Source organism: Thalassobacillus devorans MSP14, assembly GCF_000496835.1.
GTDB classification, from domain to species: domain Bacteria; phylum Bacillota; class Bacilli; order Bacillales; family Halobacillaceae; genus Thalassobacillus; species Thalassobacillus devorans_B.
In genome coordinates this window covers 826,901-883,680 of the sequence record NZ_KI543236.1, presented here as the reverse complement: position 1 = coordinate 883,680, position 56,780 = coordinate 826,901, and the positions used below count along the sequence as shown (strand labels likewise).

63 protein-coding genes and 2 pseudogenes (1 of these 65 cut by a window edge) are annotated in these 56,780 nt (G+C 44.8%); 30 read left to right on the top strand and 35 right to left on the bottom strand.

The features are described from left to right. Positions 1–512, bottom strand: partial view of a 2,4-dienoyl-CoA reductase gene (fadH, locus tag P855_RS0105380; protein ID WP_028782597.1) — the 5' portion only. Its footprint begins 256 nt before the window's first position; the window shows 512 of its 768 coding nt (coding positions 1–512); the start codon lies at positions 510–512; its stop codon lies beyond the left edge, outside the window. Between the two features lie 195 nt (positions 513–707). Between fadH and P855_RS0105375 the strand changes: the two genes are divergently transcribed. The 15 genes from P855_RS0105375 (at position 708) to P855_RS0105305 (ending at position 15,574) form a co-directional block, all read left to right on the top strand. Beyond that, positions 708–1,565: a metallophosphoesterase gene (locus tag P855_RS0105375; RefSeq protein WP_028782596.1), complete on the top strand. Its 858-nt coding sequence runs from the start codon at positions 708–710 to the stop codon at positions 1,563–1,565. 126 nt (positions 1,566–1,691) lie between these two features. Further along, on the top strand, positions 1,692–2,270 hold the full coding sequence (locus P855_RS0105370) for an SCO family protein (RefSeq protein ID WP_028782595.1): 579 nt from the start codon (positions 1,692–1,694) through the stop codon (positions 2,268–2,270). Positions 2,271–2,342: 72 nt separating this feature from the next. After that, positions 2,343–2,825 carry a YkyB family protein gene (locus P855_RS0105365; protein WP_028782594.1) on the top strand — a complete coding sequence of 161 codons (483 nt, stop codon included), beginning with the start codon at positions 2,343–2,345 and terminating at the stop codon, positions 2,823–2,825. A 483-nt stretch (positions 2,826–3,308) separates the two neighbouring features. Then, a complete protein-coding gene (gene ilvE, locus P855_RS0105360; RefSeq protein WP_028782593.1) occupies positions 3,309–4,214 on the top strand; it encodes a branched-chain-amino-acid transaminase in 906 nt (301 codons plus the stop codon). A 401-nt stretch (positions 4,215–4,615) separates the two neighbouring features. Then, positions 4,616–6,337, top strand: coding sequence for an acetolactate synthase large subunit (ilvB, locus tag P855_RS0105355; protein ID WP_028782592.1), 1,722 nt, complete (start codon positions 4,616–4,618; stop codon positions 6,335–6,337). Next, entirely contained in the window at positions 6,334–6,855 is a 522-nt protein-coding gene (gene ilvN, locus P855_RS0105350; RefSeq protein WP_028782591.1) for an acetolactate synthase small subunit, read from the top strand. The genes ilvB and ilvN overlap by 4 nt, the downstream gene beginning before the upstream one ends. Positions 6,856–7,342: 487 nt before the next feature. Next, a complete protein-coding gene (gene ilvC / locus P855_RS0105345; RefSeq protein ID WP_028782590.1) occupies positions 7,343–8,356 on the top strand; it encodes a ketol-acid reductoisomerase in 1,014 nt (337 codons plus the stop codon). A gap of 4 nt (positions 8,357–8,360) precedes the next feature. Beyond that, the gene (locus tag P855_RS0105340) at positions 8,361–9,905 is read left to right on the top strand and encodes a 2-isopropylmalate synthase (RefSeq protein ID WP_028782589.1); all 1,545 of its coding nucleotides are present in this window, start codon (positions 8,361–8,363) and stop codon (positions 9,903–9,905) included. 38 nt (positions 9,906–9,943) lie between these two features. After that, a complete protein-coding gene (leuB, locus tag P855_RS0105335; RefSeq protein ID WP_028782588.1) occupies positions 9,944–11,050 on the top strand; it encodes a 3-isopropylmalate dehydrogenase in 1,107 nt (368 codons plus the stop codon). Between the two features lie 27 nt (positions 11,051–11,077). Further along, complete coding sequence (gene leuC / locus P855_RS0105330) at positions 11,078–12,499, top strand: 3-isopropylmalate dehydratase large subunit (protein WP_028782587.1); 1,422 nt, start codon at positions 11,078–11,080, stop codon at positions 12,497–12,499. A gap of 12 nt (positions 12,500–12,511) precedes the next feature. Beyond that, positions 12,512–13,105, top strand: coding sequence for a 3-isopropylmalate dehydratase small subunit (leuD, locus tag P855_RS0105325; protein WP_028782586.1), 594 nt, complete (start codon positions 12,512–12,514; stop codon positions 13,103–13,105). A 96-nt stretch (positions 13,106–13,201) separates the two neighbouring features. Continuing rightward, positions 13,202–14,152 carry a threonine ammonia-lyase gene (gene ilvA / locus P855_RS20560; protein WP_037985657.1) on the top strand — a complete coding sequence of 317 codons (951 nt, stop codon included), beginning with the start codon at positions 13,202–13,204 and terminating at the stop codon, positions 14,150–14,152. 120 nt (positions 14,153–14,272) lie between these two features. Continuing rightward, on the top strand, positions 14,273–14,437 hold the full coding sequence (locus P855_RS21730) for a YqaE/Pmp3 family membrane protein (protein WP_084315627.1): 165 nt from the start codon (positions 14,273–14,275) through the stop codon (positions 14,435–14,437). A 116-nt stretch (positions 14,438–14,553) separates the two neighbouring features. Next, a complete protein-coding gene (locus tag P855_RS0105310; RefSeq protein ID WP_028782585.1) occupies positions 14,554–15,288 on the top strand; it encodes a Bax inhibitor-1/YccA family membrane protein in 735 nt (244 codons plus the stop codon). Between the two features lie 85 nt (positions 15,289–15,373). Beyond that, positions 15,374–15,574: a hypothetical protein gene (locus tag P855_RS0105305; RefSeq protein WP_235062614.1), complete on the top strand. Its 201-nt coding sequence runs from the start codon at positions 15,374–15,376 to the stop codon at positions 15,572–15,574. 218 nt (positions 15,575–15,792) lie between these two features. Here P855_RS0105305 and P855_RS0105300 read toward each other — a convergent pair whose 3' ends face one another. The 7 genes from P855_RS0105300 to P855_RS0105265 all read right to left on the bottom strand — a co-directional run bounded on the left by P855_RS0105300 (position 15,793) and on the right by P855_RS0105265 (position 21,316). Further along, positions 15,793–15,999, bottom strand: a complete 207-nt coding sequence (locus tag P855_RS0105300; protein ID WP_028782583.1) for a PLDc N-terminal domain-containing protein — start codon at positions 15,997–15,999, stop codon at positions 15,793–15,795. A 639-nt stretch (positions 16,000–16,638) separates the two neighbouring features. Further along, on the bottom strand, positions 16,639–16,959 hold the full coding sequence (locus tag P855_RS0105290) for a hypothetical protein (protein WP_028782581.1): 321 nt from the start codon (positions 16,957–16,959) through the stop codon (positions 16,639–16,641). A gap of 133 nt (positions 16,960–17,092) precedes the next feature. Then, positions 17,093–17,377: a ferredoxin family protein gene (locus P855_RS0105285; protein ID WP_028782580.1), complete on the bottom strand. Its 285-nt coding sequence runs from the start codon at positions 17,375–17,377 to the stop codon at positions 17,093–17,095. Continuing rightward, complete coding sequence (locus P855_RS0105280; protein WP_028782579.1) at positions 17,377–18,672, bottom strand: FAD-dependent oxidoreductase; 1,296 nt, start codon at positions 18,670–18,672, stop codon at positions 17,377–17,379. Before P855_RS0105280 ends, P855_RS0105285 begins: the two co-directional genes overlap by 1 nt. Then, positions 18,665–19,690 carry an electron transfer flavoprotein subunit alpha/FixB family protein gene (locus P855_RS0105275; protein WP_028782578.1) on the bottom strand — a complete coding sequence of 342 codons (1,026 nt, stop codon included), beginning with the start codon at positions 19,688–19,690 and terminating at the stop codon, positions 18,665–18,667. The genes P855_RS0105280 and P855_RS0105275 overlap by 8 nt, the downstream gene beginning before the upstream one ends. A 100-nt stretch (positions 19,691–19,790) precedes the next feature. Further along, the gene (locus P855_RS0105270) at positions 19,791–20,606 is read right to left on the bottom strand and encodes an electron transfer flavoprotein subunit beta/FixA family protein (RefSeq protein WP_028782577.1); all 816 of its coding nucleotides are present in this window, start codon (positions 20,604–20,606) and stop codon (positions 19,791–19,793) included. Between the two features lie 305 nt (positions 20,607–20,911). Beyond that, a complete protein-coding gene (locus P855_RS0105265) occupies positions 20,912–21,316 on the bottom strand; it encodes a hypothetical protein (protein WP_028782576.1) in 405 nt (134 codons plus the stop codon). 135 nt (positions 21,317–21,451) lie between these two features. On the opposite strand from P855_RS0105265, the gene P855_RS0105260 reads away from it, so the two are divergent. Continuing rightward, the gene (locus tag P855_RS0105260) at positions 21,452–22,348 is read left to right on the top strand and encodes a DMT family transporter (protein WP_028782575.1); all 897 of its coding nucleotides are present in this window, start codon (positions 21,452–21,454) and stop codon (positions 22,346–22,348) included. A gap of 67 nt (positions 22,349–22,415) precedes the next feature. Continuing rightward, positions 22,416–23,108 carry an iron-sulfur cluster repair di-iron protein gene (gene ric / locus P855_RS0105255; protein ID WP_028782574.1) on the top strand — a complete coding sequence of 231 codons (693 nt, stop codon included), beginning with the start codon at positions 22,416–22,418 and terminating at the stop codon, positions 23,106–23,108. 43 nt (positions 23,109–23,151) lie between these two features. Here ric and P855_RS0105250 read toward each other — a convergent pair whose 3' ends face one another. Both P855_RS0105250 and P855_RS21725 read right to left on the bottom strand, forming a co-directional pair. Further along, positions 23,152–24,003 (bottom strand): patatin-like phospholipase family protein, encoded by an 852-nt coding sequence (locus P855_RS0105250; RefSeq protein WP_028782573.1) that lies wholly within the window; start codon positions 24,001–24,003, stop codon positions 23,152–23,154. Positions 24,004–24,130: 127 nt separating this feature from the next. After that, positions 24,131–24,271 (bottom strand): FbpB family small basic protein, encoded by a 141-nt coding sequence (locus P855_RS21725; protein ID WP_152526185.1) that lies wholly within the window; start codon positions 24,269–24,271, stop codon positions 24,131–24,133. A gap of 121 nt (positions 24,272–24,392) precedes the next feature. Here P855_RS21725 and P855_RS0105240 point away from each other — a divergent pair, with 121 nt between their 5' ends. Continuing rightward, entirely contained in the window at positions 24,393–25,544 is a 1,152-nt protein-coding gene (locus P855_RS0105240) for an aminotransferase A (protein WP_028782572.1), read from the top strand. Positions 25,545–25,579: 35 nt separating this feature from the next. Next, positions 25,580–25,729, top strand: coding sequence for a hypothetical protein (locus P855_RS22240; protein ID WP_161628811.1), 150 nt, complete (start codon positions 25,580–25,582; stop codon positions 25,727–25,729). Between the two features lie 46 nt (positions 25,730–25,775). Here P855_RS22240 and P855_RS0105230 read toward each other — a convergent pair whose 3' ends face one another. From P855_RS0105230 to P855_RS0105220, 3 genes are all read right to left on the bottom strand, one after another. Further along, the gene (locus tag P855_RS0105230) at positions 25,776–26,633 is read right to left on the bottom strand and encodes an NAD(P)-dependent oxidoreductase (protein WP_235062613.1); all 858 of its coding nucleotides are present in this window, start codon (positions 26,631–26,633) and stop codon (positions 25,776–25,778) included. 155 nt (positions 26,634–26,788) lie between these two features. Further along, complete coding sequence (locus P855_RS0105225) at positions 26,789–26,968, bottom strand: aspartyl-phosphate phosphatase Spo0E family protein (RefSeq protein WP_037985655.1); 180 nt, start codon at positions 26,966–26,968, stop codon at positions 26,789–26,791. A gap of 81 nt (positions 26,969–27,049) precedes the next feature. Next, positions 27,050–27,232, bottom strand: a complete 183-nt coding sequence (locus tag P855_RS0105220; protein ID WP_028782569.1) for an aspartyl-phosphate phosphatase Spo0E family protein — start codon at positions 27,230–27,232, stop codon at positions 27,050–27,052. Positions 27,233–27,583: 351 nt separating this feature from the next. Between P855_RS0105220 and lepB the strand changes: the two genes are divergently transcribed. After that, complete coding sequence (gene lepB / locus P855_RS0105215) at positions 27,584–28,105, top strand: signal peptidase I (protein ID WP_028782568.1); 522 nt, start codon at positions 27,584–27,586, stop codon at positions 28,103–28,105. Positions 28,106–28,163: 58 nt separating this feature from the next. Here lepB and P855_RS21720 read toward each other — a convergent pair whose 3' ends face one another. From P855_RS21720 to P855_RS0105200, 3 genes are all read right to left on the bottom strand, one after another. Then, positions 28,164–28,301: a YvrJ family protein gene (locus tag P855_RS21720; RefSeq protein ID WP_084315625.1), complete on the bottom strand. Its 138-nt coding sequence runs from the start codon at positions 28,299–28,301 to the stop codon at positions 28,164–28,166. Between the two features lie 62 nt (positions 28,302–28,363). Continuing rightward, complete coding sequence (locus P855_RS0105205; RefSeq protein WP_028782567.1) at positions 28,364–28,576, bottom strand: DUF2922 domain-containing protein; 213 nt, start codon at positions 28,574–28,576, stop codon at positions 28,364–28,366. 34 nt (positions 28,577–28,610) lie between these two features. Continuing rightward, entirely contained in the window at positions 28,611–28,835 is a 225-nt protein-coding gene (locus P855_RS0105200; RefSeq protein WP_028782566.1) for a DUF1659 domain-containing protein, read from the bottom strand. A gap of 1,396 nt (positions 28,836–30,231) precedes the next feature. Between P855_RS0105200 and P855_RS0105195 the strand changes: the two genes are divergently transcribed. Beyond that, a complete protein-coding gene (locus P855_RS0105195) occupies positions 30,232–30,738 on the top strand; it encodes a DoxX family protein (protein ID WP_028782565.1) in 507 nt (168 codons plus the stop codon). An 89-nt stretch (positions 30,739–30,827) separates the two neighbouring features. On the opposite strand, the gene P855_RS0105190 is transcribed toward P855_RS0105195, so the two are convergent. From P855_RS0105190 to P855_RS20555, 3 genes and pseudogenes are all read right to left on the bottom strand, one after another. Continuing rightward, on the bottom strand, positions 30,828–31,349 hold the full coding sequence (locus P855_RS0105190) for a hypothetical protein (RefSeq protein WP_028782564.1): 522 nt from the start codon (positions 31,347–31,349) through the stop codon (positions 30,828–30,830). A 170-nt stretch (positions 31,350–31,519) separates the two neighbouring features. Next, positions 31,520–33,817, bottom strand: coding sequence for a thiamine pyrophosphate-dependent enzyme (locus P855_RS0105185; protein WP_037985652.1), 2,298 nt, complete (start codon positions 33,815–33,817; stop codon positions 31,520–31,522). After that, a pseudogene (locus tag P855_RS20555) lies at positions 33,814–34,828 on the bottom strand (2-oxoacid:acceptor oxidoreductase family protein). Before P855_RS20555 ends, P855_RS0105185 begins: the two are co-directional and overlap by 4 nt. A gap of 301 nt (positions 34,829–35,129) precedes the next feature. Between P855_RS20555 and P855_RS0105175 the strand changes: the two are divergent. Then, entirely contained in the window at positions 35,130–35,468 is a 339-nt protein-coding gene (locus P855_RS0105175) for a DUF3905 domain-containing protein (RefSeq protein ID WP_037985650.1), read from the top strand. 94 nt (positions 35,469–35,562) lie between these two features. Next, complete coding sequence (locus P855_RS21715; RefSeq protein ID WP_084315624.1) at positions 35,563–35,673, top strand: YjcZ family sporulation protein; 111 nt, start codon at positions 35,563–35,565, stop codon at positions 35,671–35,673. A gap of 66 nt (positions 35,674–35,739) precedes the next feature. Here the strand turns inward: P855_RS21715 and P855_RS0105170 are convergent, their stop codons facing one another. Further along, a complete protein-coding gene (locus tag P855_RS0105170; protein WP_028782561.1) occupies positions 35,740–37,104 on the bottom strand; it encodes a TrkH family potassium uptake protein in 1,365 nt (454 codons plus the stop codon). A 172-nt stretch (positions 37,105–37,276) separates the two neighbouring features. On the opposite strand from P855_RS0105170, the gene P855_RS0105165 reads away from it, so the two are divergent. The 3 genes from P855_RS0105165 to P855_RS0105155 all read left to right on the top strand — a co-directional run bounded on the left by P855_RS0105165 (position 37,277) and on the right by P855_RS0105155 (position 41,252). Next, positions 37,277–38,419, top strand: coding sequence for a CdaR family transcriptional regulator (locus P855_RS0105165; RefSeq protein ID WP_037985648.1), 1,143 nt, complete (start codon positions 37,277–37,279; stop codon positions 38,417–38,419). An 80-nt stretch (positions 38,420–38,499) separates the two neighbouring features. Then, on the top strand, positions 38,500–39,912 hold the full coding sequence (glcD, locus tag P855_RS0105160) for a glycolate oxidase subunit GlcD (protein ID WP_028782559.1): 1,413 nt from the start codon (positions 38,500–38,502) through the stop codon (positions 39,910–39,912). After that, a complete protein-coding gene (locus tag P855_RS0105155; protein WP_028782558.1) occupies positions 39,909–41,252 on the top strand; it encodes a (Fe-S)-binding protein in 1,344 nt (447 codons plus the stop codon). Before glcD ends, P855_RS0105155 begins: the two co-directional genes overlap by 4 nt. A gap of 181 nt (positions 41,253–41,433) precedes the next feature. Here the strand turns inward: P855_RS0105155 and P855_RS0105150 are convergent, their stop codons facing one another. The 3 genes from P855_RS0105150 to glp form a co-directional block, all read right to left on the bottom strand. Further along, a complete protein-coding gene (locus tag P855_RS0105150; protein WP_028782557.1) occupies positions 41,434–41,862 on the bottom strand; it encodes a YwpF-like family protein in 429 nt (142 codons plus the stop codon). A gap of 151 nt (positions 41,863–42,013) precedes the next feature. Beyond that, positions 42,014–43,033, bottom strand: coding sequence for a GTP 3',8-cyclase MoaA (gene moaA / locus P855_RS0105145; RefSeq protein WP_028782556.1), 1,020 nt, complete (start codon positions 43,031–43,033; stop codon positions 42,014–42,016). A 37-nt stretch (positions 43,034–43,070) separates the two neighbouring features. Continuing rightward, positions 43,071–44,336: a gephyrin-like molybdotransferase Glp gene (glp, locus tag P855_RS0105140; RefSeq protein ID WP_028782555.1), complete on the bottom strand. Its 1,266-nt coding sequence runs from the start codon at positions 44,334–44,336 to the stop codon at positions 43,071–43,073. 247 nt (positions 44,337–44,583) lie between these two features. Between glp and P855_RS0105135 the strand changes: the two genes are divergently transcribed. After that, positions 44,584–45,933, top strand: a complete 1,350-nt coding sequence (locus tag P855_RS0105135; RefSeq protein ID WP_028782554.1) for a dihydrolipoyl dehydrogenase family protein — start codon at positions 44,584–44,586, stop codon at positions 45,931–45,933. A gap of 63 nt (positions 45,934–45,996) precedes the next feature. On the opposite strand, the gene P855_RS22630 is transcribed toward P855_RS0105135, so the two are convergent. From P855_RS22630 to P855_RS0105115, 4 genes are all read right to left on the bottom strand, one after another. Then, positions 45,997–46,131: a hypothetical protein gene (locus P855_RS22630; protein WP_268744480.1), complete on the bottom strand. Its 135-nt coding sequence runs from the start codon at positions 46,129–46,131 to the stop codon at positions 45,997–45,999. A gap of 125 nt (positions 46,132–46,256) precedes the next feature. Beyond that, a complete protein-coding gene (locus P855_RS22625; RefSeq protein WP_268744479.1) occupies positions 46,257–46,391 on the bottom strand; it encodes a hypothetical protein in 135 nt (44 codons plus the stop codon). 114 nt (positions 46,392–46,505) lie between these two features. Beyond that, on the bottom strand, positions 46,506–46,643 hold the full coding sequence (locus P855_RS22235) for a hypothetical protein (protein WP_161628810.1): 138 nt from the start codon (positions 46,641–46,643) through the stop codon (positions 46,506–46,508). A 435-nt stretch (positions 46,644–47,078) separates the two neighbouring features. After that, positions 47,079–47,621, bottom strand: coding sequence for an HD domain-containing protein (locus tag P855_RS0105115; protein ID WP_028782553.1), 543 nt, complete (start codon positions 47,619–47,621; stop codon positions 47,079–47,081). A gap of 301 nt (positions 47,622–47,922) precedes the next feature. Here P855_RS0105115 and P855_RS0105110 point away from each other — a divergent pair, with 301 nt between their 5' ends. Then, on the top strand, positions 47,923–48,255 hold the full coding sequence (locus P855_RS0105110) for a hypothetical protein (protein ID WP_051353097.1): 333 nt from the start codon (positions 47,923–47,925) through the stop codon (positions 48,253–48,255). 276 nt (positions 48,256–48,531) lie between these two features. After that, positions 48,532–49,095 (top strand): FAD-dependent oxidoreductase, encoded by a 564-nt coding sequence (locus P855_RS0105105; RefSeq protein WP_028782551.1) that lies wholly within the window; start codon positions 48,532–48,534, stop codon positions 49,093–49,095. Positions 49,096–49,173: 78 nt separating this feature from the next. Here the strand turns inward: P855_RS0105105 and P855_RS21710 are convergent. The 4 genes and pseudogenes from P855_RS21710 to corA form a co-directional block, all read right to left on the bottom strand. Further along, positions 49,174–49,422: pseudogene (locus tag P855_RS21710) on the bottom strand (OsmC family protein); the annotation flags it as partial. A 21-nt stretch (positions 49,423–49,443) separates the two neighbouring features. Next, the gene (locus tag P855_RS0105095) at positions 49,444–49,638 is read right to left on the bottom strand and encodes a hypothetical protein (protein WP_028782549.1); all 195 of its coding nucleotides are present in this window, start codon (positions 49,636–49,638) and stop codon (positions 49,444–49,446) included. A 185-nt stretch (positions 49,639–49,823) separates the two neighbouring features. Then, complete coding sequence (locus P855_RS0105090) at positions 49,824–50,321, bottom strand: hypothetical protein (RefSeq protein ID WP_028782548.1); 498 nt, start codon at positions 50,319–50,321, stop codon at positions 49,824–49,826. 757 nt (positions 50,322–51,078) lie between these two features. After that, the gene (corA, locus tag P855_RS0105075) at positions 51,079–52,023 is read right to left on the bottom strand and encodes a magnesium/cobalt transporter CorA (protein ID WP_028782547.1); all 945 of its coding nucleotides are present in this window, start codon (positions 52,021–52,023) and stop codon (positions 51,079–51,081) included. A gap of 140 nt (positions 52,024–52,163) precedes the next feature. On the opposite strand from corA, the gene P855_RS0105070 reads away from it, so the two are divergent. Next, positions 52,164–52,769, top strand: coding sequence for a GNAT family N-acetyltransferase (locus tag P855_RS0105070; protein ID WP_037985645.1), 606 nt, complete (start codon positions 52,164–52,166; stop codon positions 52,767–52,769). A 366-nt stretch (positions 52,770–53,135) separates the two neighbouring features. Here the strand turns inward: P855_RS0105070 and P855_RS0105060 are convergent, their stop codons facing one another. From P855_RS0105060 to P855_RS0105045, 4 genes are read right to left on the bottom strand one after another with little or no spacing between them, the layout of a single operon-like run. Then, positions 53,136–53,915, bottom strand: coding sequence for an energy-coupling factor transporter transmembrane component T family protein (locus P855_RS0105060; protein ID WP_028782545.1), 780 nt, complete (start codon positions 53,913–53,915; stop codon positions 53,136–53,138). Next, a complete protein-coding gene (locus P855_RS20550) occupies positions 53,890–55,587 on the bottom strand; it encodes an ABC transporter ATP-binding protein (RefSeq protein WP_051353096.1) in 1,698 nt (565 codons plus the stop codon). The genes P855_RS0105060 and P855_RS20550 overlap by 26 nt, the downstream gene beginning before the upstream one ends. Next, positions 55,574–56,158 (bottom strand): ECF transporter S component, encoded by a 585-nt coding sequence (locus P855_RS0105050; protein WP_028782544.1) that lies wholly within the window; start codon positions 56,156–56,158, stop codon positions 55,574–55,576. The genes P855_RS20550 and P855_RS0105050 overlap by 14 nt, the downstream gene beginning before the upstream one ends. Further along, positions 56,151–56,762 (bottom strand): YkoF family thiamine/hydroxymethylpyrimidine-binding protein, encoded by a 612-nt coding sequence (locus tag P855_RS0105045; RefSeq protein ID WP_037985644.1) that lies wholly within the window; start codon positions 56,760–56,762, stop codon positions 56,151–56,153. Before P855_RS0105045 ends, P855_RS0105050 begins: the two co-directional genes overlap by 8 nt. Positions 56,763–56,780 lie beyond the last annotated feature (18 nt).

Sequence of the window (56,780 nt, the reverse complement as noted above, 5' to 3'; positions counted from 1 at the left end):
TCTACTGCCAATGTTCGCGTCATACTCAGCACACCTGCTTTTGCAGCTGCAGAGTGGATGACTCCGGCTCCTGCATTCCATGCATAGGTAGCTACCATGTTCAGTATCGTACCTTTTGTTTCATTTTCGATCCAGTAATTCCCGACTGCATGGCTGCAATAGAATGTGCCATTCAATACGATATCAATAACGGTCTTCCATCCATTTGCGGAGAGCTTCTCTGCGGGTGCGATAAAGTTGCCGGCCGCATTGTTGACTAAATGATCGATCCGGCCGAATGCAGATTCGGTCTCCACCACCATACGCTCTGCATCTTCTATTTTTCTTACATCCATTACAATGGTTAATACTTGAGCAGGATCATGACCGCTGATTTCCTTCTTTGCTGCTTCCAGCCGTTCTTCATTGCGACCGGTTATGACAACGTTCGCACCTTCCTGGACGAACTTTTTTGCCATGTACTTCCCCATCCCGCTGGAACCGCCTGTTACAATAACTACTTGACCTTCCATAACAACTCCTCCTTCACTATGTATCTATTCCATATTAAAAACTGAATTCCTGTTCATTTTTCAAAATATATCAATCTATTTTCATTTTCGCGTTAAATCTAGCACATATCCGTCCGCATGCTATAATAACCTAGACTAAGGGAAAACCTTTTTTGTCGTTCTATGGAACGTACATGCAGTAGAAAGGAAATCGATATGAGAATGAACCGGCGAAGTTTTATTAAAAGAACACTGGGCAGCTTGCTCGCCTTTTTCGGGCTGAGTGGCGGGACCTATTACTATGCAAGATATATTGAACCGGATATGTTGACGATTAAGGAAGAAACAATTCAAAACAGAAAAATTGCTGATAGTTTCCAGGGATTTAAAATCGTGCAGTTTTCTGACACCCATGTCGGATTTCACTATAATCTGGAACAATTAGAGAAAGTAGTGGACCAAATCAACGGACTGGGACCAGATTTAATCCTTTTCACCGGCGATCTTGTCGACAAACCGAACGCCTACGAGTGGGATGACAGAATAGTAGAGGTACTGAAGAAACTGCAGGCGCCAAGCGGAAAATTTTGGATTTACGGTAATCATGACCATGGGGGTTATGGAACCGATGTCGTCAAAAAGAAAATGGATCGAAGCGGGTTCCGTTTATTAAAAAATGAAAACACCAGTATTGATAAAGCAGGAGCTTCATTTACCCTGGCCGGGGTAGACGATATCATGCTGGGAAAACCGGATATGGCTGAGACGCTTAAAGGAGTAAATGAACAGGAATTTGTAATGTTGATGGTGCACGAGCCTGATTATGCCGATCATGTCGCCTCTTACCCTGTCGATGTGCAATTGTCCGGGCATAGTCATGGAGGCCAGATCCAGATTCCTTTCATCGGCTATCTTGTCACCCCTCCCTATGCAGAAAAATATGTGGAAGGACGCCATACCGTCGAAAATCTTGAATTATATATCAGCCGGGGACTCGGCACCACACGTCTCCCATACCGCTTTTTGTGCAAGCCGGAAATCACAGTTCATACACTCTCTAATTCTTCCGCATGAGTTTCGACATTTTTGTGACAAGCATGCCAGCAATAGAAACCTTCCTCCCTTCGTGTTACAATATATGTCGGAATAACACAGAGAAAAACTTTTCACCTGATAAGTAACAAGGTTGGGGGTAGAACGATGAAAGTTATTTATAAGGCTGCACTACCTTTTTTTGCGGCGCTGCTATTCCTGTCAGCGTGCAGCCAGGAAATTGAGGGTAATATGTCACGCGATGTACAGGATTTTTCTGCGGTTAACCAGGATGGCGAAAAAAGAAGCCTGGAAGACTATAAAGGGCAATATTGGGTTGCGGATTTTGTTTTCACTAACTGTGATACGGTGTGTCCACCAATGACCGCTAATATGTCACGTCTTCAAACCATGATGGAAGAGGAAAATATCAAAGATGTCCAATTAGTATCTTTCAGTGTCGATCCAAAAAACGATACTCCGGAAGCATTGAAAGAATTCGGCAACAAGTTTTCGGCGGACTATGACAACTGGGACTTTCTAACAGGGTATAAATTTGAAGAAGTACGTGAGCTTTCTATCAAATCATTCCAATCCATGCTCGAGGATGTGCCAGATTCTGACCAGATGAGCCATGGCACACGTTTTTACCTTGTAAATCCCGAAGGGGAAGTAATCAAGCATTATAAAGGGACACAAGCAGATTCGATGAAAGATATCCTTGAAGATTTAAAGAAAGTTAAATAGAGGATAAAGGCGCACCATTCTGTGCGCCTTTCTATTTATGAAATATAAATACAGAAGAAAGGAGTGCGTGGAATGAAAGAAAAACACAGACTTACCGACCAGGAACTTGCTGAATCTTTGTTCATCATCAATCGGCATGCCAAAACTGCTCCGAATCCCAAAGAATTATATGACTTAAAAAAACATACGATCCAAAAGCTTTTGAAACAAAACCGTGCTGAAAAAGTCGGCTTACACTACTCGGATCACCCAAAACTGAGCCAGCAGCATTCAACGTTACTGATTCAGGTTGCCAATTATTATTTTCATATTCCCGCTCGGAAACAAGATTTTCAAAAGGTACAACACTTAGGTGAATTAGACCGGAACTATCGCAACCCCAAGCCCCGTTTGTCCCTTTCCCGAGCGAAAAAGAATTTGTACCGGTACCTGAATTGGAAATCAGTTGCCTCAAAGGCGGATCAACGGCCCCGACCAAACTCCTATACTACTTCCTCTTACCTTGGCAGTATGAATTTCAAGCCATGGAATCAGCGTGGTAAACGAACCAGGTGAACATTAATTTTTGATGTGCGCCTGCTTTTTTCCAGACCGAATCAATAACTTCCGATCAAAATGACCGGGAGTTTTTTTTATTTTTTTGTTAAAAATCCATTACCAGTTCCAGTAAAAAAAAGACTTGCCATCCCCCTCTGAATAGGCATTCATCCATGATTTCCAATCTTTCTTCGAAAATTTTTTAAAAAAATTTTAAAAATCAAAATGTTGGTATCTCAATGATGTAAGCGTTTACTATAAATCTGATTTATCTAAACTATCAGAAAATTCGTTTTTTCCTGTTGACTGCCTCCAAATAAGGGCGTATAGTAATCGTCAAATTCAAAAAAAATTAGTTTTCAAAGCTAATCATTCATGTAAGTGAAGCAAGATTTCGGGCCCACAAACAAAACACATATTTTCGTCGATGGGCTCATAAATTTCACAACAATACTTTATGAATTTTAAACATTAATTAGTTAAAGAGAGGAGTGCAAAAGAATGGGTAACCAATGGATTTACCTCAACGGCGAATACGTCACGAAACAGGACGCAGTCGTATCTGTTTACGATCATGGTTTTCTATACGGAGATGGGGTGTTCGAAGGTATTCGCGTTTACAGCGGAAACATCTTCAAATTAGATGAACACCTTGATCGTTTATATGACTCAGCAAAGTCCATCATGCTGAATATCCCTTTTACGAAAGAGGAGTTCCAGGACATTATTGTTGAGACTGTCCGTAAGAATCAACTGGAGACAGCGTATATTCGCGTCGTTGTATCCCGTGGTCCAGGAGATCTCGGGCTTGATCCAAATAAGTGCTCAGAACCTCGAATTGTAGTCATCGCGGAAGCACTCGCTCTCTTCCCGAAAGAACTTTATGAACGAGGTGTCCGGCTGGCGTCGGTGGCAAGCAGGCGGAACCGTGCCGATGTATTGCCTCCACAGGTGAAATCACTGAACTATTTGAATAATATTTTAGTGAAAATGGAAGCGAACCAGGCAGGAGTCGATGAAGCATTGATGCTGAACGACCAGGGTTATGTTACAGAAGGCTCTGCAGATAACGTCTTCATCGTTAAAAATGGGGTCATTAAAACTCCTCCTGTCTATCTGGGTGCATTAGAAGGCATTACCCGCAACACAATCATCGACTTAGCGAAGGAATTAGGCTATGAGATGCAGGAACAGCCATTCACCCGCCATGATGTTTATGTGGCAGATGAAGTATTCCTGACAGGAACTGCGGCAGAAGTCATTGCCGTTAATGAAGTAGATTCCCGGGTGATCAACAACCGTAAACCTGGAAAAGTTACCAATCACCTGCTTTCCGAATTCCGAAAGTTAACGACGGAAGATGGCGTGAAAGTCTATGACTCAAACGAGAAAGTCCAAGTAAGCTGATTATCTACAATTCCATACCGTTAATTCCATGACGGGAACAAAGGAATAAGCCACTGTATTCACAGAGAGCCGGGGTTGCTGGAAGCCCGGAAATACAACTTATTCCGACATCCTCCCTGAGTGTCGGACTGAACGATTTTCTACTAGGTTCGACCGGGTGCCTTCCTGGCACCTGTTACCAAAAGAAGCTGTACTGGTTCAATAGGCAGCTTCCCAAGGCAGTATTTGCAAGAATGCTGTAAACGAGGGTGGTACCGTGAAAAGCGCAAGTCTTTTCTCCCCTCTTGATCCACATGTTACTTCGACGTGGAAACAAGAGTAGGGAGAAAAGGCTTTTTCTATTGTTAAGAAATGGATGCTTAAATTAATAAACATGAATATCACTTAGGAGGGATTTAAAAATGAAGGTAGAAGCGAAGCCGCACTACGAAAGTCAAACTAAACCAAAATCAGGTGCGGATCTGCTCGTGGATGCATTGATCCAGGAAGAAGTTAAAACTATTTTCGGATATCCGGGTGGTGCCGTGTTACCGATTTACGACGCCCTGTATCGTTCAGGTGATGCTTTCCATCACGTTCTTGCCCGGCATGAGCAAGGTTCCATTCATGCAGCTGAGGGCTTTGCACGAGTTACTGGTAAGCCTGGTGTCGTCATCGCCACATCCGGTCCGGGAGCAACGAATCTGATTACCGGCATCGCTGATGCCATGATGGATTCCCTGCCTATTGTCGTTTTCACCGGTCAGGTAGCCCGGGGTGTAATCGGGACAGATGCTTTTCAGGAAGCGGATGTCATGGGAATTACAACTCCTATCACCAAGCATAATTACCAGGTTCAGTCATTGGCCGACCTGCCCAGGATTGTAAAAGAAGCCTTTCACATCGCTTCTACCGGACGACCGGGTCCTGTGGTTGTTGATATTCCGAAAGATATCTCTACAGAAGTCGATGAAAACCCGCCAAGCGTGGAATTCTCACTTCCTGGCTATCAACCGAACCTGAAACCGAACCCGCTGCAAATTAAAAAGCTGACAGATGCAATGGCGCAGGCAAAGAAACCGGTACTCCTCGCTGGTGCGGGTGTCCATCACGGGAAAGCTTCGGAAGAATTAAGAGCTTTTGCAGAACAGCATTCTCTCCCTGTCGTACACACACTGCACGGTCTCGGTACTTTCCCTGGCAGCCACTCCCTTTCGTTCGGAATGGCAGGGATGCATGGTACCTATGCAGCCAACATGGCACTTTACGAATGCGATCTGCTCATCAACATCGGTTCTCGTTTCGATGACCGTCTGACCGGAAAATTAGAACATTTCGCACCGAATGCTACCGTTGCTCATATTGATGTCGATCCAGCAGAAATTGGCAAGAATGTACCGACGCAAATACCAATTGTGTCCGACTCAAAAGCAGCACTGGAAGCTCTGCTGAAAAATTCTGTATCTTCTCCGTCAACGGAAAAATGGTACAAAAAACTGGATAACTACCGGGATGAATATCCATTGTGGTACAACAATCCGGAAACCGACATGGTACCACAATGGCTGATGAAAAAGGTACACAGCTACACAAAAGGAGATGCCATTGTTACTACTGATGTCGGCCAGCATCAAATGTGGGCTGCTCAGTACTACAAACTGGAAAAACCTAATCGCTGGGTCACTTCGGGAGGACTTGGAACCATGGGCTTCGGCTTCCCTGCCGCAATCGGAGCTCAGCTGGCTGCCCCCGATGATAAGGTCGTAGCTGTCGTGGGCGATGGCGGCTTTCAAATGACCCTGCAGGAGCTATCGCTTTTACAGGAATTGAATCTTCCAGTAAAAGTGATCATCGTCAACAACCAGGCTCTTGGAATGGTTCGCCAATGGCAGGAAAGCTTTTACGAAAAACGCTATTCCGAATCCATTTTGTCTACACAGCCTGACTTTGTAAAACTTGCCGAGAGCTACAATGTGAAGGGCATGAGAATCGAATCACAGCAGGACCTGGAAGAAAGACTTCCAGATGCACTCGCAAGTAATGAACCAGTCGTCGTCGACTGCCGGGTACTCCAGCAGGAAAACGTCTATCCAATGATTGCACCAGGAAAAGGAATTCACGAAATGATCGGGGTGAAACCATGAGAAGAATCGTAACTGCGACTGTACAAAACCGAAGTGGTGTACTGAACCGGGTGACCGGCTTGCTGGCTAAACGACAGTTCAACATCGAGAGCATCTCGGTCGGCCGCACGGAGGCAGAAGGTATCTCAAAAATGACGTTCGTCGTCGACGTCGAGGACGAACGGAAACTGGAACAGCTGACTAAGCAATTGAACAAACAGATCGATGTCCTCAAGGTTTCAGATATTACCGATAAAGCGATTGTAGCCAGTGAGCTAGCCCTGATCAGGGTGGTCAGCAACGCACAAATCAGAAATGAAATCCAGGGCATCATCGAGCCGTTTCGAGCTTCAATCATTGATATCAGCAAAGACAGCCTGACCGTCCAGGTAACAGGCAAACAAGAGAAAATCGAAGCTTTGATTGATCTGCTTCGCCCATACGGCATCAAAGAACTGGCACGGACCGGCCTCACCGCCTTCCTCCGCGGCCAGCAGCCACAAGTAGCAGAAATGAAAAACTACTCAATTCTAAAATGATAGAAAGCTGATGTATTACCAGCTCCCATTACCAGGTTAGTAGAAACGGGTCAGGGAAACGACTCGCTTTCCGCGGGGAAGACGGTAAGCCTCCTCAGGCTTCGCCTTCCGGGGTCTTACCAGTCTTACTTCTCCCGCAGGACATTGAAAAGCATCTAGAATTAACCCACGCACGAAGAAAATGCGGATGCAATTTCGAGGAGTCTCCCCGTTTCCCCTCCCCTCTAATAAAAGAGTGGAATGGGACCGTTAAATTAGAGATTAGTTACTTTAATTTTTCAGTAAACGATATGCTGTCTATGGTAGTGATGGGTAGGGAAATGGCGACACTCCTGCGGAAAAACGATCAAGGCGAGACCCCGCAGCGCAGCGAGGAGGCTCGTCCGGTCGTCCGCGGAAAGGGAGCTATTACCCGGACCATCATATAGTCACCCTATTATATCGTTTACAAAAACATTAAAATACAAATTTTGGAGGATGATTAATTATGGCAAAGGTACTTTATCACAACGACATTAACGAACAGGTATTGATGAATAAAAAGGTAGCGGTTGTAGGATACGGCTCTCAAGGTCACGCACATGCACAGAACTTGAAAGAAAGCGGACATCAGGTAGTTGTCGGCCTGAGACCAGGGAAATCCTGGGAGAAAGCAGAACAGGATGGTCAGGAAGTAAAAACCGTACCAGAAGCAGTCGAAGAAGCAGACGTAGTCATGGTACTGCTTCCGGACGAACATCAGCCTAAAGTTTACGAAGAACAAATCAAGCCTAATCTGCAGGAAGGCAATGCACTTGTTTTCGCACACGGATTCAATGTCCATTTCAACCAGGTCGTCCCTCCTTCTGACGTCGACGTATTCCTTGTAGCACCTAAAGGCCCGGGTCATCTGGTACGCCGTACATTCGAAGAAGGCGCAGGCGTTCCGGCATTGATCGGTGTTGAACAGGACTTTACCGGTCAGGCGAAAGAATTGGCACTGGCTTACGCAAAAGGGATCGGTGCAGGCCGTGCCGGCGTATTGGAAACAACCTTCCAGGAAGAAACGGAAACCGACTTGTTCGGTGAGCAGGCAGTCCTTTGCGGTGGGCTATCCAACCTGGTTAAATCCGGCTTTGAAACATTGACAGAAGCTGGCTATCAGCCAGAGGTCGCATACTTCGAATGTATGCACGAACTGAAATTGATCGTCGATTTGATGTATGAAGGCGGACTGGAAGGTATGCGTTACTCCATCTCCGACACAGCACAATGGGGTGACTTCGTTTCCGGACCACGCGTCATCAACGATGAAACAAAAGCCCGCATGAAAGAAGTGCTAAGTGATATCCAGACAGGTAAATTCGCAAAAGGCTGGATCACTGAAAACCAGGTCAACCGCCCGGAATTCAACGCAACCAACAATCTTGAAAATAACCATCAAATCGAAAAAGTGGGACGTGAATTACGCGAACTGATGCCTTTCGTCAAGCAGCAGAAGAAACAAAAACAGGAGGTGTAAGCATATGACCCATGTGAAGGTGTTTGATACCACCCTTCGTGACGGTGAACAATCAGCCGGAGTCAATCTGAACAAACTGGAAAAAATCGAGATCGCCAAGCAGCTGGAGCGCTTCGGGGTCGACATTATGGAAGCCGGGTTCCCTGCCTCCTCTGAAGGAGAATTCGAAGCGGTAAGTGAAATTGCCCGAACCATCAAGAATGTTTCGGTTACAGGATTGGCTCGCGCAGTAAAAAGTGATATCGATACAGCATGGGAAGCTTTGAAGGATGGTGTGGAGCCTCGTCTCCACGTCTTCCTTGCCACCTCCCCCATTCACATGACTTATAAATTGAAAAAAACACCTGAGGAAGTTTTACAGACTGCCGTCGAAACAGTTGCTTATGCCAAACAAAAATTTCACCATATCGAATGGTCGGCTGAAGACGCTACCCGGACAGACAGAGATTTTCTTGTCAAAATCATCGAAGCTGTCATTAATGCCGGTGCTACCGTCATCAACATCCCGGATACGGTCGGCTATACGACACCGGAAGAATACGGCAGGCTGTTCCGTCATTTGAAAGAAAATGTTCCTAATATCGATAAAGTCTCTCTTTCCGCCCATTGTCATGATGATCTTGGCATGGCAGTAGCCAACTCGATTGCAGCCATTGAGAATGGTGCAACCCAGGTGGAAGGTACGATCAACGGCATCGGCGAACGGGCCGGCAATGCGTCTCTTGAAGAAATTGCAGTCGCGATGAAAATTCGCCAGGATGTCTATCCGTATACAAACAGCCTGAACTTGAAAGAAATCAAACGGACGAGTGACATGGTCAGCAAGCTGACCGGCATGATGGTTCCTGGAAACAAAGCAGTGGTCGGACGCAACGCCTTTGCCCATGAATCAGGAATTCATCAGGACGGCGTTTTAAAAGAAGCTTCCACTTACGAAATTATTACACCGGAGATGGTCGGTGTGAAATCAAACAACATGGTGCTTGGAAAGCATTCCGGCAGCCATGCATTTAAAGAAAAGGTTCATGAGCTTGGCTATCGCTTCAACGATGCAAAAATGAAAGAAGCGTTCAAAGCCTTTAAACAATTGACTGCCAAGAAGAAAGAAGTCACGGACGATGACCTGTTCACTATCCTGATGGATACGCAAGTCGACAGTGCCGCCATCAAAAAATATAAGCTGGAAGCTTTCCAGGTCCAATATGGCTCTGCCAACCTTCCAACGGCAACGGTCGCTTTGACTACTCCGGAAGGAACGAGACTCGAGCATGCCGGTACCGGCCAGGGAAGTGTCGAAGCGATTTACAACACACTTGAGAGCCTTGTCCATGAAGAGATCCACCTGGAGGACTACCAATTGAGTTCGATCGGCAAAGGCCGTGATGCTTTGGCAGAAGTTCATGTGAAAATGACTGTCAATAACACGGAAACAAGCGGACGCGGTACTGCTCAGGATGTTCTGGAAGCTTCAGCGAATGCATTTCTGAATGCTGTCAACCGGGTATTCGTAACACAGCACGTTCAGCAACAAAAACAAGCACACGTATAAATGTCAAAGGACCACTACTTTTATTGGGAGGAAATTTTATGAACAAACATATCGTACTGCTGCCTGGAGATGGAGTCGGTCAGGAAATTATCGGATCTGCCCGCTCCGTGCTTGAAGAAGTTGCTCAGAAATATGGGCATTCCTTTACATTTGAAACACATGCCATCGGCGGTACGGCTGTCGATGAGCATGGTACTCCCCTTCCGGAGGAAACAGTCACGGCCTGTAAACGGGCGGATGCTGTCCTGCTCGGTGCTGTCGGTGGTCCAAAATGGGATGACCTCCCTTCCCACCTTCGTCCTGAAAAAGGATTGCTCGGTATCCGGAAAGAACTTGGCCTGTTTGCCAACCTTCGCCCTGTCAAAGGATTCAAGAAACTGCTTGGTGCCTCCCCGCTTAAGGAAGAGCTTGTTGCAGACAGTGATCTATTGATTGTTCGCGAATTAACCGGCGGCCTTTATTTCGGTACCCCTTCCGAACGACAGGATAACGGACAGTCGGTTGTCGATACCCTTTTCTATGAACGACACGAAATTGAAAGGATCGTAGATAAAGCATTCCAGAGTGCACGTTTGCGCCGCAATCACCTTACTTCAGTAGATAAAGCCAATGTACTGGAATCCAGTAAGCTGTGGCGTGAAATCGTCGAAGAGAAAAAAGCAGATTATCCGGATGTCACGGTCGAGCATATGCTGGTTGACGCAGCGGCAATGAAACTGATCCAGAACCCTTCTCAGTTTGATGTCATCGTCACGGAAAATATGTTCGGTGACATCCTGAGTGACGAGGCATCCGTACTGACCGGTTCCCTTGGCATGCTGCCATCTGCAAGTCTTCGTTCCGATGGTATCGGACTGTATGAACCAGTACACGGGTCTGCACCGGACATTGCCGGGCAGAATATTGCCAATCCACTAGCTATGATTTTATCTGCGGCATTGATGCTTCGCCATTCTTTCGGGATGGAAGAAGAAGCTGCCTGTGTTGAAAAAGCTGTAGAAGAAGTTGTCGACACCGGTTACCATACGAAAGACTTGAAAGTAGCGAATGGAATTGAAACAAATACAACGAACATGACTCGTAAAGTCGTTGAATATCTGACAGAAAGTGATGCAGCCAGCTGTATCATGAGCGCTTATGCATGATTTTTATGGAAGTGAGGAGTGAAATCAATGACCCAGCCGAAAACAATCATCGAAAAGATTTGGAATAATCATATCGTCCATCAGGAGCCTGGAAAGCCTGACCTTCTTTATATCGATCTGCATCTGATTCATGAAGTCACTTCTCCCCAGGCTTTTGAAGGATTGAGGATGAAGGGGCGGAAAGTACGGCGTCCCGAATTGACATTTGCTACGATGGATCACAACGTTCCAACGAAGCAACGGCACATTATCAAAGATGAAGTTTCAAAAAAACAAATGCACACATTGAAAGAAAACTGTGAAGAATTCGGTGTACCTCTTGCTGACATCGACCATCCCGATCAGGGGATCGTCCATGTGATCGGACCGGAGCTCGGACTCACCCAGCCGGGAAAAACAATTGTCTGCGGTGACAGCCATACTTCTACCCATGGTGCATTCGGTGCACTCGCTTTTGGAATTGGTACCAGTGAAGTGGAGCATGTGCTTTCCACCCAGACACTTGGCCAGGCACCCCCGAAAACGCTTGAGGTTAAAGTGAATGGCAAGCTAGGCACAGGCGTTACGGCTAAAGACCTGATTTTGGCCGTCATCGCAAAGTACGGAGTACGGTTTGGTACCGGCTACGTAATCGAGTACACGGGTGAAGCCGTCCGCAACCTTTCCATGGAAGAACGGATGACTGTCTGCAACATGTCGATTGAAGCAGGTGCCCGTGCCGGTCTGATTTCACCGGATGACACTACCATTGAATATCTTCGTGGCAGACGCCATGTTCCGGATGGAGAAGCTTTTGATGAAGCGGCAGAAAAGTGGCGTGCCCTAGCCACCGACGAAGGTGCAAGCTATGACGCCACCGTCGAAATCAATGCTGATGAAGTTGAGCCCCAGGTTACATGGGGAACAAACCCATCCATGTGCATTCCAGTCAGCGCCAATGTACCTGACCCAGCCAGCCAGGAAAAAGATTACGAACAGGATGCAGTAGAACGTGCCCTTTCCTATATGGGACTGGAAGCCAATCAGCCGATTGATTCCGTGGAAATCGAACATGTCTTCATCGGATCCTGCACCAACTCCCGATTGAGCGACTTGAAAAAAGCAGCGGAAATTGTCCGTGGCAGAAAAGTTCATGATAAAGTTACCGCTCTGGTTGTACCTGGCTCGAAGACAGTCAAGGAACAGGCGGAAGCAGAAGGTCTGGACGTTATTTTTAAAACAGCTGGTTTCGAATGGCGTGATGCAGGATGCAGCATGTGCCTGGCGATGAATGACGATATCGTTCCTCCAGGAGAGCGCTGCGCTTCTACTTCCAATCGGAACTTTGAAGGCAGACAAGGAAACGGTGCGCGCACACATCTGGTCAGCCCGGAAATGGCGGCAGCAGCTGCGCTGGAAGGACATTTTGTGGACGTAAGAAAATATACCAATACAGCAGTAAACAGATAGGAGGTTTTTACCATGGAACCGATTCGCGTTCATTCCGGGCTTGTCTACCCATTGAACCGTGCCAACGTCGATACCGACCAGATTATTCCGAAACAATTTTTGAAACGGATCGAACGCCAGGGCTTCGGCCAATTTCTTTTTTATCACTGGCGGTTTGATGAAGAAGGAGAAAAACGCGACAGCTTTACAATGAATAAGGAGAAGTATAACGATGCTTCCATTCTGGTGGCCGGTGATAATTTTGGATGCGGCTCCTCCCGGGAACATGCGCCGTGGGCCATCCTGGATTATGGATTCAAAGTGGTGATCGCACCAAGCTTCGCCGATATTTTTTATAATAACTGTGTCAAAAACGGCATCCTCCCTGTCAGACTGACAGAAGACGAGACACAGGCCATCATCAAAAAAGCAGAGCATGAAAAGCTTAAATTGACCGTTGATTTAGAAAAACAGCTGGTCGTTGGGGAGAAAGAATTCAATTTCAATTTCGATATCTCTGATTATCACAAACAGATGCTGTTGAATGGCTGGGATGAAATCGCCGTCACATTGACTAATGAAGATAAAATAACAGCCTACGAACAACGCCAGCAAATTACCGGATGAGTCTTATGGTAATGAACCCGGGAAAGGAACAAATAAAATTTCAAGGAGTGTGAAGACATTGGGAATTCGTTATTATTAACCAAGGTGGCGGATGCAATGGAACAGCTATCCTCTGTTGTGCATCGTACCCCGCTCACCACTTCAAAGACATTGAATGAACAAACAGGAAAAAAAGTGTTTATGAAGATGGAGAACCAGCAAAAGACAGGCGCTTTCAAAATCAGAGGTGCCAGCTATAAAATCTCACAATTGACGCAGCACGAAATGAAACGAGGAGTAATTGCTGCTTCAGCCGGCAATCATGCCCAGGGCGTTGCCCTGGCAGCCGCTAAACGCGGCATTGATGCTAAAATATTCATGCCAGCCAATACTCCAAAGGCAAAGACGAAAGCAACAGAAGGTTACGGGGCAAAAATCGTGTTGACTGGTGAGTCGTTCCAGGAAGCTTATGAAGCGGCCATCCAGGAACAAAAACGATCACAAGCTGTTTTTATCCACCCTTTCGATGATCCCGATGTCATGGCAGGGCAAGGAACCATCGCCATCGAAATGCTGCAGGAACAGCCTTCCCTTGATACACTGATCGTCCCTATAGGAGGCGGCGGTCTGATCAGCGGAATCGCTTTTGCAGCAAAAAATATCAATCCGAGCATCAAGGTGATCGGCGTCCAGGCAGAAGGTGCAAGTGCGACCTACAATCGATTTCATTCCAAAGGGTCAACTTCGCTCCCTTCTGTTTCCACCATTGCTGATGGAATCGCCGTCAAGCGTCCTGGTGAACTGACCTATCCGATCATTCGCAAATATGTCGACCACATCGTGACTGTCTCTGATCAACAATTAGCGACAACCATGGTCCACATGCTGGAACGGGAAAAGACGATGGTGGAAGGTGCAGGTGCTGCAGCACTCGCTGCCCTCCTTTTCTATCATGAAAAAATCAGTTCCGAAAAATGCGGAGTGGTAGTAAGTGGCGGTAATATGGACATTTCTAAATTACCATCGATCCAATCCTTATCACAGAAAAATAAATACCAGGTCGTATGATGTAGAGGCAGCCAGATATATGGCTGCCTGTTTTATGAGCTATTCTACCTATTTTTAGTGATAAGAAGATTAATGCCTGCTTTCCTGTGGTATGTACTACACTAAAGGAGGCATTCGATTATGTTAAAATATATTCTGGCAGTATTGCTGCCGCCTTTAGCAGTATTCATGGCAGGTAGACCAATGACAGCATTGATGAATTTGATTCTTACAGCGATTTTCTGGATTCCAGGTGCGATCCACGCTGTCTTAGTTGTACGTAACAAAGAGCTTGGCACCGTTTAATAAAGGAACATGGCCCCTGTTTTCAGGGGCTTTTTCCTTTTACATAGGGGCTTCGAATGCATACAATGGAAACCAGGAAGCATAGACTAGCCTATCAGGAAAAAGGAGCGTGGCATATGAGGACGGCAAATCCGACGTTGAATGACAATATCTTCGGCAGGCAGCGGGCCAAATCAGGTAAACGGACGATGACACTGGCAGGAACGGTGAATAAAGTGTTTATCCTTCTTTTTATTTTGATGGCGACTGCTTATTATACATGGAACCTCTATTACAACAATCAACCGGTGACAGCTTATATCTGGATCGGGATTATCGGTTCGTTGATTTTTGCTTTGATCACCGCGTTCATCCCGAAAGCTGCTCCAATTACAGCGCCTGTCTATGCTGCACTGGAAGGATTATTTATCGGAGCCATTTCGGCTCATTATGCAAACTTATATGAAGGTATAGTCATCCAGGCGGCACTGCTTACCATAATGACGTTATTCGCTCTGCTGATCGCTTATAAACTGCGGATCATCAAAGTGACGAAGAATTTCCGGTTAGGGGTTTTTGCTGCCACGCTCGGAATTTTTCTCGTCTACTTGCTGGACATTATCCTCCGAAGCTTTACATCAATCCAGTTGCCACTGCTTCATGAATCAAGCCTGCTTGGGATCGGAATCAGTTTGGTCATCGTAGCAGTCGCTGCTTTGAACCTCGTCCTTGACTTCGATTTTATCGAACGGGCTTCCAATCGTAATGTACCAAAACATATGGAATGGTATGGAGCTTTCGGATTAGTAGTTACTCTTGTCTGGCTGTACATTGAAATGCTCCGTCTGCTGGCGAAATTAAGAAACCGTTAATATGTGCCTGCAATCAGTTTCTGTCTGGTTGCAGGTTTTAATTTTTCTCTGAAGAGGTAGATAGTTGATAGAGGAGGTAGATATGATGGATGAACTGAACGATTTTCTCTATCAACTGAAACGGCATATGGTATCTACAAGTGAACTTAGGGACGCTTATGAAAAACTCCCCGTTCATCAGCAGGAGATTGTCAGGAATGCTTCCCCAAGGAACGAATCACCGGAAGACCTGTCTAAACACGCCTATCAGTGGCACGACAACCTGTTCAAGGTGGTAGACAAATAAAATACTCCCTACAGTGAAGCCAGAAAAGGCTGTGCTCTATTTGGCACAGCCTTTTGGTTATGTATCATAGGCTTTTACTGGTCAGGATACCTGTTTACTAGAAATAAGGTACAGCTTACTAGACAATTCATTGCACTTACTGGACATTTTTTGAAATTACTAGACATTCCTTAAAATTTTCCAGACATGCTAAACGGTTACTAGACAATTAGAAAAAATCAACCATCATTCCGTATGATCAAATAAATGATCAGTCCGATGATTGGGAAAAACAAAGTACCAATCAGGATGATAAGAGCATACTCCTGGCTCTTCCCTTTTCTCTTGGAATCACGATAGGCCCAAATGCTGGTTACGATATTCAACACGAACAACAGAAGAACGAAGAACACTCCGAAAAACAGAAAACCACCTATTTCCATCATATGTTATTCCCCCCTTTTCTTTCTCCTACCCTATTATCAGATACTTGGAAGTATGTTTCAATATTAGAAAAGTGCAAGCGCCCTGGTAGACACGACACGCATAAGCAAAACGGCTGGAGGAAGGTGTCCTCCCCTTCCGCAAGACGGGTTGCTTATGTCGCGAGTGGCTGGGCGCTGTAACTGGACAAAGAAAAGTGCAAGCGCCCTGGTAGACACGACACGCATAAGCAAAACGGCTGGAGGAAGGCGTCCTTCCCTTCCGCAAGACGGGTTGCTTATGTCGCGAGTGGCTGGGCGCTGGAGCTGGACAAAGAAAAGTGCAAGCGCCCTGGTAGACACGACACGCATAAGCAAAACGGCTGGAGGAAGGTGTCTTTCCCTTCCGCAAGACGGGTTGCTTATGTCGCGAGTGGCTGGGCGCTCGAGCTGGACAAAGAAAAGTGCAAGCGCCCTGGTAGACACGACACGCATAAGCAAAACGGCTGGAGGAAGGCGTCCTCCCCTTCCGCAAGACGGGTTGCTTATGTCGCGAGTGGCTGGGCGCTGTAACTGGATGAAGCCCACTGCAGAGTCTATTCACTATTATTATATTTGATAATTTCCTGGACACAAAAAACACGTCTTAGATGACAGACGTGTTTAGGTGACGCGTTTCTCTTCAAACCAGCGATCTTCTGACAGCTTGACTTCCCAATCCTTGATCATGTCCAGTCCTTCATGAAATGTAGAACATTTTTTTTCAAACAAGGCTTTCGCATTAATATCGTAGATACCTTCCGGATTAGAAGTCAGCAATGACACCTTCCAAACCCAGTGCCCCCCTTCTAAATCTACTACTTTCATAACTACGAGCCAGTGATCATCCATTGTTCGATTCCTTGTCAGCGTCCGCAATACCTGTAAGTCTTTTTTTCCGATAATGATTGGTTGACGTGGATAGTACTCCACAAAATTCAACATCCCGCTACCTCCTTTCAGGATATTTAAAATTTCCGCTTGTTATTTTTCGTAATTTTCTGATATTGTAAAGGTTAAATAAAGTGTTATCCCACCTAATATTCCTGTTTTAAAGTACGTGGGATAACACAGGAAGTTATGCCAACTGGAAGATGACTCCATGGCCTCCTTTTGGGTATTTCCATTCGATATTATTATGCGGGCAGCCAATCCGGCAGCTGCCACATTCATGGCATCCTTCATACCCCACCTGAATCCGATCCCCTTCGAATTTGTAAACTTCTCCTGGACAAAAGTATGTGCAAGGCTTATCCGGACAGTGCTCCAGACAGATAGACTGATTAATTATTTTCAAGTGGGATTCTTTATCTGCTTTGAACCTGACGAGATACTGTTTTTCTTCAATTGTAGCTTTCGTCATTATTTCATCACCTTCCATGCCCGGTACATATCCTGCACGGTGCGGATTTTACCACGTTCCATGAACATGTTGAAGATTCCCTTCTGCTTTTCACGCTTACTGGCTCCATCCACTGTGAAAAATTCCCGGGCAGCCCGGTTCATCATCGGGATGTATTCCTTCAGATACTGCGGATGGGTTTCCAATGTCTCCGTAGCATCTTTATATTTTTTCAAATCCTGTCCAATGAAGCTTTCATATACCTTTTCACGATAGATATCCAGCACATCCTCTGTAAACCGGCCCGTTTGTTTTGCCAGCAAAATGGCTTCTGCTGCATAGGATCCGGATTTCATGGCCATATTGGACCCTTCCCGGTGGATTCCATTGACAAGCTGTGCTGCATCGCCAGCAACAATAACCCCATCACCGACCAGTTTAGGGATAGCGTGGTAACCCCCTTCCGGTATCAGGTGAGCAAGATACTCTGCTTCCTCAGCCCCCTGGATCAACGGTTTTACCATCGGATGGTTTTTAACATATTCCAGCAATTCATATGGTTTCATCTTTACCTTTACGATACTGGATAATGTTGCTCCTACACCGATATTCAAGCTGTCTTTATTCGTATATAGAAAAGCAGTGCCTAAATGGCCTTTGGTCGCGTCGCCGAACATTTCTATCGTACAGCCCTGGCCATCTTCAAGGTTGAACCGTTCATTGATCGTTTCTGAAGGCAGTTTCAGTACTTCCATCACTGTAAGGGCTACTTGAGCAGGCTCGATGTCATGGTGGAAACCAAGTTGTTTTGCGAGCAGGGAATTGACACCATCAGCTAAGACGACGACATCAGCCAATACCTCCCCTTCAGGACGGTCCGTGCGTACACCAATCACTTTTCCATCTTCGACGAGACATTCTTCTACGACTGTTTCATTGATTAACGTGACACCTTGTTCTTGCGCTTTTCCGGCAAACCATTGATCAAACTTCGCTCGTAAAATTGTAAAATTATTATAGCTGGCTTCGTTTGCCCACGCTTGACCTTTATAACCGAATGTGATTGCAGATTCTTCATCCATCAGCCACATTCTCTGTTCAACAATCGGACGTTCAATCGGTGCCTCTTTCCAAAATTCCGGAATTATCTCTTCTAATTGTTGCTTATACAGCACGCCGCCCATGACATTTTTAGCTCCTGGATATTCACCGCGTTCAATCTGAAGGACCTTCAGCCCGTTTTTAGCACATTGATAGCCACAACTGGTTCCTGCAGGGCCTGCTCCGACCACGATGACATCGAATTTTTCAGGCATGGGAAACCACCTCATTTTCTCTCAACCGTTCATCGAATGCTTTGATCATTACGGGTAAAATTTCCCTTGCATCACCAACCATCCCGTAAGTTGCGATATCGAAAATAGGTGCATCAGGATCTTTATTGATGGCAATGATCATTTCCGAGTTTTTCATGCCAACTGTATGCTGGATCGCACCAGATACGCCAATGGCAAAATAAATTTTAGGTGTCACTGTTTCACCTGTCTGACCGACCTGATGGTCATGAGAAAGCCATCCAGCTTCGACTGCATCCCGTGTACCTCCAACAGAGGCACCGATTGTATCCGCTAATTGATGAATCAGTTGGAATCCTTGTTCATCCCCCATGCCTTTTCCACCACATACGATGACATCTGCTCCTTCAAGGTCTACGGATTTGCCTGGACCTTTTATGATTTCTAAAACTTTGGTCCGGATTTCTTCTTCTTTCATTTGCAATTTCTCTTCTATCACGGTGCCTTTTCGAGCAGGATCAGCAGGTAACGACTTCATTACTTTTGGACGGACTGTCGCCATTTGCGGACGATGTTTTTTACAAAGGATAGTAGCCATGATATTTCCGCCGAAGGCCGGCCTGCTTGCCTCCAGCAAACGTTTTTCGACATTGACATCCAGCATGGTGCAATCAGCTGTCAGCCCTGTCTTCAAATCGGTCGCAATCGCTGATGCGATGTCTTTTCCATTAGGAGTAGCCCCATATAAAATGATTTCCGGTACATACATCCTTGCCAATTTGCCCATTCCAGCCAAAAAAGGCTCGGTCCGATAATCTTTTAAAACTGGGTCATCGATGACGTAGACTTCGTCAGCTCCATAATGAATCAATTGTTCGGATAAAGGTGTGATATTCTCCCCTAGTAATACGCCTGCGAGCGGAACGTCAAGCTTATCCGCCAGGACTCTGCCAACTCCCAGTAATTCCAGTGAGACCCCTGCGATTGTGCCATCGTTCACTTCCGCGAATACCCATATTCCCCGATGTTGTTCGCTCATCCATGCACCTCCTCCTTCCTACTTTCAAAAATATGGCTTATCGCCATGTATTTATGGCGAAAACCTTAGAATTTTCGTAAAAGTCAATCCGTTACCAAAGTTAACTCTTATTAACATGGAACAAGTCCTGCTTATCCTTTAAAACTTCCACCAGTTGTTTCACTTGCTCCTCAGGCGTTCCTTCTAAACGGTGTCCGCCTTCCTGTTTCGGAGGTGCAAACATTTTTCCTACAACCGTCGGTGAGCCTTTCAGGCCGAGCTGCTTCCGATCGACATTCTCTAAATGGTCGACACTCCAAACTACCGGCTGAAAATGAACTGCTTTCAACATGTTCGGAAATGATGCATATTCGATTTCGTTGATTTCTTTTTCAATGGTAATTAAACACGGCAGCGTGCTGCGGATATAGGCATAACCGTCCTGAAGTTTACGTTGGAGTTCCACATAGTCTTTGGTGACTTTGGTGATGGCAGAAATGTTCGTGATTGGTGGTATATCCAGGCGTTTCGCTATCCCGGGACCTACCTGGCCTGTATCCCCGTCAATGGCATGTTTCCCGCAAAAAACCATATCTATTGGGGAGGTTTTGCTGATTTTTTCCAGCGCTTTTGTCAGAGCGTAGCTTGTAGCTAGTGTATCAGCCCCTGCAAATGCTCTGTCAGATATCAAATATCCTTCGTCTGCTCCAATTTCAATGCTTTTTTTAATGACGGCAGTTGCTTGCGGAGGCCCCATAGACAAGACAGAAACCTTTCCTCCATACTGTTGTTTCAGATGTACAGCTTCCTGAACCGCATGAGTGTCATATGGGTTCAAGATCGATGGCACACCTCTTCTATCCAATGTATTCGTTTTGGGATTGATTTTAATTACTTTTGTATCAGGCACCTGTTTTACACAAACAACAATATGCATGTAATATCACCCCCCTTTCCTTAAAAATAGATTCCCCGCCACTGGCATTTCTTAAAGTAAGCGTTTGCAATTTTGGGTAAACAGGCGAATGTTCTCAAGAGCAAGACTTACATTGGGGATGAAGTCCATCCACTTACAATCAGTAAAAACAATGGCAGAAAACCCACTTTCCATCTTGATTCTAGCAAAGAAACAATCGCACTTTCTATGACATACGTCACAGTACAGGTAAGGTGCTTAAGTGTGTTTTTAATACGTAAGGTTTTTAGCACATTAAAAAAACCCGCTGCCCTCTGGCAACAGGTTCACCACCGCTTCACGGCTGGTTTAGAGCTTTTACTGAAATAACGGAAAATTTGTCTCACAAGTCCATATAGGGTGTAGCATGCCCCGAAACTGAGAACAGCAAGCAGTTGATAAGCCAACGCTTCTTCGGCTATGTTTATGTTCATTTTCGCCACCTGGTACAGCTGGATACTGATCAACAGGTTGGTTACTGCAAGGCTGATAACGAGGAAGGTCAAAAGCCGTTTCCAATTTGCGTTGATCATCCATAACATAACCGGCTCAAACAGCCATACTCCGGCAGCTATTAAGAAAAATGACAGCAGGAAATGAACATAGGCAGGATCTATGCCGAGTATGGCAAAACTCTCAATATCAAACGCTACCCATTTGCTGATGACGGTCAAATCTAACCACTCTTTCATTCTAACTCATCCTCTCGGCTTTTACCCCCAAGTCTTGCCAAAGTGAGACAAAAATAAACCTGAATATTCTGCGTTAAGGTATAGCCTCTCTCCTTTTAATTCTGTTATAATTCGATCATCAGGGGGGAAGTTCCATTGAAAAAAGCTATATTACTAGTCCTCACGGGAGCTGCGCTTTGGGGTACCATCGGCTTATATGTAAAAATGCTGGAAAAGGCGGGATTCACCCCGATGGAAATTGTAACCATCCGGGTGTTTTTTGCAACCGTTTTTCTGCTCGGATATATGATCATACAGCATAGGAAGAATCTCAAATTGAAAACTTGGAAGGACATCCGTTATTTTCTCGGTACCGGAATCGGCAGCATCGTCTTTTTCAATTATTGTCTGTTTGCCAGTATGTCTGAAACGAATATTCCGATTGCGACCGCATTACTGTACACAGGACCTGCCTTTGTCATGATTCTATCAATCATCTTATTCCATGAACCATTCAGTGGTAAAAAAGGCCTCGCGCTCGGCCTTACGCTTGTAGGCGCCACATTTGCTGTCGGAGCTTTCCCTACCCCGGACGCCAGTCTGTCTACAGCCGGGATTCTGTTAGGTATCGGCTCGGGCTTTGGGTATGCGCTGTACAGTATTTTCAGTAAATTCGCTTTTCTTAAATATGACAGCCTGACTATCACGTTTTATACATTCCTGACTGCAACGGCAGCTCTACTTCCATTTTTTCCTTACCAGCAAAAACTCGGACAACTGTTGACCTCGGAGGTCCTGCTGCTTGGAATCGGGCTTGGCCTGCTCCCAACGGCCGTCGCCTATATCGCTTATACGCTTGGTTTATATGAAATGGAAGCTTCGAAGGCATCGATATTGAGCACGATCGAACCAGTCGTTGCAATAATTATCGGGATAAGTATTTTCAAAGAATCGTTCAGTCTCTGGCAAATGGCAGGCATGATGGCGATTCTTGCAGCAGTTGTGGTAATCGCCAAAAGTCATAAACGTGTGAAAATCACAGGCAGGGTGTGATTTATATCATTATCTCCATAGTGGAAACCTTGTATCATAAAGGTAACCAAATAAGGAGGTAGATAAAATGACTACTTTTACAAGAGAACATACACCGGCAGATATTGTGAACATATATCCGAAAGCGAGCGACTTGTTCAAGAAAAACCGGATTGATTTTTGCTGTGGCGGAGACAGACCGCTGGGGGAAGTATTTGATGAGAAGAAAATAGATGAAAGCATGATTTTACATCAATTGAATGAAGAATACACAGATTGGAAGACAAAAGGAAATGAAAGTCCTTCCTGGGATTCCGTTTCCAATACAGAACTTGTCGACCATATCGTTTACACCCATCACGCTTACTTAAATGACGAACTGCCTGCATTAGGACAATTCGTAACGAAAATATACCGTGTCCATGGAGCTAATCATCCACACCTGAAAGAGCTTCACCGCCTATATAATGAATTGAAAGTGGAGTTGGAATCTCACCTGATCAAGGAAGAAATGGAAGTCTTCCCTCTTGTGAAGCAATATGATCTGGAGCCCAGTGAGGAATTGCGACAACAGATTCATGAGGCTAACGGAGGGCTTGAAGAGGAACATGATCATGCCGGAGACCTGCTCAAGGAAATCCATAATTTGACCAACGGATTCGAACTTCCGGATGGCGCCTGCAACTCTTATCAAATTACGTACAAACGATTGGCCGAACTCGAAGCGGACACATTCCAGCACATTCATTTGGAGAATAACATCCTGTTCAAGAGAATTTAAGGCACAATTAAAAATCCACCCGAAAGTGACCTGGGTGGATTTTTTAAGTTTTCAGGAAGTCCTCCAAGGCTTTTTCATTCTTTTTCATTTCTTCATAACCTTGCATATAGACATCATGAAGCTTTTGTTTATTGCGTTCAATTCTCCCGACAGCAAGCTGCTCTTCTGGCCGTATGATGAATACCTTCCCCTCCTTTTCCAGTTCATGGAGGCGTTTAGTCAAATGGTTATATTTATCATGGCGGGTCAGCAGGCTTTCCACAAATTTCGGATACTGCTTGAATTTCCGCTGCAAATACCAGCCTAGCCGCATGCGTTTTTTAATATATCCCTGGTTTCTCGTCAAAATGACGACATGCTTCTCGTTGCCATGACGGATCGATTGTTCGATTGGAACCGGATCGGCGATTCCCCCATCCATGAGGTTTTTTCCATCATAAGAAATCATGGGAGATATTAAAGGAATCGAACAGGAAGCACGCATGATGGTGAGTAAACTGCTGCGATCCGGAAAGTCATCGTAATGATGTGCCTCGCCGGTCTTCATATCTGTTGTTGCTACGGAAAAATGGGTATCACGAGCCTCAAACGTATCATAATCGAATGGCACCAGTTCGTTCGGTAATTTATCAAAAATGAAGTCCATGCCGAATAATTCTTTTTGCCGGAAAGCACGTGTATATGATATATATTCAGGATGGTCGCCATAACCGACAAGCACCTGGTAATTCCTTCCACGCTGCCTGGCTACATAGGAACTACCATTAGATGCGCCGGCAGATGCACCTGTCACGTATGGAAAATGGAGATCCATATCGAGTAAATAGTCCAATACACCGGCCGTATACGTTCCCCTCATTCCGCCCCCTTCTAACACAAGACCTGTCTGTTCCATATCAACACCTTCTTTTTTATCTAATATGCAAATTATAACAATTTTCGAGATGCTGATAAATGTATCTGATCAAAAGAAAGACAGCTGCCTTTAATCTAAGGCAGCTGTCTCGTTGTTTATGATATCATCAGTTTACGTTCAAGTTGGTGTTCCTGGAATGTTTCTCTTCCAGGTTCTTCTCAATTTCCTGCATGGCACGCTGATCGTTTAACAGTTCTTCCTTGTTTTTGTTGACAAGTTCGTCAAAGGAAGGTAAATTTGGTCGCATGTCGTATGCTCCTTTCATGAAGTTTACGTTATTATTATATCAAAGTTATTTATTTACTTATCTAAATTGTTTGAACATTTTGTTAACATTTTTGACTTTTCTAATAATTGGAGGCCTTCTTATGGAACATTTAGTCAATAACCACGTCAAGAACATCGAAATATCCGGCATTCGTAAATTTTTCAACATGGTCAGTGACTACGAGGATGTCATCTCCCTATCGATCGGCCAGCCTGATTTTACTACTCCGGAGCATGTAAAAAATGCTGCCAAACAGGCTATCGACTCAAATCATACTACTTACACCCATAATGCCGGCATAATAAAACTTCGGAAAGCGATCAGTACATCTGCAGCTCGGAAATATAATCTTCAATACGACCCTGCTGACGAAATAATCGTTACGGTCGGTGCCAGTCAAGGGATTGATATCACTTTACGAACACTGATTTCGCCGGGCGATGAAGTGCTGCTTCCAGGTCCTGTCTATCCTGGCTATGAACCGTTGATCCGCTTAGCCGGCGGCACACCAGTACATGTGGATACCACAAATAACGGATTCAAAATGACAGCTGATTTGCTGGAACAGGCGATGACCGAGCAGACAAAATGCATCATCCTGCCTTACCCATCCAACCCTACCGGCGTCAGTTTGAATGAATCAGAATTGAAAGAAATCGCTGCGTTGGTTGCTGGAAAAGATATGTTTGTGCTTGCGGATGAAATATACAGCGAACTCGTTTATGAACAGGCACATGTCTCGATTGCATCCTTTCCTGAAATTCGGGATCAAGTCATCGTCGTGAACGGTGTATCGAAATCTCACGCCATGACCGGCTGGCGGATCGGCTACCTGCTGGGACCGGCTGTGTTAATGAAACACATTCTGAAGGTCCATCAATACAATGTATCCTGTCCCACCTCGATCAGCCAGTATGCAGCACTGGAAGCAATCGGAAACGGGGCTGATGACCCGTCAACCATGCGCGAGGAATATCAGAAGCGACGTGATTATGTAATGGAACGAATGGATGAAATGGGGCTGGATTACGTTCAGCCTGGCGGAGCATTCTATATCTTTCCGAAACTAGCTAAAGCGGGTTTGAGTTCTTTTGATCTTGGTATAGAATTAGTGCGTGAAGCCGGCTTGGCATTGGTGCCTGGTAATGCTTTTTCGGAGTACGGGGAAGGATATATGCGCCTGTCCTATGCTTATGACATGGAAACACTGGAAAAAGGAATGGACCGGCTGGCGGATTATATGGAAAAGTGACTCTGTTTGAAATGTGGCTCAAGGAGATAAAGCTAATGTACGGAAATTTTATTGTTTACAAGACAAAAGATAGACAATCTGGAAATAAATATGATTTGCGGGACAAAATAGAAGGATTACTGGACAAATTAGAAGATTTACTAGACAAACTAGAGGATTTATTAGAATTAAAAGGTGCTTACTAGAAAAAAGTAAAGCCGCTGAGAGATTTTACTCCCAGCGGCTTTTCACTTATTTGTAATAGTTATAGATGGCCTGCGTTCCGTTATCTTCATAACCGAGTTCAATCAGCCGCTCATAAATAGATTCCGACAGTTTAAGGCCTGGCAGTTCCAATCCCATTCGGTCTGCTTCTTCAATGGCGATCCGTAAATCTTTTACAAAATGCTTGATGTAGAATCCAGGTGCAAAATCTCCGTTGATTATACGTGGCGCAAGATTGCTCAATGACCAGCTCCCTGCCGCTCCTGTCGTGATACTTTTCAAGACACTTTCAGGGGACAACCCGGATTTTTCTGCGTAGGCGATTGCTTCCGCCACTCCAAGCATATTGGAGGCTATCGCGATCTGGTTGCACATTTTCGTATGCTGCCCGGCACCTGCATTCCCCTGATAGACGATATTTGTCCCCATCGCTTCAAATAAAGGTTTCACTGCTTCAAATGCAGATTTCTCTCCACCGATCATGATCGACAGCTTGCCTTCTCTCGCGCCGACGTCCCCACCGGATACTGGTGCATCTAAGGCTTTCACCTGCTTTTCGTTAGCTGCAGCAGCTATTTTTTCTGCTAAAGCAGGTGTCGAGGTAGTCATATCAATCAGATACATACCCGGACGCGCAAAGGACAGCAATCCATTTTCCCCAAAATATACGTCTTCGACATCTGAAGGATACCCTACGATCGTAATGATGGTATCGCTTTTATCCGTAAGCGTCTCCAAATCTTCGCACCATTGTGCCCCGGCTTCAATCAGAGCTTCCGCCTTGGCTTTTGTGCGTGTATGTATACAAACCTCAAAATTTCCGGCCAGCAGCTGACCAATCATTCCTTTCCCCATCACTCCGGTACCGACAAAACCAATTTTCATTTCGAACACTCCTTCCCTTTCTTCCATCATATCAAATACAAAGTACGAAAAATATTAATAAACCAGACTTTTCTTATACTTTCACTTTTTAGTTTAAACTTGCTTAAAGTATAAAAAAGCTCCCCCTCCCTAAAAGTAGAAAGGGGACAGCTTTTTTATGAGTTATTGTATTTATGTTTATATTTGTCATAGGTGTTCAAAAGCTCGTCCAGCTCTTGGCTGATACGAATTGATTCAGGGCTTGTAAAGCCTTCCAGGAGGGCAACCCTGGTCATCTTTTTTCGCAGACGTTCGATTCTGACAAGAAGTTGATCGGCTTCATTGAAAGTGGACACCAGGTTACCTCCAATCCAGCTTTGGTTTAAAAATAGTGTACCATAGCAGGAGAGGATTGACACGTTGTATCCGCTTCAACTTCAGCTGATTTTTCTCTTTCTCCTCATATATTCCATGATCAATGTATCTAATGCTTGGCTTTCCTGGATCGTATATAGACTATCTCTCCCGTATTGATCGGCCAGCGTCAGCATTTTCTTTTGGGAAAGATTGATTTTCCCTTCCAAATCCTTCAAATTAACATCCTTATCTGTTAGTTCCACAAAATGATACCTCCAGAAACAATTTTTTCACCGAGATAAATTATGCCCGAAAATTTTTTCTTTGTAAACGATATCGCAAAACTAGACAAAACTCGTCAATATTAGTTGTTCTACTTTGATGGAATTGCTCGTAAAATTAAATTTATGCTCGTAATACTTTCCTTACACAGGAAATTTCTGCCCGGATAACACAATAATAGGAATCGTACTCATGAAGCCTGACAAATGTGTTAAAATAAGGAATGTGAAGCCAGTTACTTTCGAGCTTCATAGGACAATCTCGTCCACCTCTTCCAGAATAGTGAGAAGAGAAATCAATAAACGGCTATCATTAAGAAGGGAAGATCAAGATTGTCAGAAGAAGCTAAGAATGAATGGTGGGAATGGATCAAGGCCATTATTATCGCTATTGTACTTGCATTTTTATTACGCACGTTTTTCTTTGCCACTTCCATCGTCGAGGGGGCGAGTATGAACCCCACCCTTGAAAGCGGGGAACGTGTGATGTTCAATAAAATCATTTATTATCTGGAAGAACCCACTTATGGAGAAATCGTCATTATCCACCGCCCGGTGAAAAGTTATGTTAAACGAATCATAGCGCTTCCTAACGATGTAGTAGAAGTGAGAGACCATAAACTTTATATCAACGGAGAGAAACAGAATCAGGATTATCTGAATAAAAGCTCTATTGAGGAGACGACCAATTATGGTCCTGTAAAAGTACCAGACGGGCATTATTTCGTGATGGGAGACAACCGTTCAATCAGCAAAGACAGCCGTAACGGTCTGGGATTTATTAAAGAAAGTGAAATTATCGGGAGATCCGAACTCGTCATCTATCCATTAAAGGAATGGGGAATGACCCGTTAACAGTAATCATACTTCTAATTAAAAACCATCCTGTTGAATAAACAGGATGGTTTGCTTGTCAGGGATTCATTTTTTCCGGCAAATGGTGCAGCGTTTCGATCATGATATCAAGTTTCCCTTCAACGCGGTGCAGCAAATAAAAGGTTACCGCGATTGGGAAACCGACATCCGTCAGTAAGGATACCCAATTGTCCATCACTTGTCTCCTCCTCCCTTTCACATTAAAAGAGGCTGCCCTGCCGGACAACCTCTTCGGTTTTACAACTGGATAGCTGCTACGTTACGTTCCACTATGCGCGCTTCTTTCTTCGCTACTAAATCACCACCGCTGGAGTAAAAGCAATTAGCGGTAAGGATAGCATCCATCGCAGCATTGATTAGTGCTGGATCCGCAGGCTCTACAGGATCGTCTAAAGAGATGGTCACTGTCTTATCTTCCTCATTCTGAAATTTCAATTCTAATTTCTTCATGATCTCCCTCCTTTCTTTTCAAAGTTTTACTCTGTTAAATATTCATGATTTTGTTGTCATCTTTCCGTTCAATTGCGTAAAGCACGCGTTGCTGCAATGGTTCTAATGCTTTCGCTACCGTGTACAGCTGGTCTGCAGTCGCTCCGGTTTTTACATTGTTGAAATTTTTGTTCTTGAAAATGAAGTTTCCACGTTCGTCCTGTCCATTTTCAAGTACCAGCTGCAGTTGGGAACTCACTTTTTCACTTGTTACTGCCATGTCCCTCACCTCCTTTCAACTTTATAATCGAAAGGGGTGATAGAGTGGTGTGATGCTTTAAACAATTATTTTTAACGACTAGCTTAGCGTAGTTATTCCGATTAAGCTTTAACTGAAGACACAGTTTCGAGATAGTTGGGTCCGTTACCATGAAAGGATGGGATGGTACGGGAAACAACTCGCTTTCCTGCGGGGGACCTGGCAAGCTTCCTCGGGCTAAAGCCCTGTGGAATCATGCCTAGCCCCTTCTCCCGCGGGAGTCTCGCCGTTTCCCTTCCCATCCAGCCATTTTTATACTTAACGGCCCTTCAAAAGAAGAAAGAATGTAGCTGAAAACTTCATTTTGAAGCCATTATAAAAGGGATAGTGGTGCCAAAGTCTTGTTTCTTATTATCATTGCCGATTTTACATAAGAGTGATTTCGAAATCTTTCTATGAGAAGGGGCGTAGGGAAACGGTGAGACTCCTCGAAAATGCTACGCATTTCCTTCGTGCGTGGGCTAAGTCAAGAAGAAAATTCAAAGTCCTGTGGGAGCTGAGTGATAGATGAGGCCCCGCAAGGCGAAGCCTGAGGAGACTCAGCACACGCCCACGGAAAGAAATTAATGCGTAATCGCCTTGGGAGACACGACACGCATAAGCAGAACAGCAAAAGGGAAGTGATCTTTCTTCCCGTTGATGGACTGCTTATGTCGCGAGTGTCTAGGCGATGGAACTAGAAAGCGAATCGTTTCCCGAAGCCCCTCCACTCCAACAATATCTCGAAATCGAGTCTTCCATAATCCGGCCATATTACTGAATAAGGAGCTTAGTAAAAATCATTAATTGGACTTTCTAGAATATAAAAAAGCAGCTCAGCTTTGAAAGTACAAGTGAGCATTTGTACTTCAAAGCTGAACTGCTTCGTGCTGTTTGGTTTCTTTACTTATCAACCGTGATCAAAGATACAGTATCCGATGTTCAATAATAGGATAAGTGCAGAAATAATAAAAAATGTTACTTCCCACATGCGGCTTCACCTCCAGCATTTTCTCCGATAACTCAATGATCTGTTTTGGACGCTATAACCCTAAGTATTAGTATTTCCCCTTAAGCTGTATTGATAACCATAGCAAAAGGTATGTCTAATAAGATTTTACCTGCGTTTGCCATCTAAATCAAGCAAATTCCTGCGCCCAGTTTGTACATGTGGGTGCGTCATAGGCCAGCTATTCACAGTTTTGCCATAACTTTATTGCTGAAATGTGAAATTCATCACAAAATCAACTCAAATTTTGAAAAAGGTGATATGATGTAAGTGTAAAAGATAACACCAACACAAAAGCCGGCTACGGTGTTCTTCTTTTAACAAATCATGTGAAATAGTGAACAAAATCCTGTAAAGGAAGTGGAAACCATGATTAACAAATTTCTAAGAGAAAGCAATGTCGCAGCTGCAATTTTAACGGTGATTCGGGTTTACATCGGCTATGCCTGGCTGACTGCAGGCTGGGGTAAGTTGACAGGCGGCGGTTTTGATTCTGCCGGTTTCATGCAGGGAGCTATCGGAAAAGCAACTGGTGAACACCCTGCTGTCCAGGGCTGGTGGGCAAGTTTCCTTGAAGGTGTAGCTCTTCCAAACGCAGAAATTTTTACTTTCCTTGTCATGTGGGGCGAATTTTTAGTAGGGATCGCACTTATTTTAGGTATTTTCACTAACTTTGCCGCAATCATGGGATTAGCAATGAACTTCGCCTTCCTGTTCAGTGGAACTGTCAGCACTAACGCTCAAATGGTACTGTTGACCGTGTTCATTGCAGCAGCCGGATTCAATGCAGCTAAGTTTGGTTTAGACCGTTGGGTTATCCCATATATCCGTCAAACGATCACTAAAAAAGAAACGAAGAGCGCTCCGGTAGTGTAACCGATGCAGTCAATAACGTCTAAGAGCCATCACAAACCCCCATAAAAGGCGATTACCCGAACAGGAGAATCGCCTTTTATCATGATTTCCTATAGGGATGAGAAAATCTCGATGAAATGAACAGACCGATTTGTATAGAGAAGAATGCCAGCCTGATCTGCTGCTGTCACATAATGATAAGTCGCTCTCGGTGGTGGTGATTCTGTTTGTTCATAAAAATCAATCACGACATCCATCGGTACAAATAAGTTGATAGGAGTAGTGGCATTGCCTGGACTCAACGGTGGAAACGCATCTCCATATCTGGCTTTTGGCGTAAGAATTCCTGTTCCACTATGGATGATTAGCAGCGAAGCTTCTTGTTTTTGGGGCCTCATAAGAGGATAGGAGCCCAGCTTGAGTTTACCATCATAATCAAAAATACAATAGAAATTATCCGTTGAAGCAGATATGCTGCTGTCTTCCAGCTGCATGGATTCTTTCATTTCCGCCCATTCAGCTGGTTGAAGCTCGTATTTCCTTTTGTCCACCGTAAGGATTTCCTGTTGTTCGGAGGCGTTGAAAACAACCGCACAACTAGTGTCAGTTATATGTGTGGATGTTGTCCTCATCCGCTCCCCTCCTTCGCCATTTGATAGGTTTTATTCATTATATTTTTCCGCTGTTATTCTCATGTACAGAAAAAACCGGCTTATCGCCAGGCACTTAGGACAAAGCCCTTCTTCTTTACTTTTACGTCAATCATTTATTTAAAAAAGCCCCGTTAACCCGGGGCTTGGAATCAAAGGTACTCACATTCATGTTTGGCTTTCAAGCGGTTCCAGCGTTTTTCTACTTCTGCTTCAAATTCATGGTAGATTGCTTCGTTTTCCGGCTTGAGTAAATGCTTGGTCTTGCCAAGATATTTCAACCATTCACTGACCGGCTCGCGTTTATTCCTGGCTTCCGGGTCATAAGTGATAACAGTCTTTCCTTTTTCTACTTCATACAATGGAAAGAAACAGGAATCCACAGCCGCTTTGATGATGGTCTGGCCATAACGCTCTTCACTTTTCCAGTTTAACGGACAGGTGATCAGAAGTTTTCCATAAACGAGACCTTCGTGCTTGGCGTACCACTGGGCTTTGGCCGCCTTTTTGATTAAATCCTGCGGATAAGCTTCGGTGCCAGTGAAAACATAAGGAATATTCGTTGCAGCCATAATCTGCGGCGTATCTTTATGATGAAAGGTCTTCCCTTTTTGTTCTTTACCAATATTGGATGTTGAGGTCATGTGGCCGATAGGTGTCGAATAGGACATTTGCGATCCAGTGTTCATATACCCTTCATTGTCATACTCTACGATGATCATACCATGGTTCCTTAACGAAGTACCGATAGCGGAACCCATGCCGATATCCATTCCTCCATCACCTGTCACCATGACGAAAGTAAAATCATCTCCTACCTCTACTTCCCCGCGGCGTTTCATTTCATGAAATGCTTCCACTGTCCCCGATAAAGTAGCTGCACCATTCTGGAACAGGTTATGGATGAACGTCTGTTTATGAGAGGAATGTGGATAGGCAGCACTGACTACATAACCGCATCCTGTCTGGAATAAGACCACGACGTCTCCTTCGATGCCTTTGAAAAACAGCTCAAGACCCGGGAAGATACCGCAGCCAGGGCAGGCGCCATGGCCTGAAGCAATCCGCTTCGGTTTATTCATCAGCTGCCGGAGCGGCGGCACTTTCACCTTTAAGCTATCCGTCGCTTCATCATGAGTGACTTTTATCAACCCTGAATCATAAGAGCCGGAATGCTGGGGTTCAATGATAGGCAGCAGCTTTTTTTTCGGATCACCGGCATGTACGCCATAATAATCGAATGGTTTCGCAACGACAGAAGTTTCTGCAGCTTCTAACGCTTCATCAAAAAACACTTCTGCATCCTGTTCATAAAAATCTTTTCCTCCGACACCGAATACCCGGCTCAAAACAACCGGCTGCTGACCTGTCATTTCCTGTAACGCCGCTTTGATCTCCAGTGTCATATTCGCTCCATTGGCTCCGTAGCTGTCGGCACGCTCACCGACAAGCACGGCTTTGACATGTTTCAGCGCTTGCTTAATCGCTTCTTTCGGGAAAGGCCGGATCATATTCGGACTGATGACTCCGACTTTCTTTCCTTGTTTGCGAAAACGATCGACCACGTCTTTTGCCGTTTCGGCAGCAGAGTTGATTAAAAAGACCGCAGCCTCTGCGTCTTCCATTTCGTACGTTTCAATGGTCGGATATGCTCTTCCTGAAAGTTTTTCATATGCTTGCTGGATTTCTTCGTAAACCTGCTCTGCCCGGTACATGGCTTCCGACTGCTGATAATTATTATGAATCAGGTCATCTCCGTTCATATGGGCCCCGATGGTTACCGGATTTTCTTTATCTACGGCGTTTGGAAAATCAGTTGGACGTTCGCCGATGAAGTGTGACACTGCTTTCCTGTCTTGGAACGACAGGACTTTTCGTTTCTGATGGGAGGTGAAAAATCCATCGTAGGCAACGATGACCGGCAGACGCACATCATGATGTTCTGCTACTTTTAACGCCATGATATTCAAGTCATAAACCGCTTGCGGGGTACTTGCGGTTAAGATTACCCAGCCTGTATTCAGCGCAAAATACAAATCGGAATGATCCCCCCGGATATCAAGTGGCCCGCTGACAGCACGGGTTACAAGATTCAATACCATCGGGAAACGGGTTCCTGACTGTACAGGGAGTTCCTCCAGCATAAATAAGAATCCGTTCGCACTGGTAGCATTAAAGACACGTGCGCCACTTACCGCTGCTCCGTAACAGATGCCTGCAGAGCCATGCTCGCCATCGGCGGGTATCAGTTTGATTTCATGTTCTCCTCTTGCTTTCATCTGATCGAGATATTGGGCGATTTCTGTGGATGGGGTGATTGGGAAATATCCCATAATATGATAGTTGATCTGAGCAGCTGCCTTAGCAGCCATTTCATTGCCCGATTCAAAACTCACCTGCTGTCCTGCAGGAGCCTGCAGCTTTTCCTTTTCCGTTATGACATGATTCATTTCACCACTCCTTCCACGTAAGGGAACACTTGCTTTACGCGATGCTTGTCACTATAGCCGATCGTCTCTCTTATTTCGGTCAAAGCACTGGTTGGACAGACTTCAACACACTTCAGGCACCCTTTGCAATACTGGTAATCAATTCCCTGCAAAAACATCTGATTCCGGCCGCGTTTGTCTTCCCCTTCTTTCCATACAAAGCAAAAATCAGGACATACCGTGTCACAGTGAGTACAGTTGATACATTTTTCCTGATCGAAGGCAGGTAAAAATCCTTGTCTGGATCCACTTAAGTCTTTTTCGATACTGTTCGCCTGCGCGGTAATGACTCCTCCGATTACCTGTGTTCCATATCCTAATCGTGATGGCTGACGTTCAAACGGTTTCTGCTCTGCTCCTTCTGGCACTTGATAGCTTTTAAAGCGTACTTCCTCGTAGCCACGATTGAATGTCCGGATGTTAGCCTCGACTAAATGGGGATACTTTTTCCCAAACGTTTCACGAATCACATTACGCATCTTATCCGCGTCTAAAAAAACCGAGCACGCGGTATAGTGCACCAAGCATGGCGGTATTGATCCGCGTATTCTCTTCGACAGCAATACTCATGGCGTCAACAACCGCTAATGTTCCATGATCGAGTTCCAGCTCTTCCCTGACCGCTTCTATGTCACGTTCACTATTTACCAGCACCACACCATCCGCCTGCAAACCGCTGACGACATCGATGGTTTTATATAACGCTTCGTGGAACACCCCGATGACATGCGGCTCTTCAATCGGAGAATGGGCTCTGATTTCAATATCCGGTTCACAAAAACGAATGAATGCTTTGACTGGCGTCCCCTTTTTCTCGGAACCATAGGACGAGAAGTTCGATCCGTTCAGACCATGGCCTAACACGCCGGCTTCTGCCAGCATTTTTCCAGCCAGATTGGCACCTAGTCCGCCTATCGATTCTAAGCGGATTTCAAAAAAACCAAGTTCATTAGTAACAGGTAAAATGGACATAGGATCCTCCTTTGCTTTTTAAGTGACGTTGGCTGATTCTATGTCCATTATAAAAATTCCAAACCGGTCTGTATGTGACAAAGGTCATAACTGTAGCAATTTCTTATTAAAAAATTATGCTACACCTCATACCTGCTATGTATCTAAAGCAATATAACAGGTTATCATTTATCTTTTTGACATATAACAGTAATTATTTTTCTGCTGCTGGTTATAAACGTGTAAGTTCTGTTAAACGTTGTTGTTGATTTTTCATAAACCTTTTCTTACTGGGAAAGATAGGGATAAGGAGGGATATCTAATGCGTGAACAAAATATCGAACGACAAATGGATGAATTCACCTCGTTTCCTCATCAAATCAATGCACCGAATGTTGAAAAGAAAAAACGGAAGGCCCCTTTCGTCAATCCCTATGGTGTCACCATCGGAGACAGCTATTATGATTCCATGAACTCTCCACTCAATCACTGGAGTGAAGAAATCGACCCGGCTGTCATGTCTGGTGACGAGTGGGTCCATGAAACCAATGATATCGGCTGGAACACTTCTCATAACCGGAAGCTCATGGAAGAAAATTATTACGCAAAGCGGAAGAATTTTTCTCACCCCACTCATGACGCTTCTTATCAGACAGATTGATGCAAGATAAATAACTAAGTCTGGGTGAATGACCATACACGAAACTCCCGGTTGCATATAGTATCAGTGTACCAACCGAGGAGGTGAGCTTTTAATGTACCATTGTTACCCTTACGGACGTCGAGGTGCTTACGGCAGCAACTTCGCGTTGATTGTAGTGTTGTTTATCTTGCTCATCATTGTAGGAGCAGCATTCTACTGCTAATCATCGCATTGAAAAGCGCAAAAAAGCGCACTCCTTTATATAGGAGGCGCTTTTTTTGTGTTTATTTCAACCGATGATGATCCGTTCTTTCGGATAATGGTAATTTCCTGTTTTCTTTTTCTCTTTTTTCAAAGTAAACAGGAATGTCAATATCCCGATTCGACCGATGAACATTAGAAACATCAGCACAAACTTGGCAAACGTCGATAACCCGGAGGTAATGCCTGTGGATAACCCCACCGTCCCGAAGGCCGAGGTCACTTCAAAAAGAATATCTCCTATGGTGTACGGTTCTGTGATTGTCAATGCGACAACAGCTACAAAACAAATCATCACAGCCATGATGGTAACGACTACCGCTTTAATTAAATCATCGTCATGAATCTCTCGCCGGAATACCCGCACGCGGGTTTGGCCCCTTGCATAAGTAAGCATGAAAATGACAAGTAAAGCGAATGTGGTCGTCCGGATACCGCCCCCGACACTGCTTGGCGAGGCACCAATGAACATCAATGAGGATAGGAACAATTTCGTTTGTTCTGTCAATTGTCCGACATCCATTGTAGCCAAGCCTCCGCTTCGGGTCGTCACGGATTGGAAGAGAGCATAAAACAGAATTTCATGCCAATTTTTATCAGCAAAAAAGTGGTTGAATTCAAATAAAATGATCATCCCCATCCCAAAAATGACCAGCATTAAAAACGTAAACGAGGTCAATTTTGCGAATAAGGAAAACCGCTTCGTCTCTCCTGATGCAGTATTTTTAAAAAGGTATTCTTTCACTTCAATCAGCACCGGAAAACCGATGGCACCGGCTATAATCAACAGCATATGGATGAATTGTACGAAATAATCATCCTTGTAAGGGATCAGTGATGCCCCCGTTATATCAAAACCTCCATTGGTCATGGAACTGATAGCTCCAAAAAACCCATGAAGATAAGCTTCCCCCGGAGGATAATATTGTAAGAAATAGGTTCCGAGTGTGATAAAACCGACAAATTCAATCAACAGCACAACGAGTATGATTTGCCTGATCAGTCGGACGACGCCTTGGAATGAGGTTTGATTCTGATCGGTCATGATCAACCGGCGTTCCTTCAGACCGATTTTTTTTCCTAATAGCATCCAGATCGCTGTACCGATGCTCATCACTCCGATTCCTCCGAGCTGTAGAACAAACGCAAGGAGGATGATTCCGGTAGTACTGAAGGTATCCGCTACAGTGATAACACTGAGGCCGGTCACACTGACAGCACTGACGGCAGTGAATAATATATCAATGAATGATAGCTCCACACCAGGCTGATGCGCAACAGGCATAGCCAATAAGAGTGAGGATATCGTAACGGCAAATAAATAGAACAAAGCGATCAATTTGAACGGGGACAAGTTATTGATTGATCGTAAGTTCCGTTTCCTGATTTTCATATTGCTTCTCCTTTGTCGACTGACTGCGTCTGCTCTTTAAAGAATCTTCTACCCATTATAGCAGTGTGCTGCAGAAATTTCCTAGAGATTCAGCAAAAAATGTCCGGAATGTCTGGGGTTTTCCCGAATACTCAAGGTAAAATGGAAGCAGAAACCCGTGAGGAGGCAGACTATGTTCTTATCGGAATCATTAGCACAGAGGATATTGCAGGAAGTCAGAAAGTTAATGGATGAGGATTTCATCATCGTAAACACAGAAGGAAGTATCATCGCAAGTACCACGCGGGATCGTATAGGAAGCTTTCATGAAGGTGCGATGATCGCTGCGCGTGAGAAAAGGAATGTGATATTGACGAAGCAAGATGAAAGCCTGTTGCAAGGGGTCCGTGCCGGCATTAATCTACCGGTTTTGTTTCAACATCATGTGGTAGGTGTAATCGGTATCACAGGTGATCCGGAAAAAGTGACCCCGTTCGGTTCACTCTTAAAGAAAATGACCGAACTATTGATCCACGAAAATTATTATAAAGAACAAATGGAGTGGAAAACCCGTGCCATAGAAGGTCTGGTATTCGACTGGATCCACCAGCACCCCAACTCGGAAAACTTCCAGGAACGGGCAGATATGCTGGGCATTGATTTGACATTACCGAGAAGAAGCACCCTCATTCACCTGCGCAATATGAATGCTGAAAAGGAAACTATTGTTACAGATTTCCTAAAATCCCGTCTGCTTTCTACGAAGGACGATATTTTCGTCCGTCTTGGCAGCGATCGTTATGTACTCCTTGAAGCAGCTGTGAATACTGATACAACGGACTGGCTCCTCCATCGCAAGTCTTCGTTATTTAAATGGAAGCAGGAGCTTGATAAGCGGTATGGGATAACCATGACAGCCGGGATCGGTCAAACTGTTTCCAGGGAAAATGTTAACATTTCTTATGAACAGGCAGAACGTGCTTTACTGGTCGCAGATAAGAATGACGGGATATTTTGTGATGAAGAATTGGGACTCGAGATGTGTCTTCAGGAAATCAGTCATCCAACACGCCTGGATTTTATTACAAGGACGATCGAACCCATCAGAGATGAGAAAGATTTGATCGATACCTTGGATATTTACTTTAAAAACGATTTGAAGATAAAAGCTGCTGCAGAAGATATGCATGTACATATTAATACCATCCATTACCGGTTCAAACGGATCGAAGCACTTACCTCCCTTGACCCTAAAATATTCCGGGATTTAATGACACTTTATATTGGCTTATATTTTTTGGAGGAACAAACAAAAGAAAAGCGTGTAAGGGCTTAATTTTTGTACATTCCTCTATAGCTGTCAGCTATGGTAATTTCTTATAATGAAAGTAATCATTCTATTGAGGGAGTTTTTTTATGTTAACAGAAGCAGTAAAGCGGCAGCTCACAGCTATTGTGGGACCGGAAAATTTTCAAGATAACAAAGCAAGCCTGCTTGTGTATTCCTATGACGCCACACCACAGTTCCAGTCCATGCCAGATGCCGTCGTTGCTCCAAGGAATACCGAAGAAGTCTCCTCCGTATTGAAGCTGTGCAATGAAAACGAAATTCCTATTATTCCACGCGGTTCAGGAACGAACCTGTCCGCAGGCACCACCCCTTTAAATGGGGGTATCGTGCTGCTGTTTAAACATATGCAGGATATCATCGAGATTGACGAAGAAAACCTGACGATCACCGTCCAGCCAGGGTTGATCACACTCGATATGATTCATGCCGTTGAAGCGAAGGGGCTGTTTTATCCCCCTGACCCTTCTTCGATGAAAATCTCCACGATTGGAGGGAACCTGAACGAAAATTCCGGCGGGCTCCGGGGCTTGAAATACGGAGTGACCAGGGACTACGTGATGGGACTTGAAGTCGTTTTGCCTAATGGTGACATTATCCGGACCGGCGGGAAGCTTGCCAAAGATGTGGCTGGCTATGATTTGACCCGGTTGTTTGTAGGGTCGGAAGGGACGCTCGGAGTGATTACCGAAGCGACGTTGAAATTAGTACCGATGCCGGAAACGAAAAAGACGATGCTTGCCTTATATGAGGGTATTGAAGCGGCGGCAGAAGCCGTATCAAGCATCATCGCCAACCGTATCATACCGACGACCCTCGAATTTCTCGACCGTCCTACTTTGAAGGTCGTCGAAGAATTTGCCCAAATCGGTCTTCCAACCGATATCGAAGCGGTATTATTGATCGAACAGGATGGCCCGGAAGAAGTTGTAGAACGGGATATCTCCAACATCGCTGCACTTTGCCGTGAAAATCAGGCGATCCAGGTCGATATCGCAAAATCGGAAATGGAAGCGGATGCACTGCGGACAGCAAGACGGACAGCACTATCTGCTTTGGCGCGTTTAAAGCCGACGACAATTTTGGAAGACGCCACAGTCCCCCGCTCGAAAATCGCAGCAATGGTGCGGGCGATTAATGACATTGCAAAGCAATATGATGTGGAAATCTGCACCTTCGGCCATGCCGGTGATGGCAATCTCCACCCCACTTGCTTGACCGATGTCCGTAATAAGGAGGAAATCCATCGGGTCGAGCAGGCTTTCGAAGCGATTTTTCATAAAGCGGTCGAGCTTGGAGGTACGATTACCGGCGAGCATGGTGTAGGCGCAATGAAGTCCCCTTACCTTCACTTGAAACTGGGAGAAGAAGGAATTGACACCATGAAAGGGATCAAGCAGGCTTTCGACCCTAACAACATCATGAATCCAGGAAAAGTTTTTGCCAAGTCGGAACGGAAACGGGTGGTGGTACAGCCATGATTACAGCACAAGAAAAAAAACGGATCCAGACTGAATTCCAGGAAAAAATGGATTACGATGAACTGCTGAATTGTATGCGCTGCGGTTTTTGCCTTCCGAGCTGCCCGACTTATATCGAGAGTGGTTATGACGAAGCACACTCCCCCCGTGGCCGGATTGCGTTGATGAAAGCGGTCGTCGACGGGGATATTGAGCCCGATGAAGATGTGAAACGGTCACTCGATATGTGTCTCGGCTGCCGGGCCTGCGAGCCCGTATGTCCTTCAGGAGTCAAATACGGTCATCTGCTTGAACAGGCAAGGGATATCATCTATCAGAATCATCAGTTATCCACTTCAACAAAAGCAATTCGGAACATCGCTTTCACAGGATTATTCCCTAACCAGAGCAGAATGAGAACGTTGACTGGACTATTAGGTTTTTACCAGCGGAGCGGTTTACAAAAAGCAGCCCGACGCACTGGTCTCATGAAGTTTTTGCCGGAAAACCTGAGGACAATGGAACAAGTGCTCCCGGAAGTACCATCATTGAAACAGCTGAAGAACCGTCCGGACCATTTACCTTCTCTCATTCCGCAAAAGAAAAAAATCGCCTTCTTTTCCGGATGTCTGATGGATTCCATGTTCATGTCGACTAATGATGCAACCATGAAACTATTGCAATATGCCGGATGTGAAATCGTGATTCCTGACAGCCAGGCCTGCTGCGGTGCGTTGCACGGCCATAGCGGCGAGAAACAGCAGGCTAAAGAACTCGCCAGGCGGAATATCGCAGCGTTTGAAGCGTCGGGAGCTGATCATATCATCACCAATGCCGGGGGCTGTGGTGCGTTTCTTACCGATTATGATCACCTGTTAAAGGATGATCCGGAATGGGCACCGCGTGCAGCAGCTTTTGCTGCGAAAATAAAAGATATATCAAGCGTATTAACCGAGTTAGAGTTTGATAAACTTCCACTCGAACTCCCAGAACAAATCATTACCTACCAGGATTCCTGTCACTTAAAAAACGTACAGAAGACCTTCCTGGAACCCCGCCAACTGCTCCAATCAATCGCAGGGGGACAATACAAAGAGATGAAGGATGCAGACAGGTGCTGTGGTTCTGCCGGCATTTATAATATCGTCGAATCGGAAATGTCGATGCAGATTCTTGATTATAAAATGGAACAGGTTCAGGATACCATGGCGAAGACCATCGTTACCGCCAACCCGGGATGCCTGCTTCAAATGAAACTTGGCATTGAACGGGAAGGACTGACAGAAAGCATGCGCGCTGTCCATATAGTCGACCTGCTGCTTGAAGCATACGAGTATGCACGGGAGCCCGTGGGTTCATAAATTAAGAAAAGCACAATCGCCCTGAAAGACACGACAAGCAAAACGGCTGGAGGAAGGCGTTCTCTCCAGCCGCAAGGCGGGTTGCTTATGTTGCGAGAGTCTGGGCGGCTTGAAAACAGACAATGTAAAAACCCTGCCAATGGCAGGGTTTCAGTTTGGACATAAGGCCGATATTCTTATCTCAGTTTTTATTGTTGTTACTGCCGCGTTTCTTAAACTCTTCCAGGAGCTCTTCCCCCTGATAGCCTTCCTCGATCAACAGTTTCAACGTCTTTTCAATTTGGTCCTGCCTGCGATCGACGATCGTACCCATGAACAGGACATTCATATTATCACTGATGATGTTCGTGTCGATGGCATTCACTAAAAAGGTGGCGGGCTGGTTGGTTTCCTTTGTGATTTTCACCTGGACCAGCAATTCTTCTTCACTTTTGACATATTCTTCAAAGAAAGATTGATAACTTTGGTCTACATAGGCTTCGATTACCCAGCGTCCTTTATCATCCTCGCGATTGATAATCAGACCGTCAATCAGCTTGATTCTTCGCTGTGTGATGTCTTCAGCTTTTTCTTCAACTAAATCAAGGGAAACCAGCTTGAACGTCTTCATCCCATTCACTCCCACTTTATGTATCTAGCTTCATTATAGAATAGCCAGAGGCATTCGGCAAAATGTTTCTATAACTGTGTTAATGAAGAATCTCGATAAATATAAGTAAAGCTTAGAGCCTTGGAGGCGCTCTAAGCTTTTTTGTGTGCCACTATCCACCGATGTAGGACATTTCGATTTTTTTCTTCTTCATCGGTTTGCCTTCTGCACGTTCATCTGAATAACGGTCTGTCCGTCCGCTCCACAGCTTGATCAGCTCAAGTATCAGTTGATGGTCGCTGGCATGTTCGCGAAGCGGTGTTTTGATGTCATACCCTTCTGTTGCAAACAGGCACGTGTATAATTTCCCATCAGCAGACAAGCGGATTCTCGTACAGCTGCCGCAGAAAGAATCTGTCACGGACGATATGACGCCGATTTCCCCTTCCCCATCTACATAGCGGTAACGGGAAGCTACTTCCCCATAATAATTCTGTTCCGCCGGTTCAAGTGGCATTTCTGCGCTGATTCGATCAACGATTTCCTGTTTAGAGACCACGGTATTCATGTTCCAGCCATTGTGGTTGCCGACATCCATGAACTCAATGAACCGGAGAATCACATCGCTCCCTTTGAAATAGCGGGCCATCGGAAGGATCTGGCTGTCATTCAATCCTTTTTTCACGACCATATTGATCTTCACCTGGAGGCCTGCTTCCTGGGCCGCTTCAATTCCCTTCAGCACCGGCTTGGTTTTGACACCCCGGCCGTTAATTTCTTTGAACACATCATCTTCTATGGCATCCAGGCTCAGGTTGACTCGATCGAGACCTGCTTCTTTCAATTTTTTCGCCTGTTTTGTCAGAAACACACCATTGGTTGTAATCGCAATATCTTTGATGCCGTCAATCGCATACAACCGTTTGATCAGCTGATCGAGATTCTTACGGAGTAATGGCTCCCCTCCGGTAATTCTGATTTTTTCTGTACCGAACTTAGCGAAAATTTCCGCTAGCCGGACGATTTCATCAAAGCTTAACAGTTCTTTGAAGGGTAAAAATTTATAATCTTCGCCGAAGATTTCAGCTGGCATACAGTACGTGCAGCGGAAGTTGCACTGGTCGATGACCGATATCCGCAAGTCTTTCATCGGACGGTTCAACCGGTCCCTGATATATTGTGTGTCTGTCATAATAAAATCACTTCTCCTTTACTCCCTGGACAAGGAGCTATTCAAATGCTGCCTGACCAGAAGGGCCCTCCAGCAAAATTGCCTGGACGGCATCTCCGGCTTCAAAACCTCTCGTTCCACCAGGAAGCATGATTAATGCATCGGTATTCGCCAATGTGGTGACGACTGCTGATTTATCCATACCTGCCGGGCTTACAAGTACCTTCCCGTTTTCATAATGGATAAATCCACGGACAAACCGCGTAAATGGATTCGGTTTTGGAAAATCTTTGCCGAGCACGGCGTCAATTTTCCGGTGATACGGTTTGTCCACACCGGCAAACCGCTGGATGATCGGATAGGCGTATAATTCGAACCCTACATAGCAGGCAGAAGGGTTGCCGGAAAGACCAAATAATAGCTTGCCATCTTTCTCAGCTACAGTAGTAACACTGCCCGGGCGCATCGCTATTTTATTGAATAAAACTTCTGCACCTAATTTTTCATAAATGTCCGGCATCAAATCAAAATCCCCGACAGAAACTCCACCGGTAGTAATTAAAGCATCCACTTCAGAAAAAGCTCTTGATACAGCCTGATAACACGTATCGAAATCATCTTCCAGCTTGCCATAATATTTCACATGGCCGCCCGCCCGCTCGATCTGGGCAGCTATCATATAAGCATTCGAATTTCTGATTTTCCCCGGCTGCAAATCTTCATCGACATCCAGTAATTCTGTACCTGTCGCAAACAGACCAATCACGGGCTTTTTACCAGCCTTGACAGTTGGATACCCAAAAGTGGCAAGCAGCGCTTTTACGCCAGGATTAATGCGTGTCCCTTTATTAACGAGCACATCCCCGAATGAAGTTTCCGAACCTTTTTCGATGATGTTCTGGCCCTTTTCCATTTGCCGCTTGATCGTCATATAATCCATACCATCTTCTTCATAGGTCTGACAAATTTCAAACATGGCGACACAATCGGCACCTTCCGGGATTTCCGTACCGGTCATGATACGGACGGCTTCCCCACGTTCAATTGCACGGCTGGACTGGTGTCCTGCCCCTACCTGTTCAATGACGCGGAATGTCACAGGCTCGTCCGAACCGGCATCTGCTGTATCTTCTGCCTTAAGCGCAAATCCATCATAAGGGGATTTATTAAAAGGCGGGATTGGATGAGAGGCAGTGATATCTTCAGCTAAGATTCTATTTTCACACTGGTCGATGGGCACCTCTTCCCAACCACCGAATTGTTCATACTCCATGACTTTTGCTACTGCTTCCGATACCGGAATCGGTTTGCGATCGAATTTCATTAGTAAAACAATCCTTCCCTTTGACCCATCTATTAGTAATTCTTCTTATCTGTCATTCTAACGTAAATAATCTTTATTTTGTAAAGTTATGATTCATAGCATCATTTCCCTCATTATAACAGCCGCTATCTTCATTCCGAACGGTGAATTTTTAACGTTTCATGAACACTTTAGACCCGCTGGAGCTGTTTTTTCTTGGGCAATTAGGGGTAGATTACTATTAAAAGGATTGATGGAGGGATGGAACATGAACACTACATACGATGTAATCGTCATCGGTACAGGGGTAGCTGGCAGTACGGTCGCAACTAAGGCCCAGAAAGCGGGGCTGGAGGTGGCCATTGTTGACGAACGTCAATACGGCGGCACCTGTCCACAGCGTGGATGTGACCCGAAAAAAGTAATGGCCGGAATCAGTAAAATCTTCGATGATGCCAAACGGGTGAAAGGTTTGGGATTAGATGGAGACGTAACTTTAAACTGGAGAGACCTGCAGGCATTTAAAAAGAAATTCACCGAACCGGTCCCTGAAGGTACAGAAGAGAAGTTCAACTCTTTGGGGATCAGACGATACCATGGCACTGCGAGTTTCCTGGATCCCCACACCTTAAAAATCGGGGGACACAATGTGACAGCTAAATATATAGTGATAGCTACGGGTGCCAAACCGGCTGACCTTCCATTTGAGGGATTTGAACATTTGGTTACCAGTGACCAGTTTTTAGAGATGGAAGAATTGCCAGACCGTCTTTTGTTCGTAGGAGGAGGCTATATTTCGTTTGAGTTCGCTCAGCTGGCAGCACGTCTAGGAAAAGATGTCATCATTGTCCATCGTGGTCGTAACGTTCTGGAAAATCATGATTTTGAGATGACCAATAAACTGATCGAGCACACGAAAGATTTAGGTGTTGAAATCCATACAAATACCGAAGTGACAAAGGTTACAAAACTCGACTCCGGTTATAAAATAGATGCAAAAAAGTTCAATCACGAACATACATTGAAAGCAGATATGGTGTTCCATGGAGCTGGACGGGCTCCCAATATCGATCATCTGGAACTTGCCAACGCGGGTATCGAATTTTCGAAACAAGGAATCAAAGTGAACGAAAACCAGCAATCGAAGCCACACCAGCATATATACGCAGCGGGAGACTGTGCGGATACCGGGCTTCCACCGCTTACCCCGTCTGCAGGAGAAGAAGGAACGCGCCTGGTACGTCATTTGTTGGATGGCGAAACCAAGGTCCCTGTACAGAAACCGGTACCTTCCATCGTTTTCACCTATCCTGCACTCGCTTCGGTAGGATTAAGCCAGCAGGAAGTACGTGAAAAGAATATCCCATACGAATCAGAGTCGAAAACAATCACGAAATTTTTCACGTACCAACGAACGAAGGAGCCAGGAGCCTATGTGAAAATATTGCTGAACCCTTCGACAGGAGAAATTCTTGGGGCGCATTTTTTATCCAGTGAAGCCGAACACCTGGTCAATATCTTTACATTAGCTATCCAAAAAGGCCTGACGAAACACGATTTGAAATCTGTCCTTTGGGGCTATCCGACTGCGGAAAGCGATATCCCAAGCTTTTTCTAGTTGTAACTCCTCTCATTTAAAAGAAGGCGGGATCCATCTGCATTGGATCCCGCCTTCATATTATCAATAATTAATATGTTTTAATTTAATATTTTCCAACCGCCGCTGCACTTGTTGCTGGTGCATTTCTTCTTTGACTATCTCATGCTCCGGGCGTTTGACAATAGAAATATTGAAAAATAATATACTTAATTTCATGAGAAATTTCCCCTTCCGATCGTTTCATTATTCCAGCTAAGCGCTATCCTTCTCCACATTCAGCCATTCCATGAACCTTATTAATTTCATCATCGTAACTCATCCTTTCTGTTGTGTTTTTGATTTTACAGTTGAAAATGTTTCAGTTTGACATCTTCGATACGCTTACTGATTGTTTGGTGGCGCTGCTCTTTCCTCTCAAGCACTTCACGTGGTTGTTTTTGGATGATAATTGTAAAAAATAACATATTAAGTCTCATGATATTACCTCCCTTCATTCAGGGAATATCTAATCCGAAGCCATCTCCTCCTGTGACCAGCCTGCAATGTACATCAAGTATCCCGTCATTAGTTAAACTCCTCTCCCTCATGATTTAGAAATTTGATAAATACATCATTTTCCGGTCGAACAATTCTTCTTCCGGCGTTCGGTGGTATTTCGGATCTTTGGTCCCCTTCAATTTTTTTCTTTTCTCGATTCTGATCGTGAAAATAAAAAATGGAATCGTCATAACACTCACCTCCTGGAAATTGATATCTATTGTAAAGGATGTTTCCAACACCCTTTTACACACGTACAAAAGCGCAAGCGCCTTGCTAAAGTATTATTTCTCGCACAAGAAAAAGCCACAGGAGAATCCCATGGCTTTTAACAAGCATGCCCATAAAGCTGTCAATATAGACAGTTGGGCATACGTTCATTAAAAAAACCACAAGTCAATCCTATGATCGACCTGTGGCTGTTATGCACAATTTCATGATAGTCAGAATATTAAAAATTAACGCTCAGCTGAGGTCGATCGGATAGCTTTATTTAATTGATGGAAGTAAAGAGTGATATTTTTCATTGGATTCGACCTCGCTTTCTGAGAAATTTTTCTTACAAAGGAAATTATATATAAAGACTCGATAAAAGTAAAGCCTATTTCTGAAATAAGTTATACTATTTATCCTGTGGTAAGATGCTGGGCATCTCCTGCCTTATGCTCAGCAATTTTTTCATCCAGCTTTCGCAGCAGCTTGATTGCTTCCTGGCGTGACATTTCTTTGTAGTGATGCATCCCGCCAGGCTGTTCGTCCATCGTATCAGCCTCTGCCACCACTTTCTGCAGTTCCGTCCGTTTTCCATCCACGTCAAATGGCAGATAACTGTCCGTGTGAAGAAGTACCGCCAGCGACACTTCTTTTGCCACCAGACGGTCCTCACCAAGACGAATCAATAATTTGTGGGCGCGCTCCGCTCCTTTGATCGCATGGATATCGTGACGGCGGTATTCCTCGTAGTCCCATTTTCCATCACGATACCATTCGTAATGACCCATATCGTGAAGCAAAGCCGCTTTTGCTGCTAAATCGACGTTCACTCCCCGCTTTATGGCAAGGTCAAATGCATTATATGCAACGGAGACGGCGTGATTGACACCCGATCGCTGCAGATATTTCTGTGTCACGCGATGTTTGAATATCGTCTCTAATGTTACCTTTGACATCGAAATCCCTCCGCCTGAATTTTTTATAAATAAATATAGCATGTAGTTTGCAGTTGAACAATTTATTATATCTATGCCCGTGAAAATAGAGTTTAAACGCTTTTGTGAAAAAGAGAACACAGCATGGCATTCCCTTCTCCACTGCTTGAATTCTATGCGAACCTGTCAGGAAGGGTTACGGCAGATATCGATATACAGGTATATAGTACTATTTGCTAGTCCTGATGTTTGACAGCAGCTCACGCAGGGTAACTTTAAACCAACACAACAAAAAGCGTTAAAAAAATATGAGGTGATTAGATTGAAAGAACTAACATCCTATCAAGTACATTTGAACCAGGCGGTAACAACTTCAGAAATTATAGATATCCATAAATTTGTAAGTAACAGTGATTATGAAATCTATTTGCATCAGGATCAATTGATTGCGGATGCAACCATTATGCCAAAGTTAATGTCTTTCTTTTTACTGGCCAACACAAAGAAGCCCATCAAAATGATTATTGATGGCGATAACGCAGAATCTGCTTATCAAAAACTCCAGAACATTTTAAGTAAACATATCAGGCAGTCGGATCAACGTGTGAAGTACAGTGCGTCTATGGCTGATGAACAAATTTCTATTGTGGTATAAATTCCTTCAATGGTAAATAGATGGATTACAGCGTAGCAGCTATGAAACATGGGTTTATCGGTATCATATAAATTTTATATTGTAAACACGCTCTCAGCGATAACTCCTCTTTAGAGGGGATTATCACATAAATCATCCTTTTCTCCATCTAAGGACAACGCCCGGCTTGGTTATCCAGCCGGGCGTTGTTCATGTTGTTAAGGGTTAATATTTTCCAATAAAAACATGGTTCGTTATAATATGAATTGAATACGCTTACGCAAAGGAGAGAGGTACATGTTTGATATTGCAATTATTGGTGCAGGACCAGCTGGTGCAAGTGCGGCATTGTTTGCAGCAAAAGCAGGGAAAAATACCGTCATGTTCGACCATGGAAAGAGTATTACAGCAAAAGCATGGGTGGAAAATCATTATGGCGTAGAAGAAATCGAGGGGCCGGAATTGTTGAAAACCGGTCAGGAGCAAGCGAAAAAATTCGGAGCTGAGCTTAAAGATGATGAAGTGACTGCTATTGAAGAAAGCGGATCCGGTTATACAGTAAAAACGGAAAACGGCAGTTTTGAAGCAGCACACGTCATTTTCGCAACCGGTATGTCCGCTAAACTTGCTGAGGAATTCGGCCTGACTGTTGAGGAAGGAAGCGAACCGCGTGTGGCGAAAGTCATCAAAGCAGACCCTCAGGGCAGGACAGATAAGAAAAATGTCTGGGCAGCAGGTACTGTTGCAGGGGTAAGTGTCCATACCATCATCACTTCCGGCCATGGTGCTCATGTGGCTATCAATGTCATTAGTGAACTGAACGGCGAACGTTACGTCGATCATGATATCCTGAAAAAATAATCCTGGCTTAATTCAGAAGCCAGCAAGACTAAAAGACCGCTCAGTCTCAGCAGAGCGGTCTTTTTGATAAAATATCCTCTATTTTTCTTCGATTTCCCAATCAGGCTCAAATTGCACGCACCCCTTCAGGGTTTGAGCAACCGGACAACTTTTCTCGAATACAGCTAAGGCTCTCTCAGCCGCATCCCGTTTTCCTTCCGGTATCTTTAGTTGATAATGACAGCGGATTTTGGTGATCTTCAACACCCCATCCGGTGCTTCAATCACTCCTTCGAAGCTGCCACGAAGTTTATCAGGAAACGTTGGTATTTTACGCGCCTCCAGCGCGCCAGATAATGTTCCCGTAAGTCAGCCACCTGCTGCTGAAACAATGTGATCCAAAGTGGATGGATGTTCTGTTTCAGGGACAGCCTTGTAGAACTCCTTGACTCCACCGTGTACACCATAATAGACCGGCTCTTCAAAATCTGCGATATAAGCACGGCGGTTCGGACGTTCCTCCTGAATGATCGTTATCCTGGAAATTTCAATCGGATCGCTCACTTTTGAATTCCTCCTTCATTAAATTCATAATATTATAATTCTTCCCTGTTCCGGGATTGAAAAAACATTGATTTTCATAGAAATGTCCGGATACAGTGTCAAAAGGCAGTGAACTATTTCAAAATGGGACGTAAAAAAGGCAGCACCTCCTGTCTAAGAGATTGCTGCCTATTTAGAGACCGTTTTCACCAGGCTATCGGCCAAATGACGTTTTTTAAAAATTCATGAAAGACAAGGACTACAAAACAGAACAAAAATAATTTGTTATACGACTCACTATCTTTTGCAAGGGATATAAACAGCCAGCCAGTCATTAGAATGAAAGAAATCAGCGATAAAATCTCCAGATACTGCACTTGTTGTTCTGTTGCTAACATCATCATGACCATCCATCCCATCAGAGCTGCCATCAGCCCATGGACAATTGCCGGCCATTGCAAGGTATCTTTGAAACCGAACACAAGGCTAAGCAGGCCGGCAAGCACTACCCCTAATACGAGGACACCGATAAGGGATGGTAAAAATAAAGACACCAGACTGCTCACATATAAAGTGATCACCATGATGACAGCAGTGCTGACAGCATGATGGTGACTTTCCTTTACTAATTTCCTTAATTGATATATAACCAAAAGCGCTACGAGTGATAAGATTGTGATTAACAATATCATTGAAGAATGCATCTGTAATTCCCCCCACTGCATCTTATGCAGGGATGGGGTCGGACATGCACACCGGGAAAAGCCCACTTGTTTCTTTTATCAGGCAGCTTTGATATTAACGGGGACGGCGATCTTCCACTTGTTTTGAAATTTCATATTCGTTGAAATACACAGTATCACATCCTTTTCATTCATTTTTGTCAATCACACGTGCCTTCTCTGCATTTCGATCCAGACATCGCGATACGGATTGCGCTTCGTTTTCTCGATCCATCTTTTTAAGAAAATCATGTTTATCTCCTCCGTTTGCTTTTCTTACGTCTAAGTATAGGGGCTTTTCATTCTTTCCATAACAGCCAGCAGAGTGATTATACTTCAGTCTTTAGACCGAACTTTTCATCGGACCAACAAAAGCGCAAGCGCCTTGCTAGTAATGACGTTCGACTAAAAACGGCACGTCCTCAAAAAAGACTTTGTCTTTTTCTGCGAAGTATTTTCAAAGAAGTAGTTCTGGTGTGCCAACGTCGAACTGACCTGCATCCTCGAAAAAGGAAACCGCTTTTTCTTCGTGCGATGTAGTTCTAAGAAGCTTTCCTTGTCCTGCAGGCCTCCGACAAGCTTAAGCAAAGCCTCGCCGTGACGTTCTCTGTCACAGAGAGGATTGACTTAAGACCTCGAGGGGGTAGGCGCTGAAGCTGGATGAAACCCACAAAAAAGGTGCCCGCTTCCTCCTGTAAGGAAACGGGCACCTTGTAGACATTTTTATCAGGGGGCTGGTTTAACTGAACCAGCCCTTACGTTTAAACCAGATGATCATTGCTACGGACAGCACCATCATAATCAACCAGACAATTGGATAGGCGTATCGTTCATCCAGCTCTGGCATGTACTGGAAGTTCATTCCGTAAACACCAACGATGAAAGTCAGGGGCATGAAAATAACGGAAATGACAGTCAGCACCTGCATCGTTTTGTTCTGCTGGTGTGAGGTTAATGATAAATAGCTGTCCCGGATGTCCTGCGTCAAGTCACGATTAGAGGCAATCACATCTGCCAATTTGATCAAATGATCATGCACATCTGCGAAATACTCTTTCCCCTGTTTCACGCCATCGAGATGCTGGGAATTGAGGATACGATACAACAATTCACGCATCGGATGGACCGTCTGCCGCATGGTCAACAGTTCACTGCGCCGGTCGAACATTTGCTCCAGCAGCTTATCGATGGAGAGGTTTTTCGTATTATCTTCTATTTCATTGATGTGATCCTCAATTTCATAAACGATCGGAAAATAATTATCGACGACGGCATCAAAGATGTAATGTAACACATAGTATTCATCCCAGGTCGGCTGCTTTTTCTTGACCATCCGGATGATATGATCCAATATCGGTAATTCTTGTTTATGGTACGTAATAATAAAGTCCTCGCCAAAAAAGATATCGATTTCCTGTTTCTTAAGCTCTTTAGCGTCAATCGCATGGATGACGATCAAGGTATGATCCTCATAGTAATCCATCTTCGGTCGCTGCAGATCATGAATGCAGTCTTCGATGGCCAGCGGGTGAAACTTGAAATAACTGTCGAGCAAAGCGGTCTCCTCTTCCGTGGGCTGATCGAAGTCTACCCAGTACCACCGGATGTCGTGCGAGTTCAAGGCTTCGAGCGATTTGGCTTCGATAAGTTTTCCTTGTTTTGTATAAGCGGTCAATTTCAACATATTAAAATCCTTCCTGCTTCTTCCTTTAACTTCTAATTATATTACCCAACTGCTTTCATCCAAAACATGATTCCTGGATGGTTAAATACCAGAGGAAGTATGATAGGATAAGGAAGAAGGATTAACCTGGGGGTGGCTTGATGACCGCTAAAGAAACCATACTTATTGGAAGACGCGTCAAATTAAGAAGCATTATGGAAGAGGACCATGAACAATTATGGAAACTCATTTATAAAGATAAAGACCCGGAATGGAAAAAGTGGGATGCTCCATATTATCCTCTCGAACCCCATACCCTGGACAGCTACAGAAGCTACGAACGGGCAAGAAAAGAACGGCTCTCCCCCGATGAACCAGACTCTCGGCTGATCATCGAAGTGGATGGAGAGTTGATCGGGACCGTGAGTTATTATTGGGAACATAAGGCTTCGCTCTGGCTCGAAGTAGGGATAGGCATTTACCGCCCTGGCTATTGGAATGGCGGATACGGTACCGAAGCACTGACCCTATGGATTGCTTACCTGTTTTCTGTTATGCCGCTGGCCAGAGTCGGCTTGACAACCTGGTCAAAGAACGAGCGGATGATGCGTGTAGGAGAAAAACTTGGGTTGAAATTAGAAGGCCGGATGCGCAAATGCCGTATTTATGAAGGAAAGCATTATGATTCCATCCGGATGGGTGTCCTGCGTGAAGAATGGGAAGCGATCCACGGAACAATCGAGAATCAAACGTTTTCCAAGTTGTGAAATCCCGCGATGCGGGATTTTTTCCTTTTTTATTAAGTTGGCAGGGCCGGGAGTAAGCTGCTCCTAGCAGCAACTTACATTAGAAAAGGAAATACTAGACATTCGGTTGATATACTAGACAAACTTAAGTGGTAACTAGACAATAATAAGGATTTACTAGACAATTTCGAGGTTTTACTCGGAGGGCTTCAGGAACTTCATGGCTTTTAATAAGCATAGGAATCTTCCTTTTTAATAAAAGTAAAACGGACAATTTCCTCAGCGTCAAAAAGCTGAATTTCCAGTTTGGCGGCTTTTCCCACCCTGAAAATCCAGCTCTATGTCAAAATATTAGCAATTTTCCTGATACATTATACCGAGACAAATCTATAATTGCCCATCATACCACTGAAAATATCCCCAACGGACGGAACAATAGACACTGATTCCGTATAGGGACAGCATCACGCCCAGGAAGACCCAGTCTTGGAGGGTGATTTTCATCTGCCTGTAAAAGGTTCGTTCTTTGCTGCCTGTGAACCCTTTGGATTCCATTGCAATTGCTGTCCGCTCGGCTTTTCTGATGGCGCTAGCTAACAACGGGATGACATAGCGCTTCATCTCCTGCACTCGTCCGCTTATCCCCTTGCCCCTGCGAAGCCCACGGATGCGGTGGGCCATCCGGATCGCTTTCCATTCTGTCATCATCATCGGTAAAAAACGATAACCCGCAAGTACCCCATAGGCAATCTTCGGCGACAGTTTCAATTGCTGCATCAGACTGAGCAAAAAACCGGTTTTATTTGTTGTCAGGATAAACATCAAGGATAACAAAGCAAAACTGAGTACTCGTAATGACAGTGACAGTGCTACTTGCAAGTCTGCTTCAGAAAAGGTTACAAATCCGATAGTAACCATATTTCCTTCCTTGCTGCCGACATCTCCGAAGAGAAGCGTCGTCCAGAAAAATCCAAAAGCAATGATCAGGAATGGCACAAAATAAAGCGACCAGCTTTTTAATGACACCCTGCCGAATAAGAAGGTGAGGGTTACTACCCCACTGGAAAACAGCAGCGGGGTGATCGGGTCGAAAACAAAAGCCAGCAGGAACACAGCCAATATTATCGTTATCGCCTTCATGCTAGGATTGAGTTCCTGTAAGTTCATGATGATCCTCCCTCTCGTTCACCGCTTCTTCCAGTCTCACGCGAAACGGTTTTTGCAAATGATGGTGCGCCAGCCAGCGATTATTTTTTTGCCATAGCTGAGCAGGGGTACCTTCAAATGCCAACTTCCCTTTCTCCATTACCAGAACATGATCGGCATGCTGATTGACGAGTTCCATGTCGTGCGTGACCATCACCAAAGTAGTCCCAGCTTGATTGCGCTGTTCCAGCAAATCAATGATTACTTTTGCTGCCTGCTCATCCTGGCCGAAGGTCGGTTCATCTAACACCAACAGACTTTGATGCTCGACCATCATGGTGGCGATACTCAACCTTCGTTTTTGTCCCTGACTCAAGGTGTATGGATGACGGTCAGCGTGGGCAAACAAACCATACCTTTTCAGCAGCTGGTTTGTTTTTTCAGTCACCACTTCTTCTGGAACCCGCTGCAAACGCAGGCCAAAGGAGACCTCATCAAAAACAGTATCAGCAACAAATTGATGTTCAGGATTTTGAAAGACGTATCCGATTTCCTTCCACAACCAGTGATCCCTGTAATCAGCCATGACTTTATTGTTCAAGTGAATATTACCGGACGTGGCATCGAGCAGTCCTGCCATCAGCAGACTCAGGGTAGTTTTCCCGGCCCCATTGGCACCAACAATAGCTGCCCATTCTCCCTCTTTGATTTCGGTCGTTATATCTTCAAGGATATGTTTATAACAGACGTTTTGCAGGTAGAGGTGGGACTTGTCAGATTTAGCTTTTGGCATCTTTGGCGGTGACTCCTTCCACTTACGCGAGACCGAGTCTGTACTTATCTTCCCGGCCAGGGATTCCAGGCGGACTGGAAATTCCTCGCCAAGTTCTATCAAGTCATGATCACTCAACTCCTGAGCTGTCCGGAAAAGCTCCGGAATCCAAATCCCCTCGCTCCTGATGGTTTCGTAATGCTGCAAAAATCCTTGGGTGATCGATCCGTCATAAAATATTTCTCCGTGACGATTCATCATGAGACAACGTTCTGCGTACGGGAGCCATTCATTTAGATTGTGTTCAATGATCAATAAGGCAAAGCCTTTTTGTTTTTGCAGCCTAATTACTGTGTCTATAAACGAGTTTCTGGCATGTGGATCGAGTAAAGAAGTCGGTTCATCCAAAATCAATAGTTCAGGTTCCATTGCTAACACACAGGCCAGTGCCAGTTTTTGTTTCATTCCTCCGGATAACGTGGAGATTTCTGCTTCCTTCACATCTGATAAGCCAACCATTTCCAAAGCCCAATCCACTTTTTCCATGATTATATCAGGCGGAGTCTGCAAATTTTCCAAACCAAAAGCCAGTTCATCTTCGACAGTCAGCATACAAAACTGGCTTTCCGGATCCTGAAAAACCACGCCAACCCGCTGACTCAATTCTCCTGCTTCGAATTTTTCATAGGGCACTCCGTAATAATATCGTTTGCCTTTCAGCGTTCCATCCAGTTCCCCTGGATATAAACCATTCAGGCAATACGTCAACGTGCTTTTTCCAGACCCGCTTGACCCAAGCAGCATTGCAGTCTCCCCGTGTGATAGACAAAAATCAATCCCGTTCAATGTCGGAGTCCTGGCCTCTTCATAATGTAAGGTGAGCTGATGCACTTCTATTAATGGTTTATCATGCGGCGCCATGTTTATTTCTCCTATGCTCTTTGCCAAGGGCAAAATTGTAGAGGACACCAGTTTTCGCAAGTGCATCGCTGATAGCCTTTCCAAGCAGCCCTGCGATAACTGCACCACTGATCAGACGGGCAACGAACATGGTGGCAACATAGGTAGTTGCAAGTGCGGCATAGCCAGACAGGAAATAGCCCCAGACAAAACTGAACACAGCTGACCCCATCCCTGCTGCCATCAGCACCCAGACATTGTACATCCGGTATCGGGTGGCGGCAAAAACCGCTTCAGCGCCAAGTCCCTGGATCATACCTGTAATGATCAGCATCGGTCCGACGGCATTTCCGAGCATTACTTCAATGATGGCGGCAATTGTTTCGGATAGAAATGCGGCACCCGGCCTCCTGATAATATAAGCAGCGATAATGGAGACGATGAACCAAATACCAAAGATTACATCATAACCGATTGGGCCAAAAAACCCGACCAGCAATTTCCCGACAGGAAGAAACGCTAAATAAACGACTGCAAATACAACTGATAGTACGGACATAACAACGATTTCTTTCATTTTCCACTTACTCATGACCTGCCTCCTTTTGATGGGAAGGACTATTTGCAGAAATGGAAGCTGTCATCACGACATGAGCATTATGTTCCTGGGTTTCGGCGAAGGCGTTTTCAAGTGTAGTAAAAATGTGAGCTGCTGCTCCTTTCAGTTTAGTCGCATAATGGATGCCCTCGACCGTGAGTCCACGTTGTTTGGCAGCTTCGATTTGTTCCATGATCTGATCCATGTAACTGTCAGATCCAAGCGGATACAAGGCAAAATCACAAGCGGCATATTGGTTTATATCGGTTGGAGTGTTTAATTTACGATCGTCTTCAGCCATATAGACATCGCCATCCGTATCACCCGGACAGCCAATGGAATAAGTTCCTGAAAAGGCTACATGGTGGCCGGTTTTTGCAGCATAAGTAAAAATAGCTTCTGTCACATCGAACACATGGGCAATCTTTCCTCTCACACATGTGCTGACATCATCCGTCTCTAACCAGACCTTTGAGGTATCGACTTCATCCAGAGCTGATAAAATGACATTCACGAAATCATCTGACATCGGGTGTACCGAAAAGCGGCACCCGGCAATTCTGCTTGTTCGTTTACATACGTTATTGGACACGAACATTCCCCTCCTTTTTTATAC

Coding starts and splice junctions, on each gene's coding strand:
- P855_RS0105375 (WP_028782596.1), top strand. CDS start 708: ATGAGAATGAACCGGCGAAGTTTTATTAAAAGAACACTGGGCAGCTTG.
- P855_RS0105370 (WP_028782595.1), top strand. CDS start 1,692: ATGAAAGTTATTTATAAGGCTGCACTACCTTTTTTTGCGGCGCTGCTA.
- P855_RS0105365 (WP_028782594.1), top strand. CDS start 2,343: ATGAAAGAAAAACACAGACTTACCGACCAGGAACTTGCTGAATCTTTG.
- ilvE (WP_028782593.1), top strand. CDS start 3,309: ATGGGTAACCAATGGATTTACCTCAACGGCGAATACGTCACGAAACAG.
- ilvB (WP_028782592.1), top strand. CDS start 4,616: ATGAAGGTAGAAGCGAAGCCGCACTACGAAAGTCAAACTAAACCAAAA.
- ilvN (WP_028782591.1), top strand. CDS start 6,334: ATGAGAAGAATCGTAACTGCGACTGTACAAAACCGAAGTGGTGTACTG.
- ilvC (WP_028782590.1), top strand. CDS start 7,343: ATGGCAAAGGTACTTTATCACAACGACATTAACGAACAGGTATTGATG.
- P855_RS0105340 (WP_028782589.1), top strand. CDS start 8,361: ATGACCCATGTGAAGGTGTTTGATACCACCCTTCGTGACGGTGAACAA.
- leuB (WP_028782588.1), top strand. CDS start 9,944: ATGAACAAACATATCGTACTGCTGCCTGGAGATGGAGTCGGTCAGGAA.
- leuC (WP_028782587.1), top strand. CDS start 11,078: ATGACCCAGCCGAAAACAATCATCGAAAAGATTTGGAATAATCATATC.
- leuD (WP_028782586.1), top strand. CDS start 12,512: ATGGAACCGATTCGCGTTCATTCCGGGCTTGTCTACCCATTGAACCGT.
- ilvA (WP_037985657.1), top strand. CDS start 13,202: ATGGAACAGCTATCCTCTGTTGTGCATCGTACCCCGCTCACCACTTCA.
- P855_RS21730 (WP_084315627.1), top strand. CDS start 14,273: ATGTTAAAATATATTCTGGCAGTATTGCTGCCGCCTTTAGCAGTATTC.
- P855_RS0105310 (WP_028782585.1), top strand. CDS start 14,554: ATGAGGACGGCAAATCCGACGTTGAATGACAATATCTTCGGCAGGCAG.
- P855_RS0105305 (WP_235062614.1), top strand. CDS start 15,374: ATGGATGAACTGAACGATTTTCTCTATCAACTGAAACGGCATATGGTA.
- P855_RS0105300 (WP_028782583.1), bottom strand. CDS start 15,999: ATGATGGAAATAGGTGGTTTTCTGTTTTTCGGAGTGTTCTTCGTTCTT.
- P855_RS0105290 (WP_028782581.1), bottom strand. CDS start 16,959: ATGTTGAATTTTGTGGAGTACTATCCACGTCAACCAATCATTATCGGA.
- P855_RS0105285 (WP_028782580.1), bottom strand. CDS start 17,377: ATGACGAAAGCTACAATTGAAGAAAAACAGTATCTCGTCAGGTTCAAA.
- P855_RS0105280 (WP_028782579.1), bottom strand. CDS start 18,672: ATGCCTGAAAAATTCGATGTCATCGTGGTCGGAGCAGGCCCTGCAGGA.
- P855_RS0105275 (WP_028782578.1), bottom strand. CDS start 19,690: ATGAGCGAACAACATCGGGGAATATGGGTATTCGCGGAAGTGAACGAT.
- P855_RS0105270 (WP_028782577.1), bottom strand. CDS start 20,606: ATGCATATTGTTGTTTGTGTAAAACAGGTGCCTGATACAAAAGTAATT.
- P855_RS0105265 (WP_028782576.1), bottom strand. CDS start 21,316: ATGAAAGAGTGGTTAGATTTGACCGTCATCAGCAAATGGGTAGCGTTT.
- ric (WP_028782574.1), top strand. CDS start 22,416: ATGACTACTTTTACAAGAGAACATACACCGGCAGATATTGTGAACATA.
- P855_RS0105250 (WP_028782573.1), bottom strand. CDS start 24,003: ATGGAACAGACAGGTCTTGTGTTAGAAGGGGGCGGAATGAGGGGAACG.
- P855_RS21725 (WP_152526185.1), bottom strand. CDS start 24,271: ATGCGACCAAATTTACCTTCCTTTGACGAACTTGTCAACAAAAACAAG.
- P855_RS0105240 (WP_028782572.1), top strand. CDS start 24,393: ATGGAACATTTAGTCAATAACCACGTCAAGAACATCGAAATATCCGGC.
- P855_RS22240 (WP_161628811.1), top strand. CDS start 25,580: ATGTACGGAAATTTTATTGTTTACAAGACAAAAGATAGACAATCTGGA.
- P855_RS0105230 (WP_235062613.1), bottom strand. CDS start 26,633: ATGAAAATTGGTTTTGTCGGTACCGGAGTGATGGGGAAAGGAATGATT.
- P855_RS21720 (WP_084315625.1), bottom strand. CDS start 28,301: ATGGACAATTGGGTATCCTTACTGACGGATGTCGGTTTCCCAATCGCG.
- P855_RS0105205 (WP_028782567.1), bottom strand. CDS start 28,576: ATGAAGAAATTAGAATTGAAATTTCAGAATGAGGAAGATAAGACAGTG.
- P855_RS0105200 (WP_028782566.1), bottom strand. CDS start 28,835: ATGGCAGTAACAAGTGAAAAAGTGAGTTCCCAACTGCAGCTGGTACTT.
- P855_RS0105195 (WP_028782565.1), top strand. CDS start 30,232: ATGATTAACAAATTTCTAAGAGAAAGCAATGTCGCAGCTGCAATTTTA.
- P855_RS0105190 (WP_028782564.1), bottom strand. CDS start 31,349: ATGAGGACAACATCCACACATATAACTGACACTAGTTGTGCGGTTGTT.
- P855_RS0105185 (WP_037985652.1), bottom strand. CDS start 33,817: ATGAATCATGTCATAACGGAAAAGGAAAAGCTGCAGGCTCCTGCAGGA.
- P855_RS0105175 (WP_037985650.1), top strand. CDS start 35,130: ATGCGTGAACAAAATATCGAACGACAAATGGATGAATTCACCTCGTTT.
- P855_RS21715 (WP_084315624.1), top strand. CDS start 35,563: ATGTACCATTGTTACCCTTACGGACGTCGAGGTGCTTACGGCAGCAAC.
- P855_RS0105170 (WP_028782561.1), bottom strand. CDS start 37,104: ATGAAAATCAGGAAACGGAACTTACGATCAATCAATAACTTGTCCCCG.
- P855_RS0105165 (WP_037985648.1), top strand. CDS start 37,277: ATGTTCTTATCGGAATCATTAGCACAGAGGATATTGCAGGAAGTCAGA.
- glcD (WP_028782559.1), top strand. CDS start 38,500: ATGTTAACAGAAGCAGTAAAGCGGCAGCTCACAGCTATTGTGGGACCG.
- P855_RS0105155 (WP_028782558.1), top strand. CDS start 39,909: ATGATTACAGCACAAGAAAAAAAACGGATCCAGACTGAATTCCAGGAA.
- P855_RS0105150 (WP_028782557.1), bottom strand. CDS start 41,862: ATGAAGACGTTCAAGCTGGTTTCCCTTGATTTAGTTGAAGAAAAAGCT.
- moaA (WP_028782556.1), bottom strand. CDS start 43,033: ATGACAGACACACAATATATCAGGGACCGGTTGAACCGTCCGATGAAA.
- glp (WP_028782555.1), bottom strand. CDS start 44,336: ATGAAATTCGATCGCAAACCGATTCCGGTATCGGAAGCAGTAGCAAAA.
- P855_RS0105135 (WP_028782554.1), top strand. CDS start 44,584: ATGAACACTACATACGATGTAATCGTCATCGGTACAGGGGTAGCTGGC.
- P855_RS22630 (WP_268744480.1), bottom strand. CDS start 46,131: ATGAAATTAAGTATATTATTTTTCAATATTTCTATTGTCAAACGCCCG.
- P855_RS22625 (WP_268744479.1), bottom strand. CDS start 46,391: ATGAGACTTAATATGTTATTTTTTACAATTATCATCCAAAAACAACCA.
- P855_RS22235 (WP_161628810.1), bottom strand. CDS start 46,643: ATGACGATTCCATTTTTTATTTTCACGATCAGAATCGAGAAAAGAAAA.
- P855_RS0105115 (WP_028782553.1), bottom strand. CDS start 47,621: ATGTCAAAGGTAACATTAGAGACGATATTCAAACATCGCGTGACACAG.
- P855_RS0105105 (WP_028782551.1), top strand. CDS start 48,532: ATGTTTGATATTGCAATTATTGGTGCAGGACCAGCTGGTGCAAGTGCG.
- P855_RS0105090 (WP_028782548.1), bottom strand. CDS start 50,321: ATGCATTCTTCAATGATATTGTTAATCACAATCTTATCACTCGTAGCG.
- corA (WP_028782547.1), bottom strand. CDS start 52,023: ATGTTGAAATTGACCGCTTATACAAAACAAGGAAAACTTATCGAAGCC.
- P855_RS0105070 (WP_037985645.1), top strand. CDS start 52,164: ATGACCGCTAAAGAAACCATACTTATTGGAAGACGCGTCAAATTAAGA.
- P855_RS0105060 (WP_028782545.1), bottom strand. CDS start 53,915: ATGAACTTACAGGAACTCAATCCTAGCATGAAGGCGATAACGATAATA.
- P855_RS20550 (WP_051353096.1), bottom strand. CDS start 55,587: ATGGCGCCGCATGATAAACCATTAATAGAAGTGCATCAGCTCACCTTA.
- P855_RS0105050 (WP_028782544.1), bottom strand. CDS start 56,158: ATGAGTAAGTGGAAAATGAAAGAAATCGTTGTTATGTCCGTACTATCA.
- P855_RS0105045 (WP_037985644.1), bottom strand. CDS start 56,762: ATGTTCGTGTCCAATAACGTATGTAAACGAACAAGCAGAATTGCCGGG.